The following is a 55,247-nucleotide window of genomic DNA, read 5'->3' as shown; positions in this document are numbered from 1 at the left end:
TTCAGACGAAGGCCGCTTCCGCGTACGGCAGATACCGAACCGAGTGATCAAGTACGACGCATCGTTCGACGACGCACGTTAAAGATCAAGCTAGGCGCGACCGCCGGTCATGTCGAAGACGAGGCGGCCCGGCACCGTGCCGGCGAGCACCTCGTCGATCGAGCTGTTGATGTCGGCCAGGTCGCGGCTCTCGCGCACCACGCGGGTGCGGCCCAGGCTGTGCAGGCGGAAGACCTCTGCCAGGTCCTCGCGGGTGCCCACGATCGAGCCGACGATCTTCGTGCCGTTGAGCACGGTGTCGAAGACCGGGATCTCCAGCTTGCCCTCGGCGGGCAGCGCCACGAGGACCAGGATGCCGCCCCGCCGCAGTGAGGCGTACGCCGCCTCGAAGGACGCGTTGCTCACCGCGAGCGAGATGGCCGCGTCCGCGCCGCCGAGCCGCCGGGTCTCCTCGGCCACGTCCTGGACGCGGGCGTCGATGACATGGTCGGCGCCCAGCTCCCGCGCGAGGGCCAGCTTCTCGTCCGTGACGTCGACCGCGATGGTCTCCGCGCCGAAGATCCGGGCGTACTGCAGGGCGAGATGCCCCAGGCCCCCGATGCCGGAGACCAGCGCCCTGGTCCCCGGGCGCGCCCCGGAGAGCTTCACCGCCTTGTACGTGGTGACGCCCGCGCAGGTGAGCGGGGCCGCGTCCAGCGGGTCGATGCCGTCGGGCACCGGAACCACGTACGTCCCGTGGGCGAGGGCGTATTCGGCATGACTGCCGTCGACCGAGTAGCCGCTGTTCTGCTGCTGGAGGCAGAGCGTCTCCCAGCCGGACACGCAGTGGTCGCAGTGCCCGCACGCCTCGCCGAGCCACGGAATGGCCACCCGGTCCCCCACCGCGAGATGGGTGACCCCGTCGCCGACCGCCTCCACGATGCCGATGCCCTCGTGGCCCGGGACGAACGGCGGCGACGGCTTGACCGGCCAGTCGCCGCGGGCCGCGTGGATGTCCGTGTGGCAGAGCCCGGATGCCTCCATCCGGACGAGCACCTGGTGCCCGGCGGGAGAGGGGACCGGCCGGTCCTCGACGACCACCGGTTCGGTGAAGCTGCGGACGACGGCGGCTCTCATGGGGTTCTCCTCCGCTTCGATGCGCGCCCGGTCCGGCCCGCCGCACGCGGCAGTGGGGCACACAAGCCTCGAAACAGGGTATTTCGGATGGCCGATTCCTGCCTCCTCACCCCCGGAGAAGACGTCCGGCCGACTATCCCCGGGAGGCCCAGACCCGCATCGCCTCGCGGGAGGAGAAGTCCGCGACGTCCTTGTCCAGCGGCTGGTCGGTGTACTGGTGGATCCGCCACGACGCCTTGATCCGCGGCTTGCCCGCCGTGACGTAGTCGGCGATCCAGAGGCCGTCACCGGCGTACGAGGTGGTGTCGTGATTCAGCCAGAAGTAGCGGTTGCAGTAGAGCAGGACCCGGTGGTCCGGACGCAGCCGTTTCACCGTCCGGATGAAGCTGTCCTTCTCGGCGTTGCTCGCATGGGTCCCCTCACCGTTCCGCTCCCAGTCCACGGCGAGGAGTTCGCCCTCCTTTTCCGGGGCCTTGCTCAGGAAGTATTCCGCCTGTTCGGCGATATTCCCGGGCCACAGGAAGTGGTAGAAGCCGACCACGCATTCCGCGTCACGGGCCCGTTTCGTCTGCTCGGCCAGGCGCGGGTTCACATACGAGCGGCCTTCGGTGGCCTTGATGAGGACGAAGTCCACGCCGTCCCCGTCGAAGGACGACTGATGCGCGCTGACATCGACTCCGTGCAGCATGGGGCCTCCTTCACAGTTGGTTCACCTGGTTCCGTTTCCCCCCTGTTACGTGCCCGCCGGGCAGGGAACCCATCCGTACGGCGCGCCGGGAAATCGGCCGAGGCCCCTCGGAATAGCTTTCGACGGACATGAGTTGGAAAACCTTCGAGACCCGTTCACGTATCGCTTCGCACCATCGAAAGGTCGGATCCATGAAGATCGGCATCATCGGGGCAGGGAATATCGGCGGCAATCTCACCCGACGTCTCACGGCGCTCGGCCATGAGGTCTTTGTCGCCAACTCGCGCGGCCCCGAGACGCTCGCCGCCCTGGCCGAGGAGACCGGGGCCACCGCCGTCACCGCCGCCGAGGCCGCACGGGGCGCGCAGGTCGTCGTCGTGACCGTGCCCCTCAAGGCCGTCCCCGCGCTGCCCGCCGGATTCCTCGACTCGGCGGCCGACGACGTCGCCGTGATCGACACCGGGAACTACTATCCGCGCGAGCGCGACGGGCGCATCGAGGAGATCGAGGACGGTCTGCCGGAGAGCCTGTGGACCCAGCGGCAGATCGGCCATCCGGTCGTCAAGGCGTTCAACGGGACGTACGCGCAGGACATTCTCGACAACGGTACGCCGAGCGGCACCCCCGGCCGGCAGGCGCTGCCGGTGGCCGGGGACGACACGGCGGCCAAGCGCAGGGTGCGCGAGCTGATCGACGAGCTGGGTTTCGACACGGTCGACGCGGGCGGGCTCGACACGTCGTGGCGCCAGCAGCCGGGGACCCCGGTGTACGGCAACCGGGGCGATGTCGCGGCGATCGAGAAGGCCCTGGCCTCGGCCTCCCCCGAACGCACCGCCGACTGGCGGGCCTGACCCCGTGTTGCGGTGGGCGACGGGCCTCCCCCACCGCCCACGGCAGCCGCGCGGAACACCGGCCGCCGGCAGGGGCGGAACCTAGGGCAGCGCGTCGGGAGCCGGCGGGAGGCTGTCCATGAAGGAGCTGACGGAGAACACCGCGCGTCCCGCTCCGGGCGGCCCGTAGCCGGGGGGCGAGCTGAGGCCGAACTCCTCCATCGTGGCGCGGTAGGCGTCCAGCAGGCGGATGTGGTACTCCAGCGGGGCGCCGTCCGGGTTCGTCTTCCCGAGCGGGGTCGTCGGCTCCGGGCACCAGGTCGTGAAGCGCGGGGTGATCCCGTGCGACATGAAGAACCGCAGGCCCTCGGTGGTGGAGTCGATGGCCTCCTTCACCGTGGTGAACCCGAAGGGCTCGGCCATCTCCACACCGGCGACGAAGTTGGGGATGACGTTGCGGGCGCCGAAGACGTCGGCGGAGTCCAGGATGCGGCGGTGCCACTCGTCCCGTCCGACGTAACGCTCCTTGCCGGGGCAGTAGAGCTCGAAGAGCCTGCGGTCCCACACCTCGTAGTTGGGGTGGTAGATCTGCACGCCGTAGTCGTGGAAGCGCTGGACGTCCGCCTTGGGCAGGGCCTGGGCGACGACCTTGCCGATCCAGCGGCCGGGGAAGCGCTCCTCGATGGCCTTGGCGTACTGGCCGTAGAAGTCGGCCTCGTCGCGTCCGCCGATGTGGGAGGTGATCGCCCCGCCGGTGAGGGTGTAGGCGGTGGACGTCTTCGCCGTGTCGTATCGGTCGATGATGGCCAGCGCCTCCAGGACCTCCTCGACCGGCTTCACCCCGGTGTAGGGGCGGCCCGCCGCCTTGTGCTGGCGCCAGTTGTGGTTGATGTCGCAGTACTGGCACTCCTCCTTGGCACCGAAGTACTGGCAGACGCGGAAGACCGTCAGATAGACCAGGTACCCCCACTGGATGGTGGGCGCGACCTCCATCACGGACTTGCCGTTCTCCAGGGTGTGCCGGTAGTAGTCCGGCATGGGCGGCAGGCCGACGTCGGAGATCCGGCGGCCGTCGAGGTAGAGACCGAGCCGTCCCTCGTCGTCGGCCGCGACGCGGTACGGCGAGGCGGGGTTGACGCGCACGGAGACCACGGTGCGCCGCAGTTCGTAGGGGCCGCCGGTGAGGACGATCTCCTCGGGCGGGCGGCGCAGCGCGGCCGCGCCCAGCTCGGGAAGGGTGCCGTGGTCGAAGGAGAAGATGAAGTACGACTTGGGCTTGACGTCGCCGCCCTCGTTGTCGCTGAGCGCCGACTCGTCGAAGGCGACGCCGCCGCGCAGCAGGTCCTCCTTGATGACGGCCTCGCGCGGCACGTGCGGGAACTGCTCCATCAGCCGCTCGACCAGGCGGGTGCGGCTCGTGTCACCGCCACCGGGGGCGGTGCGGGAGGCGTCGGTAGGGGTGGGCATGTGCGGGGGCTCCTCGGTCCGTTCGGTCGAAGGGTGTTCCGGGTGCGCCGTCCTGTTCGACGAACAGCGGACGTGCTGGGTTCCCGGGCGGCCGGCGCCTCGTCAGCCCGTCCAGTGGGCGGGGCGGGCGAGCGCGGCCGGGAGTCTGGTGGTCCGGTCGCCGCGTGCCGCGTTGAGCTGGGACTGCGTCAGGAAGACGGCTCCGGTCAGATCCGCGCCGGACAGGTCCGCGTCCCGGAGGTCGGCTCCTATGACGACGGCGAGCCGGAGATCGGCGCCGGAGAGGTCCGCCGCGATGAGGTAGGCGCCGCGCAGATCGGCGCCGCGCAGGTCCGCGCCCTTCAGCCGGGCGCCGATCAGGTCGGCGCCGCGCAGGGAGCGCTTCCTCCTGCCGGGGGCGGTGGCGCGGACGAGTTCCCCGGCGCGGGCGAGCAGGGCGGCGACGTCGTCCCGGTGCGCGTCCACGTCCAGGTGCGCGAGGGCGTCCGCGTCCAGGCGGGTGAGGCGTTCCGTGGCGTCGAGCGCCTCCCCGATCTCACGGCGCAGCGGGCGGGCCGGGGCGAGGTCGGCGGCCTCCGTGAGGTACCACTGGAGTTCGTGCAGCCGGCGCATCACCGGGAAGACCCGGAACATCGCCGCGGCCGTCTCCGGCCGGGCGCGCCAGTCGCGTCCGCCGAAGGTGACCCGGGAGGTCTTCTGTCCGGCGCCGAAGCAGTCGTAGACGGTGCAGCCGGCGAAGCCCTCGCCGCGCAGCCGGGTGTGGATGGAGCAGCGGAAGTCGTCCTGGAGGTTGCGGCAGGGGGTCCCGGCGTCCTTGTCGACGGCGAAGTCGGCGGAGCGGGTGAGCGTGAGGGCGACACAGCACAGGGCGAAGCAGTTCCCGCAGTCCGCCCGCAAGGCGGTGCGGTCGACGGTCGCCACGCGTCCGGCGGCGGGGGTGCGATCGTCATGGGGCACGTGTGTGGGTCCTCAGCTGTCCGGGAACACTGCTCCGCCGAGCCTACCCACGTCCCGTGGGACGGCCTGCGGCGCGGGTCGGCTGGGCTCGGGCGCCGGGGCGGGGTCCGCCGTCCGAACCGCGACAGCCGTGGCCCGGGGACGCGCAGCATAATGGTGCTACGTACATCTTTTTGGAGGTGGCCACCCCCGTGGCGAACGCACCGGTCGACACCATTCCGGCCCGTCGGGTCCTGACCGATCCGGCGGGCCTGGTCCGCTACCAGCACGACGAGGCCGAATGGGCCCCGTACGGGACTCCGGCGGCCGTGGTGCGGCCGCAGAGCACCGAGGAGGTGCGGGACGTGGTGCGGCACTGCCTCGCGCACCGCATTCCGGTGGTGCCGCGCGGGGCCGGCACCGGGCTCTCCGGTGGGGCCAACGCCGTCGACGGGGCGGTCGTGCTGTCCTTCGAGGACATGGACCGGATCGTCACCGTCGACCGCGCCGAACGGCTGGCCGTGGTCCAGCCCGGTGTCGTCAACGACGACCTGCGGGCGGCTGTCGGTGAGCACGGTCTCTGGTATCCGCCGGACCCGGCCAGTTCCCCGTGGTCGACCATCGGCGGCAACGTGGCGACCAACGCCGGCGGCATGTGCTGCGTGAAGTATGGCGTGACCCGGGACTACGTACTCGGTCTGGAGGTCGTCAACGGCCTCGGCGAGGTGGTGCGGCTCGGCCGGCGCACCGCGAAGGGCGTCGCGGGCTACGACCTGGCGGGGCTGATGGTGGGCTCCGAGGGCACGCTCGGGGTGATCACCGAGATCACCGTGCGGCTGCGGCCCGCGCGGCTCCAGGAGCGCACCGTGGCGGGGTACTTCTCCTCGGTGGTGGCGGCGGGAGAGGCGGTGAGCGCGGTGACGGCGTCCGGTGTGATTCCCTCGGCGCTCGAACTGGTCGACCGGCACTGCCTCGCCGCCGTGGACGCCTGGAAGAAGATGGGCCTCTCGGCGGACGCCGACGTGGTGCTGCTGGGCCGGGTGGACACCCCCGGGGCCGAGGGGGACGCGGAGGCCGAACAGGTCCGCGCCTGTTTCGAGCGCGCCGGGGCGACCTGGGCGGCGGTCTCCACCGACCAGCAGGAGGCGGACGCGCTGTTCCAGGCCCGCCGGCTGGCCTATCCGGCGCTGGAGCGGCTCGGTCCGGTGCTCACCGAGGACGTCTGCGTCCCGAGGACAGCGGTCCCGGAGATGCTGGGGCGCATCGAACGGACGGCCGCCCGCCACGACATCCTCGTCGCGAACATCGCGCACGCGGGCGACGGCAACCTCCATCCGCTGATCATCACTCCGCCGGGTGACGAGGCGGCCCGTACGCGCGCGCAGGCGGCCTTCGAGGACATCCTGGACGACGCGATCGCACTGGGCGGCACGGTGACCGGCGAACACGGCGTGGGCCTGCTCAAGATGCGCGGCATGGACAAGGAACTGGGCCCGGCCGTGCTGGCCATGCACCACGCGGTGAAGGCGGCGCTCGATCCGCACGGCATCCTCAACCCCGGCAAGGTCCTGGGCGTCTGACCCGGCCTCCCGCCGCTGCCGGGGGTCCGGTTGTCAGTGGTGCGGCGCACACTGGCGGCAGTGCCGCCCGGGGAAAGGGGACAGGGATGAACGGCGAGGAGTCCGGCGGTTTCGAGCCCGCCACCGGGGCGGGTGCGCCGCCCGCGGAGCCGGTGGAGGTGCGCGCGGCCTCGGTGCGGGCCGCGTTCGCCGGGCTGCTCCAGATCCGGCGTCTGACGAACGGTCCGGGCGAGGAGGCCGAGTCGGTCCCGGCCGACTGGGAGCGGCACCGTCCGGTGCGCGCCGTCGCCCTCGCGCTGGAGGCGTCGGCGATTCCCGCGTCCGCCGTGGACGCGGCGGGCCGGCGGTCCGCGACGGGGTATCAGGTGACGGACGGTCCGTCACCGGGCACCGCGCGGGTGGAGTGGCTGGGCCCGCCCGGCAGCGGCGCCGCCCATGAGGAGGAGGCCGAACTGGCCCGGTGCGTGGCCGCGCTGCGGGAGCGGGGCTGGAGCGCGCTGGTCTACCGGGGGCCGCGCCGGCGGCGCTTCCTGGAGGTGGAGCCGGCCGGGCCCCCGCGAAGCTGACGCCCGCCCGGCCGTGCGCCGGCCGGCCGACAGAAGGCGCGTCGCGGCGCAGGCCGGGGGCCGTTGTCAGACCCGTGGGGAATGCTGGTGGGTCCGACACCTCTGACCGGGAGATGCCCAGATGCGCAACTGCGAACGCGCCGCGGCGCAGGCCTACGTCCGTTTACTGGAGGCGACGCGGGCGGCGCTCGCCGATCCGGACGAGGCCCCGCTCTACATGCCCCTGCTCGCCTCCCCCATCGAGGAGGCCGACGGCGCGCTGCGCCGGGCGGGGCTCTCGGGCAACGAGGCCCGTTTCTTCGAACTCGTACGCGCGGTGCGGCCCGGCGTTCCCGACACGGAGGGCTGACCGGCCGGGGTGCCGGGGCCGCAGCCCGGCCCTTCGGCCCCGTTTCGGGTGAATTGATTCAACCCGCACGAAGACCCGCCCACTTCTTGACTAGTGAGCGTGGCCCTACCTAGCGTACGTTGCGATGAAACGATTCACATCATGCCGACGGTGATGATCGTCGGGATGACCTGCCTACGAGGTGTTCATGTCTGAGGTGTCGGCCGTCAAGGCAGCCCTGAAGTCCCAGGTGATCGAGACCCCGTCGTGGGGGTACGGGAATTCCGGAACGCGCTTCAAGGTGTTCGCGCAGCCCGGGGTGCCGCGCGACCCGTTCGAGAAGATGGAGGACGCCGCGCAGGTCCACGCGTACACCGGGGTCGCACCGAAGGTGTCGCTGCACATCCCCTGGGACAAGGTCGCGGACTACGCCGCTTTGGGCCGCCACGCCGAGGCGCTGGGGGTGCGGATCGGCGCCATCAACTCCAATGTCTTCCAGGACGACGACTACAAGCTCGGCTCGGTCACCCATCCCGACGCGGCGGTCCGGCGCAAGGCCGTCGGCCATCTGCTGGAGTGCGTCGACATCATGGACGCGACCGGTTCCCCCGATCTCAAGCTGTGGTTCTCCGACGGCACGAACTACCCCGGCCAGGACGACATCGTTGCCCGGCAGGACCGGCTGGCCGAGGCGCTGGCGGAGGTGTACGCACGGCTGGGCGCCGACCAGCGCATGCTCCTGGAGTACAAGCTGTTCGAGCCGGCCTTCTACACGACGGACGTGCCCGACTGGGGGACGGCGTACGCGCACTGCCTCAAACTCGGCCCGCAGGCCCAGGTCGTGGTGGACACCGGGCACCACGCGCCGGGCACCAACATCGAGTTCATCGTGGCCCTGCTGCTGCGCGAAGGACGGCTCGGCGCCTTCGACTTCAACTCGCGGTTCTACGCGGACGACGACCTCATGGTCGGCGCGGCCGACCCGTTCCAGCTCTTCCGGATCATGCACGAGGTCGTGAAGAACGGCGGTCTGCGGCCCGAGACGAACGTCAATTTCATGCTCGACCAGTGCCACAACATCGAGGCGAAGATCCCCGCCGTGATCCGCTCGGTGGCCAATGTGCAGGAGGCGACGGCCAAGGCCCTGCTGGTGGACACCGAGGCGCTGGCCGCCGCACAGTCCTCGGGCGACGTGCTGGCCGCCAACGCCGTCCTGATGGACGCCTACAACACCGATGTGCGTCCGCTGCTGGCCGAGGTGCGCGAGGAACTGGGGCTGGCGGGGGATCCGTTCGCGGCCTACCTCGCCTCGGGCAACCAGGAGCGCATCGCGGCCGCCCGGGTCGGCGGCACCCAGGCCGGCTGGGGCGCCTGACCGCGCCCCGCCCCACTCCCCCGGCCGTCCCGCCGACACCGTCCGCCCCACCCGCGTCCTCTCGTTCAGCTCGTCCGACCCGTTCCTCCCGTTCGTCTCGTCCCGAAGGAAGGCCCATGACGTCCCCGACCCCTCCCGAGGTCGCCGCGCTCCTGGAGCGCGCCCACCGGATCGGCTCCGACCCCCGCAACACCAACTACGCGGGCGGCAACACGTCCGTGAAGGCCACCGGCCCCGACCCGGTCACCGGTGCCGAGACCGCTCTGATGTGGGTGAAGGGTTCGGGCGGCGACCTCGGCACCCTCACCGAGGACGGGCTCGCCGTACTGCGGCTCGACCGGGTCCGCGCCCTCAAGGAGGTGTACCCGGGCGTGGAGCGCGAGGACGAGATGGTGGCCGCCTTCGACTACTGCCTGCACGGGAAGGGCGGCGCCGCCCCCTCCATCGACACGGCGATGCACGCCCTGGTCGAGGCCGCTCACGTCGACCATCTGCACCCGGACTCGGGCATCGCCCTGGCCTGCGCCGCCGACGGCGAGAAGCTGACGGCGGAGTGCTTCGGCGACAAGGTGGCCTGGGTGGGCTGGCGGCGTCCGGGCTTCCAGCTGGGACTGGACATCGCCGCCGTCAAGGAGGCCCACCCGCAGGCCGTCGGCGTGGTGCTCGGCGGTCACGGCATCACCGCCTGGGGCGACACCTCGCCGGAGTGCGAGCGCAACGCGCTGTGGATGATCCGTACGGCCGAGACCTTCCTCCAGGAGCGCGGCAGGCCCGAACCGTTCGGGGCCGTGCTGCCGAACCGTACGGCACTGCCCGACGAGGAGCGCCGTGCGCGGGCGGCGGCACTGGCCCCCGTGATCCGGGGCCTGGCCTCCACCGACCGCCGCCAGGTCGGTCACTTCACCGACGCCGCACCCGTGCTGGACTTCCTCTCCCGCGAGGCGCACCCCCGGCTCGCCGCGCTGGGCACCTCGTGTCCCGACCACTTCCTGCGCACCAAGGTCCGCCCGCTGGTGCTCGACCTTCCGGCGGACGCCCCGCTCACCGAGGCGGTGGAGCGGCTGAAGGAACTGCACGCGGAGTACCGCGAGGCGTACCGCGCGTACTACGAACGGCACGCCGTGCCGGGCTCCCCCGCGATGCGCGGCGCCGATCCCGCGATCGTCCTGGTGCCGGGGGTGGGAATGTTCTCCTTCGGCAAGGACAAGCAGACGGCGCGGGTGGCCGGGGAGTTCTATCTCAACGCGATCCAGGTGATGCGGGGCGCCGAGGCCGTCTCGGCGTACACGCCGATCGAGGAGTCCGAGAAGTTCCGGATCGAATACTGGGAGCTGGAGGAGGCCAAGCTGCGGCGCATGCCGGCGCCCAAGCCGCTGGCGTCCCGGATCGCCCTGGTGACCGGGGCGGGGTCGGGGATCGGCAGGGCCGTGGCGCACCGGCTGGTGGCCGAGGGCGCGTGCGTGGTGGTCGCGGACGTCGACGCGGCGAACGCGGCCGTGGTCGCGGAGGAACTGGGCGGCGCCGACCGGGCGGTGGCGGTGACGGTCGACGTGACCAGCGAGGAGCAGATCCAGGAGGCGTTCCGGGCGGCCGTGCTGGCGTTCGGCGGGGTGGACCTGGTGGTGAACAACGCGGGGATCTCCATCTCCAAGCCGCTGCTGGAGACCACGGTCCGGGACTGGGACCTCCAGCACGACATCATGGCGCGCGGCTCGTTCCTGGTCGCGCGCGAGGCCGCCCGGATCATGCGGGACCAGGACCTGGGCGGGGACATCGTGTACATCGCCTCGAAGAACGCGGTGTTCGCGGGTCCGAACAACATCGCCTATTCGGCGACCAAGGCGGACCAGGCGCACCAGGTCCGGCTGCTGGCGGCGGAGCTGGGTGAGCACCGGATCCGGGTCAACGGTGTCAACCCGGACGGTGTGGTGCGGGGTTCGGGCATCTTCGCGGCGGGCTGGGGGGCCCAGCGGGCCGCGACGTACGGCATCGAGGAGGAGCGGCTGGGCGAGTTCTACGCGCAGCGGACCCTGCTCAAGCGGGAGGTGCTGCCGGAGCACGTGGCCAACGCCGTGTTCGCGCTGACGGGCGGCGACCTCACCCACACCACCGGGCTGCACGTTCCGGTCGACGCCGGCGTGGCCGCCGCCTTCCTGCGATGACGGGGACACGATCCCCATGGTTGTGAACGGGAAAGCGGACACGGCCGGCCGCGCCGTCTTCGCCGCCGTCGATCTCGGCGCGACGAGCGGCCGTGTCATGACCGGCCGGGTCGGGCGGGGAACGCTCGACCTGGCCGAGGCGCACCGGTTCGCCAACACCCCGGTGCGGCTGCCGGACGGTCTGCGCTGGGACGTGGCCGGGCTCTACCGGGGCATGCTGGAAGGACTGCGGGCGGCGGGGCGGAACGTTCCGGTCGCCTCCGTGGGCATCGACACCTGGGCGGTGGACTACGGGCTGCTGGATGCCGACGGGGCCCTGCTCGGGCTGCCGTTCCACTACCGGGACGCGCGCACGACGGGCATGTCCGGCCGGTTGCCCGAGGGATGCGGTCCGGCCGAGCTGTACGCGGTGGGAGGCCTGCAGCATCTGCCGTTCAACACGGTGTTCCAGCTGCTGGCGCATCGGGAGTCGGCGCAGTGGGAGGCGGCGCGCACGCTGCTGCTGATGCCCGATCTGCTGGTGCACTGGCTGACGGGTTCGGTGGGGGCGGAGGTCACCAACGCGTCCACGACCGGGTTGTTCGACGCACGCGCCGGCACCTGGTCCGACGCCCTCATCGGGCGGCTCGGTCTGGAGCGCTCGCTCTTTCCGCCGTTGCGGGAGCCGGGCGCGCCGGCCGGCCGGCTGCTGCCGCACGTCGCGGAGTTCACCGGGCTGCCGGCCGCGACGCCGGTGACGACGGTCGCCTCGCACGACACGGCGTCGGCGGTCGCGGCCGTCCCGGCGCTGGAGGCGGACGTCGCGTACGTCTCGTGCGGCACCTGGTCGCTGGCGGGGCTTGAGCTGGACGCTCCCGTGCTGTCGGAGGAGTCCAGGGCGGCCAATTTCACGAATGAGCGCGGGGTGGACGGCACGGTCCGCTATCTGCGCAACATCATGGGGATGTGGCTGCTGGAGGAGTGCCGCAGGGTGTGGGGGCGCTCGGGTGGGGCTCTGGGGCTCGACGAGCTGCTGTCCCGGGCGGCGGCGTCCCGGCCGTTCGCGGCGGTGATCGATCCGGACGACGCCTCGTTCCTCGCGCCCGGCGACATGCCGGCCCGCATCGACGCCTTTCTGCGGCGCACCGGCCAGCGACCGGTGTCGGAGCCGGGGGCGGTCGTGCGGTGCGTGCTGGAGAGCCTGGCGCTGGCCCACCGCCGGACCGTGCGCGCCGCCGCCGCGCTGGCCGGGCGCTCTCCGACCCGTATCCATCTGGTCGGCGGCGGCTCCCGCAACGCGCTGCTGTGCCAGTGGACGGCCGACGCGAGCGGGCTGCCGGTGACGGCGGGGCCCGCGGAGGCGACGGCGCTCGGCAATGTGCTGCTCCAGGCCCGTGCCCGGGGTCTGGTCGGTGATCTGCCCTCCCTGCGCCGGCTGGTCGCCGCCACCCAGCGGCTCCGCCACTACACGCCGCGCGGCGACCCCCGCGACTGGGACCGGGCCGAGGCCCGCCTCGGTACGGAACGCCCCGGAGCGGTCGCCGCCGGTCCGGAGCCGGAGGGGGGCGGGCGAAGGGCCTGAGGCCGTGGGTACGGGCCCGGTGCGGCCCGTACCCGTCCGACGCGTCTTCGGGTGGCACGGGCCTCGTCCGGCCGGCGTCGGCCGGGGGCACCCCGGGTACGACGCGTCCGGGCCGGCACCGGCCGCAGCGCCCCGGGTGCGACGGGTTCCGCGCGGCCCCACCGTCCCGGGGCGTCCTACGCGCGGAGCCCGGCAGCGAGCCCCAGTTCCGCGTCGCCCAGCGGCGCGAAGTGCCGCTCGACCTCGGCGGCGGTGACCTCGGCCAGGGTGGCCGGATTCCAGTGGGGGTCGCGGTCCTTGTCGATGATCTGGGCGCGTACGCCCTCGACCAGGTCGGGGCCGGTGAACGCCACGGACGAGACGCGGAACTCCTGGTCGAGGACGGCCTCCAGGCTGTCCAGGAGGCGGGCGCGCCGGACCGCCTCGCGGGTCACCTTGAGGGCGGTGGGCGACTTGGCGAGGATCGTGGCGGCGGCCTGCTTCGCGGCCGGGACCCCGCTCGCGTCGAGCCGTTCGACGATCTCCTCGACGGTGTCCGCCGGGTAGCAGGCGTCGATCCACTCCCGGTGTCCGGCCAGTTCGCCGCCGGGGGCGGTACCGGCGAACCGTTCCACCGCGCCGGTCACCTCCTCGGCCGTGGCGCAGGCGTCCAGGGCGGCGAGCAGCGCGGGGAGGCCGGCCGAGGGCACGTAGTGGTCGGCCAGTCCGCACAGGAGCGCGTCGGCGGCGCCCACCGCGTCGCCGGTCAGCGCGAGATGGGTGCCCAGTTCGCCGGGGGCCGAACCGAGCAGGCGGGTGCCGCCGACGTCGGGGACGAAGCCGATCCCGGTCTCGGGCATGGCGACCCGGGAGCGCTCGGTGACGATCCGCGTCGAGCCGTGGGCCGATACGCCGACGCCGCCGCCCATCACGATGCCGTCCATGAAGGCGACGTACGGCTTGGGGAAGCGGGCGATCCGGGCGTTGAGCCGGTACTCGTCGCGCCAGAAGTCCAGTGAGGCGGTGCCGCCGGCGAGGGCGTCGTCGCGGACGGAGCGGATGTCGCCGCCCGCGCACAGGCCGCGCTCGCCCGCGCCCGTAAGGACGACGGCGGCCACGGAGTGGTCCGCCTCGGCCTCGTCCAGTGCCTCGGACAGGCGCAGGACCATGGTGTGGTTCAGGGCGTTCAGGGCGCGCGGCCGGTTCAGCGTGAGGTGGCGGATGTGTCCCTCGGTGTGCAGCAGGACGGGATCCTCGTGGTTCATGCGTGCGCTCCGGTCAGCCCCAGTGCCTACCGTCCGCCGTTGCGGACGATCTTCCGCTGCCATTGTGCGCGGGCGGCGGCGCGGCCCGGCGCGAGGGGGTGGTGGGCGGCCGGCCGCTCGGTGCGCCGTACCGGCGGGCTCCCGTTGTGGCAGGGGTGCCAAAGCGGCCAGACAATTGAGTCACGCCGCACGGCAGCCCGCCGGACGATCTTCGGAGCCTGGAATGACCGATCACGACCGGCCCCCGTTCCTTCCCGTTCCGCCCCGTCTGCCGGCCGACAGGGCGCAGGGCGAGACGGGGACGGACGAGCGGCTTGCCCTGAACCGGACGGGCAGTTTCGAATGGGACCTCGATGCCGGGACGGTCGACGTCGACGAGGCCGGACTGCTGGTCTTCGGGCTGGATCCGGCGACGTTCGACTCGCGGCCGGAGACCCTTCTGGCACGGCTGGAACCGCCGGAGCGGGTACGGCTGGAGGAGGCCGTGGACGAGGCCGTCAAGAACGGCAGCGCCTCCTACAGCGTGCACGTCCGGGTGCCGGTCGAGGGCGGCGACCAGTGGACCCATGTGCAGGCGCGCATCCTGCGGCGCAACGACGGACAGGCTCACCGAGTGATCGGACTGGTGCGGGACGCGACGGCGGAGGTCACCCATTCAGCCTTCGTGCTGGCCCTGGAAAAGCGCCGCCAGCGCCAGACCGACATCGTTGAACGCACAACGAGTGCTCTGTCGCGCGCGGTGACCGTGGACGACGTGACGGCAGCGCTCACCGGTCCGGGCGGCTTGGCGCGCTTGGGGGCGGACGGGCTCGCGCTGGGGCTGCTGGAGAACACGGCGCTGAACGTCATCGCCCTGAGCGGGGATTCGCTGGAGGTCGTGGAAGAACTGGGCTCGGGCCGGCTGGACCCGAAGTTCCCGCTGGCCGACACGGTGCTGAGCGGCCGGCCCCGGTTCGTGAGCTCACTGGACTCGCTCGTCCGCCGCTATCCGGTGCTGGAGCCGTTCGTCGGTCAGCTGAAGTTCCGGGCCGCGGCGTATCTGCCGCTCGTCGCGCAGGCCCGCACGCTGGGCGGTCTCGCGCTCTTCTACCGGGAGCGCACGACCTTCCACCCCGATGAGCGCAATCTCTGCCTGGGACTGGCCGCGATCATCGCGCAGTCCCTCCAGCGGGCGACGCTCTTCGACGAGGAGCGCGAGTTCGCCACGGGGCTCCAGTCCGCGATGCTGCCGCGCCGCATCCACGACATCGAGGGCGGTGAGATCGCCGTCCGGTACCACGCGGCCTGGAGCGGGCGCCAGGTCGGCGGCGACTGGTACGACGTGATCGCCCTGCCCAAGGGCCGCTTCGGCATCGTGGTCGGCGACGTCCAGGGCCATGACACGCACGCGGCGGCGATCATGGGTCAGTTGCGCATCGCCCTGCGCGCCTACGCGGCCGAGGGGCATCCCCCGTCCACGGTGCTGGCCCGCGCCTCCCGCTTCCTCTCCGAACTCGACACCGACCGGTTCGCCACCTGCACCTACGCCCAGGTCGACCTGGCGACCGGCGCCGTGCGCGTGGTGCGGGCGGGACACTTCGGCCCGCTGATCCGGCACACGGACGGCCGCGTCGGCACGCCGCAGGTGCGGGGCGGTCTCCCGCTGGGCATCTCGACCGACTTCGGCGACGAGGAGTACCCGGAGACCCGGCTCGACCTGGTCCCCGGCGAGACCCTCGTCCTGTACACGGACGGGCTGGTGGAGGAGCCCGGGGCCGATATCGAGGCCGGGGTGCGCACCCTGATCACCGAGGTCAGCGCCGGACCCGCGGGCGCCGAGGCGCTGGCCGACCATCTCTCGGACCGGCTGTGGGAGCGCTGGGGCTCGGGCGACGACGTCGCGCTCCTGGTCCTGCGGCGCAGCCCCGACCCCGGATCGCCCCGAGCGCCACGGCTGCACCAGTACATCCACCAGGCCGACCCGGAAGGTCTCTCCGACGCGCGGACCATCGTGCGCCAGGCCCTCACCGACTGGGACATGGCCGAACTCGCGGACGACGCCGAGCTGGTGACCGGTGAGCTGCTGGTGAACGTGCTCCTGCACACGGAGGGCGGCGCGGTCCTCACCCTGGAGGTGCTGCCCGAGCCGGTGCGCCGGGTCCGGTTGTCGGTGCAGGACCGCTCCAGCGCCTGGCCGCGCCGCAGGACACCGGGTGAGACCGCGACCTCGGGGCGGGGACTGCTGCTCCTGGACGCCGTCGCCGCCCGCTGGGGGATCGAACCCCGCGGCGAGGGCAAGGCGGTCTGGTGCGAGATCGGCCCGGCGGTCCCGCCCGCGACGCCGACGGCGCCCCCGCACCCGTCCCCGAACCCGGCCGACTCCTCGGCACCGGCCGACCCCTCGGCCCCGACCCGCCCCTCGGCCCCGGACGACTCCCGGGCCCCGGCGGACGGCACGCCTCCCGGAGGGAGCGGCGGCGGGGCGCGGAAGAACTGAGGGGTGTGCCGCGCCCACCTGGGCACGGCACACCCCCGGCCCGCGACCGGTGCGCCGAGGCGCCCGGTCACCGGCCCACTCGACTACTGCTGCGCGGTACGGCGCTTGCGCACGGACCACATGATGCCGCCACCCGCGAGCAGCACGACGACGGCCGCACCCGCGATGATCGGCGTCGCGGACGACGAACCGGTCTCGGCCAGATCCGGCGAGCTGGGGCTCGGCGCCGGAGCGGCCGGCGCGGGCGACGACTCGCTGGGCGTCCCGCTCGGGGCGGGCTCCTCCGGGGAGGGAGTCGCCGTAGAGGGCGTCCCGGAGGGCTTCGCCTCGCTCGGGGTCGGGGTCGGCGTGCGGCCCTCGCAGACCGGCGCCTGCTTGGTCTCGTCGCGCGAGTACTGCTCGCCGTCGCCCGCCTTGACAACCAGGCGGACCGTCAGCTCCTTGTCGTGGTCGGGCAGGACGAGCTTCTTGTCGAAGCTCTTCCCGAACGTCTCCGTCGGCAGGAGGTCCTTTCCGTCGACGGTGACGGTCACCTGGTTGGTCACACCGCTGTTGTACGCGGTCAGGTGAAGGCTCACTTCGTTACAGGTCACGTCCCAGGTGGGGGTGTGAGCTGCGGCCGGACCGGCGGTGAGGACCACTCCGGTCAGGCCGGCTATCGCGGCGGCGGCGAGGGTCCCCGCCGCGCGCCGCGATCTCCTGGGTATGGTCATGGGATTCTTCCTCCGCACATGTTTCATCGCCCGAGTGGCGGTGGGGCGCACAGTACTGCTCCACTCCCCCGCGCGTGCACCCACCCCACAGCCCTTCTGCCGTCACAACTGAGCGCACTTCGTAGCCGGTTGGGGCATCCCGGACACACTCCGCCCGGTCCGGTCCGTCCATTCACTGGCGTGAAGTGGCCGCCCCGCTCAGAGCGGCCGATACATGATGTGCAGCCCGACGAATCCCTCCTTGGGGTGGGCGAAGCCCTCCGGCAGGGTCCCCAGCACCTCGAATCCCAGCGAGCGGTAGAGCCCGACGGCAGCGGTGTTGGTTTCCACCACCGCGTTGAACTGCATGGCCCGGAAGCCGGCCGCACGGGCCCAGTCGATGGTGTACGTACAGAGGGCGCGCCCCACGCCCTTGCCGGAGTGGCGGGGGTCGACCATGTAGCTGGCGCTGGCGATGTGCGCGCCGTTGCCCATGTGATTGGCGTTCATCTTCGCCGTGCCCAGCACGGTCCCGTCCTCGGCGACGGCGACCACCGTGCGGTGGGGCGGCTCCAGCAGCCACCAGCCGGCCGCCTGTTCCCTGCCCAGGTCGAGCGGGTAGGTGAACGTCTCGCCCGCGGTGACGATCTCGTGGAAGAACGGCCAGATGGCGGGCCAGTCCTCAGTGGTTGCTTCCCTGATCAACATGGCGGACAGAATGCCTGGTCCGGGCATCTGTGGCGAACTCTTTACGCCGCCCCGGACCGTTCCGGCGAGGACTCCTGCCGGAGCGGTCCGCCCTCGGCCACAGCCTCGCGAGAATGCCGGACCGCCCGCGCCCGCCTCCCGCGCGACGCGGCACGAAAACGCCCGGCCCGGTCTCCGGCACCTCCGGCGCGCGCAACGGCTCGGCCGACTCCTCCGGTTGGGGCGGCCAACTCGATGCCGGCGCCTGCGGCGGCCGGGGCTCCGCGCCCCGTACCGCTCCGGCTCCCGGCTCTCCGGGCCCCGCCGTGCCGCCGGGACGCGGCGCCGGGCAGTGCTCGCGCGCGTGCTCCAGCTCCATCAGCAGGACGATGCGGCGCCAGAGGATCTCGTCCGGGTCGTCCGCGACCATCAGACGGGTCAGCGCCTCGCGTCCGGCGGGCGAGCCGGGGTGGCCGAGGGCGGAGCCGGGACGGGAGCGCGCGAGATGGGCGCGCTCGTACGGATCGTCGACCACCTCGGCAAGCTGGACGGGATCGAGGGCCTGTGCCACCACGGCCGCGCGGGCCCATGGCTCCTCGGTGAGCGCGAGCAGGCGCTCGATGCGGCGCGAGCGCCAGTTCCGCGCGCGGAAGTCGTCGCCCTCCTCGACCCGGTGGCGGATCCACGCCGGGCTGACGCCCGTCAGCAGTTCGGGCGAGCGGTCGGCCAGCGAGCGCAGTTCCCGGGCGAGGTACAGCCACACCACCGCCCGGTAGCGGTTGAGGTAGAAGGCGATCGGGGTCATGCAGCCGGCCCTGGCCAGCCGGGCGAAGCGCACGGGGGTGATCCCGAGCAGCCGGGCTCCGTCCGCCGTCCCCACCGTGCGCACCCGCTCACGCAGCGCTTCCGGGAAGTGGGGCTGAGCCTTCAGACGTTCGATCTCCGTGCGGCGGAACCGGAGCCTCCCCGGTCCGCGCGCGTCCGGCTCGACGAACCCCAGATGGACCGCGAGATCGAATTCGCCGCGCCGCAGCTCCAGTTCGGCCGCCGCCCGGCTCGCCGCGAGCGTGGGAACGCCGTCGTCGCGCACCGCGTCCGTCATCGACATGATGGTTCTCCCCCGTGAGACACGAATACTCTCCGTGATCACGGTAACCCGGAGCGACACACCGCCGCCCGGCCTGTGGATAACTCCCGGGCCGGGCGGCAGAGGGTCTTCCCGTCGGGTCAGATCCGGTGCGCGACCCCGCCGTCCTGTCGCGCGGCCACTCCGAGATGTTCGCCGACCCGGTTGACCAGCAGCGTCATCTCGTAGGCCACCTGCCCCACATCGGCATCGGCCTCGCTCAGCACGCACAGGCAGCTGCCGTCGCCCGCGGCGGTGACGAACAGCAGGGCCTCGTCGAACTCCACCATCGTCTGACGGGCCCGGCCCGCCCGGAAGTGCCGGCCCGAACCCCGCGCGAGACTGTGCAGCCCGGACGAGACCGCGGCCAGGTGCTCCGCGTCCTCGCGTGCCAGGCCCGTACTCGCCCCCGTGACCAGGCCGTCGTTCGACAGCACCAGAGCGTGCCGGATGTGTTCCACCCGGCTGGTGAGATCGTCGAGCAGCCAGTCGAGTCCCCTGTCCAGCGCCATTCTGTTCCTCCCCGCTCATACGTTCCCCGTGCCCCGCTTGTGCGCAAGCCTTGCGCACCGGTCACGCGGGGGCAAGCACTCCTCTGCCCGGGAGCGGGCGGGTTCAGGCCACCCGGCTCAGCCCACGGTCTCGAGCATGCGGGCGGTGTGCATCCGGCCCGCGTACTCGACCATGCGGATCAGGACCTCCTTGCCGGAGTCGCGGTCCCGGGCGTCGCACAGCACCACGGGGGTCCCCGGGTCGAGATCGAGTGCCCGGGAGACATCGCCCTCCCCGTACGCGCGGGCGCCGGCGAAGCAGTTCACGGCGACGACGAAGGGGATCCGGCGGTGCTCGAAGTAGTCGACGGCCGGGAAGCAGTCCTCCAGCCGGCGGGTGTCGGCCAGTACGACGGCCCCCAGCGCACCCTGGGACAGCTCGTCCCAGAGGAACCAGAACCGGTCCTGGCCCGGCGTCCCGAAGAGGTAGAGGGAGAGCCCGGAGCGGATGGTGATGCGTCCGAAGTCCATCGCCACGGTGGTCGTCGTCTTCTGGGCGACACCCTCGGTGTCGTCTACCGACTGTCCGGCCTCACTGAGCAGTTCCTCCGTGCGCAGCGGCCGGATCTCGCTCACCGCGCCGACGAGGGTCGTCTTGCCGACCCCGAACCCGCCCGCGACCAGGATCTTGAGGGCCAGGGCGTCGGCCGGGGCGGTGGATCCGGTCGTCTCCCGTGTGCTGTCCGTGGGGTCGGTCGGCATCGATCACTTCTCTCACCAGTGGGTCTCGGGACGTCGACGACGCAGGTCAGTGGCGTCTGTGAGGCACTCGACCCCACGGGTCATCGGCGGGTGTACGGGCGACAGCATGGCAAAGGGGGACGCGCCCCCGGGTGACGCGATCGCTATTTTGAGGATGTGACTGTTTGGGTCCGTTCGATGCCAGGAACGGGATCGAACGCGGTGTGATTGTCAGCCGTTCCATGGCCTCTTCTCCTTGACGGCCCCGGTGCCGCAGAGTCGGATATCGGCCACGGCGGCCGGGCGGAGGCCCGCGCGTCGGGCGGACGCCTTCGCGCGGGTCCCGGAGCCCGTACGGATACGGGGGTGCGAGGCGCTTCCACCGGCCCCGGGCGGCCCCGGGCGCGCCGCCTACACTGGTCGTCCCGGGTGCGAGGGCCCGGCCCGCTCGGACGGGGGCGGGGGACGGACCACGCCCCTCGGGTCCCGGTCCGAGGACGATGCGGTGCACGCGGACAGGAGCGGAGAAGTGTCGACAGGTGCCGGCGGCGGGTTCCAGGACCCGCCCGCGGAAGTGCTGGCCGAGGCGGCTGCCGCGTTCGGTCTCCTGGCGACGCCCGCGCGCCTGCACATCGTCTGGGCGCTGGCCCAGGGCGAGAGCGATGTGACCGGTCTGGCGGAGCGCGTCGGCGGCACGCTTCCCTCGGTGAGCCAGCATCTGACGAAGCTGAAACTGGCCGGACTGGTCCGCTCCCGCCGCGAGGGCCGCCGCCAGGTCTATCTGGTCGACGACCCCGACGTGGTGACCGTGGTGCGGCTGATCGTGGGGCAGCTCGCCGAGCGGGCCGGGCATCCGTCCGAGCCGCCCGCGCGCCTCCGTGAACTCGGTGCCTGAGAGCGGCGAGGCGGAGGGGTCCGGGGCCCGCGCCGAGCGGTCGGCCGTCGTGATCGCGCTGCCCGGCGCCGCGTCCGCTCCGCCGCCCGTACGGCCCTCCTCCTCGCCGACCGCGTCCGCTCCGCCGCCCCTACGGCCGTCGCCCTCGCCGACCGCGCTCCAGGTGCTGCGCTCGCTGGACAGCGGCCCGCGCGGGCTGCTGGAGTCCCAGGCGCAGGAGCGGCTGGGCCGGTTCGGCGAGAACACGCTGCCCGGCCGCCGCCCCGTCGCCTGGCCGACGCGCTTCCTGCGTACGCTGCGGGATCCTTTCACCTCGGTCCTGCTCTGCCTGGGGCTGGTCTCCGCGCTGGTGAGTTCGTGGGGCACGTCCGCCGTGATCGCGGTGCTGGTGGTCGTCAGCTGTCTGCTGCGGTCCACCCAGGAGCACCGGGCGGACCGCGCCGCGGCCGCGCTGCGCGAGCTGGTCGCGACGACCGCGACGGTGCTGCGCCGGGACGGGCCGGACGCCGCGCCCCGGGTCCGCGAGATACCCGTCGGCGAACTCGTCCCCGGGGATGTGATCCGGCTCGCACCGGGCGATCTCGTACCGGCCGACTGCCATCTGCTGCGGGCCGGCGGCCTCACCGTGCACCAGTCCGCGCTGACGGGTGAGTCGGTGCCCGTACCGAAGCGTCCCGCCGGGGCCGGTCCCCCGCCCGGGGCGGCTCCCGGGCGGGGGACCGCGCACGCCGAGGGGGCCGGGGTCTTCGACCGGCCCCAGGACTGCTTCCAGGGCAGCAGTGTCGCCTCGGGGAGCGGCACCGCCGTGGTCGTGGCGACCGGGGGCGCGACCCGGTTCGCCGCCGCCCACGACCGCTCGGCGCACCGCCGGGCCGCGAGCGCCTTCGACCGGTCCGTGCAGGGGATCTCCTGGACGCTGATCCGGTTCATGCTCCTCACCCCGCCGCTGGTCCTGATGGCCAACGCGGCGCTGCGCGGGCGCGGCCTGGAGACGCTGCCGTTCGCGGTGGCGGTCGCCGTCGGTCTGACGCCGGAAATGCTGCCCGTCATCGTCACCACCGCACTGGCCCGGGGCGCCGCTCGGCTGGCCAGGGACCGCGCGGTGATCGTGAAGCGGCTGCCCGCACTGCACGATCTGGGCGCGATGGACGTGCTCTGCCTGGACAAGACGGGCACCCTCACCCAGGACCGGCCGGTCGTGCACCGGACGTACGGACCGGGCGGGGACCTCGGCCCCGACGTGCTGCACTGGGCGGCGGTCAACGCCCTCTGGACCCTCCAGCTGGCGGAACTGCCCGAGCCGGACGCCCTCGACGAGGCGGTCCTCGACGCCTGGGAACCGCTCCCCGGCCCGCATCCGGAGTCCTACCTTCCGATCGAGGAGTACGACGCCGTGGCGGCGCTCCCCTTCGATCCGCAGCGCCGCCTGGCCACGGCCGTGGTCCGCCATCCCCGGCGGCCGGGCACCCATGTGCTGGTCACGAAGGGTGCGGTCGAGGCCGTTCTCGACCGGTGTGCGCTGGAGCCCGGGGAACGCGCCCGGCTCGACGCCCTGGCGGCGCGCGGGGCGGCGGACGGACTGCGGCTGCTCGCGGTCGCGCGCCGCGAGCGGAGGGCGGCGATCGGCCCGTACACCCCGGCCGACGAGCGCGGGCTGACCTTCCTCGGCTTCGTCGCCCTGCGGGACGCGCTCACGCCCAGCGCGCCCGACGCGCTCGCCGTTCTGGCGCACCGGGGCGTGTCGGTGAAGGTGCTGACCGGGGACCATCCCGGCACCGCGGCGCGGGCCTGCCGGGATCTCGGGCTCGCCCCGGGGCGGGTGGTGACCGCCGAGGAGGTCGACGCGCTCTCCGACGAGCAACTGGCCGCTACGGCCGGGGGCACCGCGGTCTTCGCACGGTGCACGCCCGCGCACAAGGCGCGGATCGTGGCCGCGCTGCGGACCGCGGGCTACACGGCGGGGTTCCTCGGGGACGGCGTCAACGACCTGCCCGCGCTCCACGCGGCGGATGTCGGGCTCTGCCCGCGCAACGCGGTGGACGTGGTGCGGGAGACCGCCGATGTGGTGCTGGCCGACAAGGACCTGGGGGCGATCGCCCACGCCATCGGCGCGGGCCGGCTCAGCAGCGGCACCATCGCCACCTATCTGCGGATCACGCTCTCGTCGAACCTCGGCAACGTCCTCGCGATGCTCGCCGCGGGTCTGCTGCTGCCCTTCCTGCCGATGCTGCCGGGTCAGGTGCTGGTGCAGAACCTGTGCTTCGACGCGGCGCAGTTGGCGTTCGCCTTCGACCGGCCGGCACCGTCAGTGCTGCGGCGCCCGGCGGTGCTGCGGCCCCGGGACTTCCTCCGTTTCATCACCGGATTCGGGCTGCTGAACGCGGCGGCGGACCTCGCGACCTTCGGGGTCCTCGCCCTGGCCCTGCACGGTGCGGCGCCGGACGGTCCGACGGGATTCCACTCCGGCTGGTTCACCGAGAACCTGCTCACCCAGGCGCTGGTGATGGTGCTGCTGCGCACCGGCCGGAGCGCAGCCGAGCGGCGCGGCGGGGGGCCGCTGCGGGCCGCCGCGGCCGGTCTCGCCGCGGTCGGTGTGCTGCTGCCCCTGTCTCCGGTGGGGCCTCTGCTGGGGATGAGCGCCCTGCCGCCGCTCTATTACCTGTTGCTCGGCTCGGTCCTCGCGTTGTACGCATGCGGTCTGAGCTGGGCACGCAGACGCTACGAGCGCAATCGGAGGCACGGATGACGACCACGACGGGTGGGGACCGGACAAGGGCCGAGGGGACCGAACCGGCGCGGGTGCGCCGGGCGACCGGTGACGACATCTCCGCGCTGGTCCGGCTGCGGGCCCGGATGCTGGCCGACATGGGTGTGAACGTCGGGGACGAGGAGGCCGTGTGGCGGTCTCACGCGGCGGACTGGTTCGCCGCGCGGATGGACCGGGACGACGCGTTCGCCGCGTTCGTCGTCGACGATCCGGAGCTGGGCGTCGTGGCCTGCGCGGTGGGGGCGTGCGACGCGCACGCCCCGAGTCCGAACAGTCCGAGCGGGCTGCGCGGCCATGTCTCCAATGTCTGCACCGATCCCCGCCGGCGCAGGCGGGGACACGCCCGCGCCTGTATGGACGCGCTGCTCGCCTGGTTCCGGGACGAGACCCCGGTCTCCGTGGTGGGCCTGAACGCCACGGACGAGGCCGCGGCGCTGTACGCGTCCTACGGTTTCGCCCCGCCCCGCCACTCGTACGTCCAGTTCACGCCGGTACGGCAGGGGGCGGCCCGGCCCGTGGGCTGAGCCGCCCGCCGGATCAGCCGTACGAGAGGTCGCTGCACACGTCGTCGTCGGCGGAGCGGGCCCCGTCGGCGATGTCGGCCGGGACCGTCGAGGCGGTCCGGGCGGGGCCGGGCGCGGGTGAGGGGTCGGCGGCGTAGTCGCGCCCCACGATCACCTGGACCCCGGGGGTGGTGGAGGCGCTGATCCGTACACCGCCGAAGAGCCGGGCGGTGGTCTCGGCCTCGCTCTGCTTCCCGGGCCCGTAGGTGACGACCGTGGTGGCCTGGTCCTGGGCGTTGGCGGTGGCGGCCCCGGTGACGGTGAAGCCGTGGTCGCGCAGGAGCCCCGCGGCCTGGGCGGCGAGGCCGGTGACGGTGGTGCCGTTGTAGACGGCGACCTGGATGCCGGTGCCGGAGACGGGTGCGGTGGGCGCGGGGGTGGCCGGGGCCGGGGCGTCCTTCCCTCCCCCCTTGCCGTTCGCGTTCTCGCCGTCGATGGTGCGGTCGGCCTTCAGCGCCGCCCAGAGGGCGTCGGCCTCGGACTCCACGATGGCGACGCGGGCGCCCTCGTACCGCCACGGCACCGTGACGAACTTGGTGTTGTGCAGGTCGATGTTCTTCATCGACAGGGCGAACTTGAGGAGTTTGTCGGCGGAACCGAGGCCCGGGTCGACGGTCATCGCGTCGGTGGCCGCGTCGGCGAGGGGCAGCAGCGTGGTCGGATTCAGTCCGCGCGACTTGACCGTCTTGACGAGCGAGCCGATGAATGCCTGCTGCCGCTTGATGCGCCCTATGTCGGAGCCGTCGCCGATGCCGTGCCGGATCCGTACGTAGTCGAGGGCTCGCTGTCCGGAGACCTTCTGGGGGCCCTTCGCGAAGACCCGCTCGCCCCGGGTGGGGCGCTTGGGGTTGAGGTCCTTCTGGTAGATGTCCTGCGGCAGGCAGACGGGGACGCCGCCGACGGCCGAGGTGAGGGCGGAGAAGCCGGCGAAGTCGACGACGACCGTGTGGTCCACCCGCAGTCCGGTCAGCTGTTCGACGGTGTTCTGAGTGCACGCGGGGTTGCCCTCGGCGGTTTCCCCGACCGAGAACGCCGCGTTGAACATGGTGTTCTCCTGCGGAACCGTCCAGGTGCCGTCGGGCTTCTTGCAGGCGGGAATGGTCACGAGGGAGTCGCGCGGGATGGACACCCCCACGGCGTGCCGGCGGTCGGCGTAGACGTGCAGCAGGAAGGCCGTGTCGGAGCGGCCCACCGCGCCCGTGCCGCCGCCGAGGCCGCCGTTGGCCCCCGAGCGCGAGTCGGATCCGATGACCAGGACGTTCTGCCCGCCGGAGCCGTCCGGGCGGTCGCCCGAGATGCCGTCGGCGCCGAAGGTGTCGATGCTGCCGGTGAGTTTGAGGTAGCCCCAGCCGACCCCCGCCACCAGCAGGACGAGGAACGAGCATCCGAACAGGCCGGTACGCCGCAGCCGTCCTCCCCTCCCCCGGGTCGCCGCGCCCTTGTGGCTCCCTGCCATCGAACTCCCCGTTCCTCGCTGCCATGGAGGAGGCCGTGAGACCGGCGCTCCATGGTTGTACAGTTGCGCAATGTAGCAAGTGTCCGCGTCCGTCCGGATCAACGGCCCCGTCCATCCTGGGCCCCCATCCGGCGTCCGCGAGCCCCTGCCGCACACATTGACCGGAACGGACCGAAGAAAGGGGCGTGACGCGCATGCTGCGCAACGGCCTCGAACCCTGGCATCTGCTGATCGTGGTGATCGTCGTGGTGCTGCTGTTCGGCTCGAAGAAGCTGCCGGACACCGCCCGCGCCCTGGGCAAGTCCCTGCGGATCCTGAAGAGTGAGACCAAGGCCATGAAGGAGGAGTCGGCCCCCGGGATCGTCTCCGGCGAAACCGGGTCCGCCGGCACGGGTGCGGCCACCGGGTCCGCCCCCAGGACCGCCCCCGCCGACGGCGGCACCGCCGTCTCGTCATGACCCGCGCACGCTGGGAACCGTAGGAACAGGGCCGCCGTCCTCCTCGATGGCGGCCGAAGACACGCTGATCGACGCGATCACCGGATCATTTGGAGGAAGTTCATGGGTGTGAGCCTGGCCAAGGGCGGCAACGTCTCCCTGTCCAAGGAGGCGCCCGGCCTGACCGCGGTGACCGTGGGCCTGGGCTGGGACGTGCGGACGACGACGGGGGCCGACCACGACCTGGACGCCAGCGCGCTGCTGTGTTCGGCGAGCGGCAAGGTCCTCTCCGACCTCCACTTCGTCTTCTACAACAACCTCAACAGCCCGGACGGATCGGTCCAGCACACCGGGGACAACCTGACCGGTGAGGGCGAGGGCGACGACGAGTCCATCAACGTGGACCTGGCGACCGTCCCGGCGGACGTGGCGAAGATCGTCTTCCCCGTGTCCATCCATGACGCGCAGGCCCGGGGGCAGAGTTTCGGCCAGGTGCGCAACGCGTTCATCCGCGTGGTGAACCGGGCGAACAACGTCGAGCTGGCCCGTTACGACCTGAGCGAGGACGCCTCCACCGAGACCGCGATGGTCTTCGGCGAGCTGTACCGCCACGGGGCCGAGTGGAAGTTCCGCGCGGTGGGCCAGGGGTACGCGTCCGGCCTGGCCGGCATCGCCTCGGACTACGGCGTGAACGTCTGACGGACGGCTGCGCGGGCCCGGCCCGCCCCGTACGCACGGGGCGGGCCGGGCCCGCGTGCGTCATCCGCGCTTCCCCGCCGTGGCCGTCTCGCCCTCCTCGGTGCGCCCGCCCGGCCCCGTCCGGGCGATCCGGCCCGGCCACCAGGCCCGCGCCCCGATGTCGACCACCAGCGCGGGCGCCAGCAGCGACCGCACCACCAGGGTGTCCAGCAGCACGCCGAAGGCGACGATGAACGCGATCTGGGCGAGGAACGCCAGCGGGATCACGATCAGCGCGGCGAAGGTGGCGGCCAGCACCACACCGGCCGAGGTGATGACCCCTCCCGTGCTGACCAGCCCCCGCAGCACGCCCTGCCGGGCCCCGTACGTCTCCGCCTCCTCGCGGACCCGCGACATCAGGAAGATGTTGTAGTCGACGCCGAGCGCCACCAGGAAGACGAAGCCGTAGAGCGGAACGGAGGCGTCCGTGCCGCTGAAGCCCAGCACATGCGTGAAGACCAGCGACGAGACCCCCAGCGTCGCCAGGAAGTTGAGACCCACGGTCGCCACCAGCAGGACCGGGACGAGGACCGAGCGCAGCAGCCCCATCAGGATGAGCAGGATGATCGCCAGGACCACCGGCACGATGACGCCCCGGTCGTGCGCGGCGGTGCGCTGGGTGTCGTCCTGCTGGGCGGTGTAGCCCCCGACGAGGGCGTCGGCCCCCTCGACGGCGTGCACCGAGGCGCGCAACCGCCGCACGGTGGCCTTGGCCGCGTCGCTGTCCGCGGCGTCCTCCAGCGTCGCGTCGATCCGGACCCGTCCGTCGACCACGAGCGGGGGTCCGCCGCCGGGGCGGCCCGAGGCGGTGACGGGCGCCGCGGACGCCACGCCCTCGGTGCCGGCCGCCGCGACGGTCACCTGGTCCGCCCGGTCCGCGTTCGCCAGGATCACGGCCGGGTTGCCCGAGCCGCCCGGGAAGTGCTTGCCCAGGGTGGCCTGGGCCGAGACCGAGGGGGCGTCGTTGACGAAGATCTCGTCCAGCGGCACGCCCCGGGAGTCGAGGGTGGGGGCGAAAGCCGCACAGGCGACGAGGACCAGCGTGGTGGAGACCCAGACCGCGCGCGGGGAGCGGTCGACCCGGGTGGCGACCCGGCGCCAGACGCCGTGCCCCTGGGCCGCGTCCTCCGCCGGGCGCGGGGTGGCGGGCCAGTAGGCGGCCCGGCCGCACAGCACCAGCACGGCGGGCAGGAAGGTGAGGGTGCTGAGCACCGCGCAGACGATGCCGATGGCACCGACCGGGCCGAGCGCGCGATTGTTCGTCAGATCGCTGAGGAGCAGTGCGAGCAGCCCGAGGGCGACGGTCGCGGCGCTCGCGGTGATCGCCCCGAAGGAGCGGCGGATCGCGGCGAGGGCGGCGGCACCCCGGTCGTCGTGCCGGGCCAGTTCCTCGCGGAAGCGCGCGGTCAGCAGCAGGGCGTAGTCGGTGGCCGCGCCGATCACGAGGATCGACAGGATGCCCTGCACCTGGCCGTCCACGCGGACGACATCGTGGTCGGCGAGCACATAGACGACGGCGCAGGCGAGCCCGAGGGCGAGGACCGCGCCGATGATGATCAGGAAGGGCAGCAGCAGGGAGCGGTAGACGAGCAGCAGGATCACCAGGACGGCGGCCAGGGCCACGCCGAGGAGCAGTCCGTCGATGCCCGCGAAGGCGTCCTTGAGATCGGCCTGCGCCGCCGCCGGTCCGGCGATGCCGACCGTGGTCCCGGGCACCTCGGCGGCGGCGCGCACCCGGTCGAGGGTGTCGGGAAGGGCGTCCCCGAGGTCCGAGCGGAGCTGGACCACACCGGACAGGGCCAGGCCGTCGTCGGAGGGGAGCGCGGGCGAGGGCGCTCCGACGATGCCCGGCTGCCCCTTCAGCGTCGCCAGGGCACGGGTCGCGGATTGCTGCCCGCCGGCGGGGAGCGCGCCGTCCCGGCCGGTCCACACGACGATCGCGGGCATGGTCCGCGCGGTCTGGAAGTCTTTCTGCTCCTCGGCGACCCGGGTGGACTCGGCGCTGCGCGGCAGGAAGGCGGCCTGGTCGTTGGTGGCGACCTCGCCGAGTTTTCCGGCGTACGGGCCGAGGGCTCCTCCGATCCCGAGCCAGACGACGAGCAGAGTCACGGGCACCAGCCAGCGGAGCAGGCGGTGGTGCGAGGCGGGCTTCATTGCTTCCCCTGGAATCGACGGACGGCAGATATCTCTCGGTCATCGACTATCTCAATGATCGAGAGATATTACTCTGGAGGGATGCGCACCGCAGACACCGGCCCGGACAGAGGCACGAGCGACGATCCCACCGGGCTCCAGTCGTTCGCGGTGCTGCTGCGCCGGATGAACGGCGAGTTCAACCGCATCACGCACGCGTTCGCCCAGACCCAGGGGCTGCACGCCACCGACGTCCAGGCCCTGATCGCCATTCTGGACGCGGAGCGCGGCACGGACGGCGCGATGACACCCGGGCGGCTGCGTGAACAACTGGATCTGACCTCGGGTGCGGTCACGGCGTGTCTGGACCGGCTGGAGCGGGCGGGGCACATCCGCCGGGTCCGTGACACCGGGGACCGGCGGGTGGTGCATCTGCACTACGCCGCTCCGGCCAAGCGCGTCGCGCGTGACTTCTTCCAGCCGCTGGCGGCCGGCACCGAAGCGGCCCGACGGCAGTTCGACGCGGACGAACTGCGCGTCGTGGTGCGCTTCCTGGAGTCGATGAACGAGGAACTGGCGCGGCTGCGCGGGTCCGGGCAGCGTCCGTAGCGTCCGCCGCCCGGTCCTTCTCACAGGGCCCGGAGTCCGTTGATGACCTCGCGCAGGACGCGTTCGTCGGGGAGCTGGGCCGGGGGCACCGGGCGGCTGACCGTCACATGGCCGGACTCCAGCAGGTCGCCGAGGAGGACCCGGACGACACCGACCGGCAGATCGGCGTCCGCCGCGAGTTCCGCGACGGACTGCGTCTCGGTGCGGCACAGCTCCAGCAGGGTCTGGTGCTCCGGACCGAGCAGTACGTCCTCGCCGCTCCCGGCCGCCGTGTCGGCGTACGTGACGAGCGCGATCAGATCGAACCGGGCGGCGCCCGGCCCCGGGTCGGTGCGGCCTCCGGTCATGGCGTACGGCCGGACCAGCGGGCCGGCCTCGGCGTCGTACCACTGGCTGCCCGGCAGCTCGTACGGATCGGTGTCCGTGGCGGACATGGTGCTCACCGCCCCCTCAGCCGGTCGCCGTGGGGTGGGCGGCGAACCGGGCCGGGGTGCGCAGATGTTCACCGACCCGTTTGACCAGGCGGGCCATCTCGTAGGCGACCAGTCCGATGTCGGCGAAGGCGGTGCTGAGCACGGCGAGGCACGAGCCCTCCCCCGCCGCCGCGACGAACAGGAAGCCGTCGTCCATCTCGACCATCGTCTGACGGACGTCGCCCGCCCCGAAGTGGCGCCCGGCCCCCTTGGCGAGGCTGTGGAAGCCGGAGGCGACCGCCGCGAGGTGTTCGGCGTCCTCGCGGCTCAGCGCGCTGGAGGCGCCTACCGCGAGTCCGTCGCCGGAGAGCACGACCGCGTGCCGGACCTCTGCGACACGGGTCACCAGATCGTCCAGCAGCCAGTCGAGTTCGCCGGATCTGCGCGGCACCCCGGTCCTCTCGTTCGCGATCATGCGGGGTCTCCTTCGCTGAGCGGGCGCGGTTCGGGGGTGGTACGGGGGCCGGGCTCCGGGGCGCCCGGGGAGGAGCCGCCGCCGCGCAGCCAGCCGGCGCGGTAGGCGGACATGCGGTCCCTGGCCTCCTCCGGTGTGCGGTGGGCGGGGCCGGCGGGCGGTTCGGCGGAGGGGGGCGGTTCGGGGCGGGGCCGCTCGCGCAGTTGCGGGGCGAGACTCGCCTGCCTGACCCGGCGGGGCAGGTCGTCCTCGCCCCGGTCCGCGCCCGGGGACGGCGCGGGTGCGGGCTTCTCCGTCCGCTGCGGCGTCCGGCGCGGGCGCAGGGAGGTGACCTGGGCGGTCGGTCCGGTTCCGCTGTCCAGGGCCGGTACGGCGACGGGGGCGGGGAACGCCGTGGTGCGGGGCCGGGCGACCCGGGGGGCCGGTCCGAGGGCGGCGCGGTCGGTGTCCTCCCGGCGCGGCTCGGTGTCCGCCGCGGGCGCGGTCCGTTCCCCGCCCGGCGGGAGCGCGCTCTGCAGCAGGGCCGTCGGCAGCAGGACCACCGCCGTGGTGCCGCCGTAGGCGGAGGTGCGCAGATGGACCTTGACGCGGTGGCGGACGGCGAGCCGGCTGACGACGAAGAGCCCGAGCCGGTCGCTGTCGAAGAGGTCGAGCGCCTCGGCCTCTTCGATGCGGCGGTTGGCCTCGGCGAGGAGTTCGGGACCCATGCCCAGGCCCCGGTCCTCGATCTCCAGGGCGTAGCCGTTGCCCACGGGTTCGCCGGTGATGCGCACCTTGGTGTGCGGGGGCGAGAACTGGGCGGCGTTCTCGACCAGTTCGGCCAGCAGATGGGTGAGGTCGGCCACGGCGGCGCCCCGGACCGCGCCGTCGGGGAGCCGGCTCACCTCGACCCGGGCGTAGTCCTCGATCTCGGAGACGGCCGCGCGGACGACGTTGGTGAGGGGGACCGGCATCCGCCAGGCCCGGCCGGGCGCCGCGCCCGACAGGATGATCAGGCTCTCGGCGTGGCGCCGCATGCGGGTGGTGAGGTGGTCGAGGCGGAAGAGGTCGCTCAGCTCGTCCGGGTCGTCGGCGCGCCGCTCCATGCTGTCGAGCAGATTCAACTGGCGGTGCACCAGCACCTGGCTGCGGCGGGCGAGGTTGACGAAGACGCCGGAGATCCCGTCGGCGAGTTCGGCGCGTTCGACGGCGGCGCCGAGGGCGGCGCGGTGCACGGTGGCCAGGGCCTCGGCGACCTGTCCGATCTCGTCCTGGGAGGCGGGTCCGGGCGGGGCCTCGGCCCGGATGTCCAGTTCCTCGCCGGCGCGCAGCCGGCGCATGGCCAGGGGCAGCTTGCGCCGGGCGATCTCCAGGGCGCTGTTGCGGAGGCTCACCAGTTCCACGACGAGGGCGCGGCCGATGCGTACGGAGATCACGAGGGAGGCGGCCACGGCGGCGAAGCCGAAGACGACGGCGGCGCCGGAGGGGCTGAAGAGGCCATGGGCGAGCGGGTCGGTGCGGTGGGCCGCGCGCTCCCCTGCACCGGCGGCGATGCCGTGCAGTTCGGTGCGGACCTCGTCGGCGGCGGGCTGCCAGTCGGCGGCGGGCAGGGCGCGCACGGCGGCCCGGCCGGGTGCCGCGGTGAGTACGGCGTCCTCGGCGGCGGCGAGGGCGCGGGTGGCGGGCCGGGCGGTGAGCGCGTGCCAGGCGGCCCGTTCGGTGGCGGGCAGATCGGCGCCGGCGGTCGCGGTCAGTTCGCGGCGGGTCCCGACGGCGCCGGTGAACAGGCGCAGCGGGCGGCCCTCCAGTCGGCCGGTGCGGAAGGCGGTGGTGAGCAGCGCGTCCTCGCGGGCCAGCATCTCGTCGGCGCGGGCCAGTTCGAGCAGGACCCGGGCGTCGGATCCGAGGGCGTCGTCCTGGATGCCGGTGACCGCTCCGGACACGGCGAAAGCCGCGGTCACGGCCGAGGTGTAGCGGTCGTAGACCGCCTCCACGCCGTCCTGTCCACCGCCCCGCCCCCGGAGGGCGGCGACTTCGGCGAGGAAGCGGTCGAGGCGCCCGGCCACCGCCCCGGGCAGATTGCCGGTGTCGGCGACGGTGTGGCCGCCGTCCAGGCGCAGGGCGCCGAGTGCGGTGTCGGTGCGGGCGGCGCGGGCCCGGAGGGTCGCCTCCTCGGCCGTGCCCGGATCGGCCGCCCGGACCATGGCCGCCTCGCGTTCGGCCTGGAGCGCGGTGACGGCCGCCGCGACGGGGGCCCTGACCTCGTCGTCGACCCGCTGCAACTGGCGCAGCCGGGCCACGTCCTGGGCCGTGGACACGGTCGCGAACCCCCACAGCGCGAGCAGCGACACGACGGGCACCACGAGCAGCGAGATGACCTTCGCGCGGACGGTCCTGGGACGCAGCCGCCAGCCTCCCCGGGGAGCCGTGCCGGGCTCGGCCCGTGCGGCGCGTTCGGCGCTCTCGTCGGCCGGGGGTCCGGCGTGCGCGCGGCGGCCTCGGACCGGCGGGGTGCCGGGCCGGGCGTCGAAGGCGCCGGCCTCCGGGGTCGTGCGGGATGGGCGCATGGCCTCCTCGTTCCGGATCGGGTACGGGTGGTAGGGGCGGGGGCGGCGGGGCTGTGCTGCGAAGGGGCGGTGCCGGGTCCGGCGGGTCAGCGGGTTCCGGCCCGGGCGGCTCCGGGGCGGCGGGTGGCGTGCCACGGGGTGGGGGCAGGTGCCGGGGCGGACGGTGCGTCCGCGGCGGGTTCGGCGCGTCCGGCGCGGGCGTACGCGGCCCGCTCCGGTGCCGTGGGCGAGAGCGCCACGAACGCGGAGGTGAGGAAGAGGTAGGAGCCGAGGCAGACGGCGAGCGGGAAGATGAACTGCATGGCGGTGGCGCCCGGGAGCGGGGCGGCCGAGGGGGCGACCCGTACGCTCACGGCCAGCATGCCGGTGTAGTGCATGCTGCTGACCGCCGCGCCCATGACGAGCGAGGCGAGGGCGACGGCCCGGGTGGAGCGGATGTTGAGGACGGCCCAGAGCGCGGCCGTCGCGGCGATGACCGCGATGACGACGGAGAGGACGACGCGCAGCGGGTCGTAGTGGAGGGTGCCGTGCAGCCGCAGGGCCGCCATGCCGAGGTAGTGCATGCTGGCGACGCCGAGGCCGGTGGCGAGACCGCCGAGGAGCAGTGCCCTGGTCCGGTCGCGGCTGTAGCCGACGGCGAAGACGCCTCCGCCGACGACGGCCATGGCGCCGAGCAGGCTGAGCAGGGTGAGCGGCACGTGGTAGCGGATGTCGGTGCCGTAGACGCCGAAGCCGAGCATCGCGACGAAGTGCATCGTCCAGATGCCCGAGCCGATGGCGGAGGCGGCCGTGATCAGCCAGTTGCGCCGGGAGCGTCCGGTCGTGTCGAGGGCGCGCACGGTGCAGCTGAGGCCGAGCGCGGCGCCGATGCAGGCCATCGCGTACGACAGCACGGGGGTGAGCCAGCCGAAGCTGGCGTGGTCCAGGTGTCCCATGACTCGGGGACGCTAGTCGCGCCGGAGCGCGCGTCCCCGTCGCAGGCGAAAGCTGCCGGGATATGACAGAGAGATGTTCCCGAACGATCGCGCCGTGGTCGAACGTGCACGCCGGTTCAGGACGTTTCGTTCGGGCGAGACTGCGCCATCATGGCCGCATGACCGATGACCACACACATGTCCAGGAGTTCTTCGGGGCGCGGGCGGCGGGCTGGGACACCCGCTTCCCCGACGACGGTCCGGCCTTCGACACGGCGGTCGCCTCGCTGGGGCTGCGGCCCGGTGACGCCGTGCTGGACGCGGGATGCGGCACGGGGCGGGCCCTGCCGGCGCTGCGGAAGGCGGTCGGGCCCGAGGGGACGGTGCTGGGCGCGGACCTCACCCCGGCCATGCTGGAGGAGGCCGTCCGGGCCGGACGGGACCGGGCCGGCCGGCTGGTCCGGGCCGATGTCGCGCGGCTGCCGGTGCGTCCGGGGGCGCTCGACGCGGTGTTCGCGGCGGGTCTGCTCTCGCATCTGTCCCGGCCGGGGCCGGATCTCGCCGAACTCGCCCGGGTGGTGCGGCCGGGCGGGCTGCTGGCGCTCTTCCACCCCGTGGGACGCGCCGCCCTCGCGGCGCGTCAGGGGCGGCGGATCACCGACGGGGATCTGCGGGCCGAACCGCGCCTTTGCCCGCTGCTGGCGCGTTCGGGCTGGCGCCTCGTCTCGTACGTGGACGAGGACGCCCGCTATCTCGCGCTGGCCGAACGCTCCGGCTGAGGCGGGGCGCACCCGTCGGCCGGCGGGTCAGGCCGATTCGGTCTCGGTGTCCCGGAGGTGGCGGACCGGGCAGCCGCCGGTGCCGGGGACCGGGTGGGTGCCGAGCGCGGACACCTCATAGCCGTGGGGATAGCCCTTGATCTCGGGGTTCTGCCGGGCGTAGTGCGGCGTGCGGCGCGGCGGGAGGAGCCGGACCGCGCGCGCCCTGAGCCGCAGGGCGCCCCGGGTGACGGCGCGGGCGGCGGCGCCCGGTGCCGGATAGCGGAAGGCCCGCAGCAGCGCGTCGTCGAGCAGGGCGAGGCTCGCTCCCCGGACGAGGGGCGCGAGCGGGCGCGGATACCAGGAGGCCATCAGCGCCAGCGTCGCGTCCGACACGGCACGCGCCCCCTCGTCCCAGCCGAAGTGCGCGGCCTCGTAGGTGTCGAGGGTGTGCTCGAACTCCTCGTAGGTGCGCGGCAGGTCCTTGATGCCCATATGGGCGCCGAGGGTCCGGTAGTAGGCGGCGCACGCCCGCAGCTCGTGGTCGCAGAGCCGGCGCCAGCCGTACGCGTCCAGCCAGCGCTTCGGGCTGACGACGAAGGTGCACAGCACATAGCGCATGTCGTCGTTGCTGATGTCGTAGCTGCGGTGCATCCGGTTGATGCGGCGGATGGCCGTGCGTCCCGGTTCGCTGTCGAAGCCGTGCTCGACCACCGTGTCCAGGAGCAGCGCGGTGTCGTCGTACCGCTTCTGCGAACGGTCCGTCAGTTCGGCGGTCTGCGCGAGGAGCCTGCCGATCGAGGGCACGGCATAGGTGCGGTACAGGGCGAGTTCCAGGGCGCGGGTGATGTCCCACGGGAACTCGTACGTCGCCGTGATGCGGTAGATCTCCAGGAAGTCCCGCTCCGGATCGAGGCGTTGGATCTCCTTCAGCCGGTCGTAGCGCTTCACCGCGGCGTCCCCCTCTGTCCAGGTCGAGTGTCCCAGCCTACGTGCGTGGGCAGGACGGTGAATACGTACGCACCACCCGAAAGGCGGTACCCATGACCGGCGTGAGGCAACTGTGGCGAAGAGCCGTGACCCCGCTGCGCAAGGACGGCCCGCCCACCGCTCCGGCGCGCCGGCAGCACAACCTGTTCGAGGCAGCGGCCACGTTTGTCGGGGCGTCGGCGGCGGACGACCAGGACCGGATGGAGGAGGCGAGCGGCTGGGTGTCGCCCGAGGCGCTGTCCTTCGGTGTGAGCGAGCTGGCCTGCCGGGCCGTCACCGCGCTCGCGCGGGAGCGGGGCGTCACGCCGGAGCAGGCCGCCCGGACGCTGCTGGGCCTCGCCGACGACTGATCCGGGCCCGTACGCGCCCCGCCGGGTCCGGCCTTGTCAGGGCCTCGACGGGTGGGTTACCCACTGGTTAAGGTGCGCCGACACCACCGTGACGGAAGAGGAGGGTGCAGTGGCCGGGACGGACGACGCTGTCGCCGACGACGCGCTGTATGTGCTGACCGCGGTCCTGCTGACCCCCGCGCAGTTCCCGAGCGTGCTCGGCGACGACTATCCGGCGGCGTGCGCGGCCCTGGGCCTGGAACCGTACGCGGAGGGGTACGGCCTGGTCATGGGGCAGGACGGCGACGGCGCGCGCTGGACGGTGGTCGTGGACGACGTGTCGCTGGTGGCGGTGGCGATCGCTTCCTGGGACTGCGGGATGGAGTACGACCTGTCGCCGGACGACCGCTCGGTGGTCTGCGCGCTGCCCGGCTGGCCGCTGGCCGTGGCCGTCGCCGCCCCCGGTCTGCCCGCCCCGCACGATCCGGGACCCGACCCCGAGGTGGAGGGCGAGCCCCTGGCACCGCTCTCCCCGCCCGACACAGACGCCTGGGGTCCCGCCCAGCGCCGGCTGGGGGCGGACGCGATCGCCTCGCAGTGGGCGGTCTGGCGGGAGCAGGTCGACGACGGGGAGGAGTCCGGGGCCGCATCCGGATCGAGCGAAGCGCAGGGGCACGGGGACGGGGCCGGCGGCGACGGACAGCCGGACGGCTCCCCGGCGGAGCGGGGCGACGCGGCGGAGCTGTCCGCCGGCGGTGCGCACCCCGGGGTGCGGCGGGCGCTGGCCGAGGCGACCGCGTATCGGGACAGTCCGCCGCCGCCCGGCCGGGTCCGCTCCTCGTTCGCCCCGGGGGACGCGCGGATGATCCGGGCCGACGGTCCCGGCTGGTCCATGGTCGCCCGGACCGACGACATCGCCTTTCTGCTGCTGGACGAGGTGCCCGGCGAGATCATGACCGTGGGGCGCGGCACGGAGCTGCCCAAGCTGCTCGCGGCCCTGGACGCGATGGCCGTCCGGCCGTCCTGACTCGGGCCGTCATGGCTCCGGCCGTCCGGAACACGCGAGGTGCCCGGGACGGTCCGGTCCGGGGCACCTCGGGCGTACGGAGGGTCAGACGCGGTCCAGCGGGCGGTGCGGCTCGGCCGGCAGCCGGACCTCGATCGGGTCGCCGGGCCGGACGACACCGCCGGCGGCGACCACGCTCATGATCCCGGCCTTGCGGACCACGGCACCGGTCTCGTCCCGGCCGACGACCCGCTTGAGGAGGCCGGTGCGGAAGGTGTCGATCTGGAGGCAGGGGTTGCGCAGCCCGGTGACCTCGACGACGGCCTCGGCGCCGAGGCGGAGACGGGTGCCGACCGGCAGGGCCAGCAGGTCGATGCCGTGCGTGGTCACGTTCTCCCCGAGATCCCCGGGGGCGATCTCGTAGCCCGCCTCGCGCAGCTCGTCGAACAGCTCCGCGTGGATGAGGTGGACCTGGCGGAGATTGGGCCGGGTGGGGTCCTGGGCGATCCTGGAGCGGTGTTTGACGGTCACCCCCGCGTGGACGTCCCCCTCCACTCCCAGTCCGGTCAGCAGCGTCACGCTGTCCCGGTTGGGCTTGGTGAAGCTGTACGTCTCGTTCCTGCTCACGGCGGTGACTGTCCCACTCACGGTGCCGGTCCCCTTGCTCAGCGGCCTATTTCCCTACGGGTGATCCTACGGAGCCTGCGCCGCTGGCCGGGGTCCAGGGCCAGGTAGGCGATCGCGGGGACGCCCACGAGGACCAGCAGGGACAGCCAGAAGCCGATGAACGGCATCAGGACGACCGCGACGACGACTCCTCCGACGGCGATCTTCGCTGTGTTCGACATCGTCCACGCCTCCTTCGCGGCCCGCGGCCGCTCCTGATGGGAGAACGCCTGTGCGTGCTCCACGGTTCCTCGCGGGGCGGTGAAGCCCGGGAGAGGTGCCCGCCCGTCACCGCAGCGGGGCGCCGACCTCGTGCATGTGCTCCAGGGCCTGCCGGTAGGACTCGATGAGCCCGGTCTCCGTGTAGGGCATGCCGAGCGCTTCGCAGTGGGCCCTGACGAGCGGCTGGGCGCGCCTGAGGTGGGGGCGCGGCATGCTCGGGAAGAGGTGGTGCTCGATCTGGTAGTTGAGTCCGCCGAGGAACCAGTCGGTGAGGGCCGCGCCCCGGACGTTGCGCGAGGTCAGGACCTGTCGCTGGAGGTGTCCCCAGCGGTCTCCGTCGGGGTCGGGCATCTTCATGCCCTTGTGGTTCGGCGCGAAGGACATGCCGAGGTGGAGGCCGAAGAGCGCGTGGTGCACGAGGGCGAAGACGACGGCCTTGCCCGGGGACAGGACCGTGAGCAGCAGGGCGGCGTACAGGCCGAGGTGCGCGGTGAGCAGCAGTGCCGAGAGGGCACGTTCGCGGACGGGCTGGTGTCGCAGGTACTGGAAGCCGGAGACCTTGAGGGCGATGCCTTCGAGCAGCAGCATCGGGAAGAACAGCCGGGCCTGGTTGCGGGTGAGCCAGCGGGCGAACCCCTCCCGCTGGGCGGCCTGCTTCGCGGTCCAGACGAGGGCGCCGACACCGACGTCCGGGTCCTTGTCCACGTGGTTCGGGTGGGCGTGATGGCGTACGTGCTTGTCGTTCCACCACGCCTCGTTCATCCCGAGGAGCAGATTGGCGTGGAACAGGCCGATCACGCGGCTCACCCGGCGGTCGCCGGTGATCTGGGCGTGTCCGGCGTCGTGGCCGAAGAAGGCGGTGCGCGACCAGAAGACGGCCAGGGGAAGCGCGAGCAGCAGGGTCCACCAGGTGTTGCCGAGGAGGACGATGCCGGTGAGCACCGCGCCCAGGGCCAGCAGGTTGACGGAGATGCCGGCCGCGTACCAGCCGGTGCGCCGCTTGAGGAGTCCCTCGTCCCTGACCGCCCGCAGCAGTGGTGCGAAGTCACTGCCCGCACCGGGGCCCCTGGTGGGAGGCGTGGTACCTGGGGCACCTTCGCGGGGTCGTACGACGGCGATGGTCGCGGCCTGAGGCATGGCGTCTCCGGTCTTCTGGTCCTGTCCGACCTGAAAAAACGTACGATTCGCGGGTGCCGCGGAGCCATGGAGCCACCACCCGGGGTTCCCGGGTGCCAGCCCCCTCGGTCCGTAGGGGGGCTGACACCACCGGGCAGACAAAGAGGGCTTTTTCACGTGACGCAGATCACGCTTGGTGATCTTCCGCCGGATTCATCAATGGGCTATCCTCGGCGACCTTCCACTAGTCAAATTTGAGGACTCCGCCATCGCTGTGCACCGCCTCCCCGCAGCATCGCTCTCCGAGATCTCCGCGCTGGCCGGCTGTTCCGTGGTCTTCCTGCCGGCGGATCCCGCCCGCACCGGCCGGGTCGCCTTCTGGTACCCGGACGGCAGCAGTCCGCCCGAGGCGCCGGGCACGGTCGAGGAGCTGACCGTGGCCGGTCCCGACGCGGCGCCCCGTCCCGTACCGGCCCGGATCCTCCCCGTCCGTGACGCGCTCGCCGTCCTCACCCGGGCCCGGACGGCCTCCCACGCCTCGCCCGCCGCGCTGTTCTGGGGCGCGGCGGGGCTGCTCGCCCTTCAGTTCGCGGCGCGCGGGCTGCTGTTGCCGGGGCTCAGCGCCACCGACCACGACAGCTGGCGGGCCGGTCCGCTGACCGCCGACGACCAGACCCGGATCCGCACCCTGGCCGCGTCCATGCCGCCGGCCGCGCACGCGGTCCCGGTCGACGCCCTGGCACAGCCCCTCCTCCTGCCCGAACCGGAGCGGCTCCTGCGGGCGTTCCTCGACGCGGTGGTGGACGGCCTGCCGCGCACCCCGGCCGCCCCGCTGGCCGCCGGCGGACCGGCGTTCGCCGCCGAGGAGCCGCAGCACGCGCCGGGCCAACGGGCCTGGCTCGCGGATGTGGCCGCCGTGCACGACGCGGGGGTACGCCTCTCCCTGCGCGTCGAGGTGGCCGGGCTCGACCGGTCCGGAACGGAATCCGACGGCGCGCACGGCCCGTCGTTCCGCGTGGTGCCGCAGATCCACGGCGTGGGCGATCCCACCCTGGTCGCCGACGCGGCCGAGATCTGGGCCGGTTCGGGACCGGCCGCCGCCGCCTTCGGCCCCCGGGCCCGGATGGACGCGCTCCTCATGCTGCGCCGGGCCGCGCGGGCCTGGCCGCCGCTCGCCCCGCTGCTGTCGGCCGCCGTGCCGGACGCCGTGGAGCCCGCGGACGAGGAGATCGCCGGCCTGCTCGGCCCCGCGTCGGCCGCGCTCGCCGCCACGGGGGTCCAGGTGCACTGGCCCCGGGAACTCGCCCGCACCCTCACGGCCCGCGGCGTGATCGGCCCCTCGGACGCGGAGGACGGCGCGGACCCGGACGAGGGGGAACGCCGGGCCGGCGGGCGCGCGTTCCACGCCTCGGACGCCGCACCGCTGCTCTCCTCCGACGCCCTGCTCTCGTTCACCTGGTCGTTCACGCTCGGCGGTCAGCGTCTCGGGCGGGACGAGCTGGACCGGCTGGCCGAGGCTGGCCGGCCCCTGGTGCGGCTGCGCGACCAATGGGTGCTGATCGACCCCGAGCAGGCCCGCCGGGCCCGGGAGGCGCACGACCGCAAGGTCACCCCGATCGACGCCCTGGGCGCCGTGCTGACCGGTTCCACCGAGGTCGACGGCCGGCGCGTGGAGGTCTCGGCGACGGGCTGGCTGGAGCGGCTGCGGCAGCGGGTCGCGGAGCCCGAGGCCCTGCCAGAGGGCGAGAGCGCCGTCGGGCAGCCCGCCGCGCTCGCCGCGACCCTGCGCGACTACCAGCTGCGCGGGCTGAACTGGCTCCACACCATGACCTCGCTCGGGCTCGGCGGCTGTCTCGCCGACGACATGGGCCTCGGCAAGACCATCACGCTGATCGCCCTGCATCTGCACCGCCGGACCCTGGAGGGCACGGCCGGACCGACGCTGGTGGTCTGTCCGACCTCGCTCATGGGCAACTGGCAGCGGGAGATCGAGAAATTCGCCCCGGGCATCCCGGTCCGCCGCTTCCACGGCGGCTCGCGCACCCTGGAGGAGCTGGCCGACGACGCCTTCGTCCTCACCACGTACGGCACGATGCGGCTCGACGCGCCCCGGCTCTCGGGCGTCCGCTGGGGCATGGTCGTCGCCGACGAGGCGCAGCACGTGAAGAACCCGTACTCGGCCACGGCCCGGCAGCTGCGCACCATCGGCGCGCAGGCACGGGTCGCCCTCACCGGAACGCCCGTGGAGAACAACCTCTCCGAGCTGTGGGCGATCCTCGACTGGACCACACCGGGCCTGCTGGGCCGGCTCGGCACCTTCCGCACCCGCTACGCGCGGGCGGCGGAGGGCGGCGATCCGGCGGCGGCCGAGCGGCTGGGCGCGCTGGTGCGGCCCTTCCTGCTGCGCCGCCGCAAGTCCGACCCCGGCATCGCGCCGGAGCTGCCGCCGAAGACCGAGACCGACCGCGCGGTCTCGCTCACGCCCGAACAGGCCGGGCTCTACGAGGCGGTGGTGCGCGAGACGCTGGCGGCCATCTCCGAGGCGGACGGCATGGCGCGGCGCGGGCTGGTGGTGAAGCTGCTGACGGCGCTCAAGCAGATCTGCAATCATCCCGCGCAGTACCTCAAGGAGGAGGAGCCCCGGATCGCGGACCGCTCCGGCAAGGTCGAACTGCTCGACGAACTGCTGGACACCATGCTCGCGGAGGGCGCGGGGGTGCTGGTCTTCACCCAGTACGTGCAGATGGCGAGGCTGCTGGAGCGGCATCTGACGGCGCGCGGCATCAGCACGCAGTTCCTGCACGGGGGCACGCCGGTGGCGGAGCGCGAGGCGATGGTCAACCGCTTCCAGTCGGGCGGGGCTCCGGTCTTCCTGCTGTCGCTCAAGGCGGCCGGGACCGGTCTCAACCTGACCCGGGCGGCGCATGTGGTGCACTTCGACCGCTGGTGGAACCCGGCGGTGGAGGCGCAGGCCACCGACCGGGCGTACCGCATCGGCCAGACGCAGCCCGTCCAGGTGCACCGGCTGATCGCGGAGGGCACGATCGAGGACCGCATCGCGGACATGCTGGCCCGCAAGCAGGGGCTCGCCGACGCCGTGCTCGGCTCCGGCGAGAGCGCCCTGACCGAGCTGAGCGACGCCGAACTGGCCGATCTGGTCGAGCTGCGAGGGGGCGCACGATGACACGCGGATATCCGGAGGACGGGTACGAGCCCGATCCGTTCGAGGGCGAGGGCTACGACGAGGAGTTCGGCGACGGCGAGGACGGCGGGTTCGGCGGTGAGGCGGCCGGCGGGGCGGCGTCGGGTCCCGAGCGCACCTTCGCCCCGCTGCCGCCCGCCCCGGGCCGGGGCTTCGCGACCTCCTGGTGGGGCGGGGCCTGGTTGAAGGCGCTGGAGGACACGGCGCTGGACAACCAGCAGCTCAAGACGGGCCGCCGGTTCGCCCGCGAGGGCCGGGTCGGCGCGGTGTCCGTGCGGCCCGGCCGGATCACCGCGGTGGTCCGGGACCGGAACGCGGGCGGCCACCGCAGCGACGTGCTTCTTCAGGAGTTGAGTGACGAACAGTGGGACCGCTTCCTGGACATGGCGGTCGACCGGGCCGGGCACATCGCCGCCCTCCTGGACCGGGAGATGCCGCCGCATCTGGTCGAGGACGCGGCGGCGGCAGGGGTGGAGCTGCTGCCCGGGATAGGCGATCTCGACCCGGAGTGCACCTGCGACGCCTGGGACCACTGTCCGCACACCGCGGCGCTCTGCTACCAGGTGGCCCGGCTGCTGGACCAGGACCCGTTCGTGCTCCTGCTGCTGCGGGGGCGCGGCGAGCGCCGGCTGCTGGACGAGCTCCAGGTGCGGATCGCGGCACGGGCGGCCGGCCGCACCGGGTCGGACGCCGCCGGGGGCCCGGACACCGGCGGGGAGTCCGGGGACGGCACCCCCGGCGCCACCGGCGTGCCGGGTGTCCCGGCGGACGAGGCGTACGCCGGCGCGGCACTCCTGCCGCCGCTCCCGCCGCTGCCGGACGTCCCCGACGCCCCGGGCCCGGCGCCCTCGCTGGACACCGAGACGGACCCGGAACCGGGCGTGGACCCCTCGGCGTTGGAGCTGCTGGCCCGGGACGCCGCGGCCCGCGCGCACCGGATGCTCGTGGAGGCGCTGTCGGCGGGGCACGGGCAGCAGCCGGTGCCCCCGGCGCCGACCGCGCGGGAGGACGCGGTGCGGCTGGCGGCCGAGGCCCGGCCGGAGCCGTGGATCGCCCACCGGCTGGCGACCGGTTCCGGCCGGCCGCGCGCCGCGCTGCCGGCGGCGGTGGCGGCCTGGCGGTACGGCGGGCCGGCCGCGCTGGCCGTGCTCGACGAGGAGTGGACGCCGGACGGTCCCGCCCTCGCCCGGGCGAGGGCGGGTCTCGCCGGTGCCTGGGACGAGGACGAGGCGCCCCGGCTGCGGGCCGAGCGCAACCGGTGGACCTCGGCGGACGGCACGGTGCAGGTGCGCTACGGGCGGGACGGGCGCTGGTATCCGTTCCGCAAGGAGGGCGGCCGCTGGATGCCGGCCGGGCCCTCGGACGAGGATCCGGCGGCGGCGTGGGCGGACGCGGCCGCAACCGATCCGGTCGACGCCTGAGAAGCGGAGCCGGGGCGGGCGGGGCGCGAAGTACCGCCCTCTCGCCCGTCGGAGAGGGTGCCCCGCCCGCCGGTCGGACGGGGCACCCCCACCCGTCGGGCAGGGTGCCGCCCCCGCCCGTCGCCGCGTACCGTCCCGGAGTTCACCTCGATGACACCGGTCGTTGAGGCGCGGCGCGGAACCTGACGGGCGAAACGTTCCTTGCCCCTCAGGAGGCCCCATGTCCGCGCGTGTCGTCCGTCGATCCCTGGCCGTCGGGCTGCCGCTCGCCCTGCTCGGCACGGTGGGTGCCACGGGCACCGCGACCGGCGCGCAGGATCACCACCGTCCCGGGACGACCGCCCGGGTCACGGCGAGCGCCACCCTCGGCCCCGTCCCGCTCGGCGGCTTCAGCAACGCCCTGCTGCCCGGGACGGTCGACGACGACCGCGGCGTCCTGCTCGGCGGCATCGGCAGCGACATCTACCCGGCCGGCCGCAAGGGCGAGTACTGGACCGTCACGGACCGGGGCCCCAACGGCCAGATCAAGGTCGACGGCACCAAGCGGCGCACCTTCCCCGTGCCCGGGTTCGATCCGGCGATCGTCCGGATCCGGGTGACGGGCCGACAGATCGAGGTGGTGCGCTCGATCCCCCTGACCACCCGGTCGGGCGCGCCCGTCACGGGCCTGTCCAACCAGAAGGGCCGCGACGAGGCCCCGTACACCTACGACGCGCGCACGCCGCTCCCGTACAACCCGAACGGGCTGGACACCGAGGGCATCGTGCGGGCGGCGGACGGATCGTTCTGGCTGGTGGACGAGTACGGGCCGTCGCTGGTGCACGTCTCGGAGCGGGGGCGGGTGCTGGCACGCTACGTCCCCGAGGGGCTGGACCTGCGGGGCGCCGGCTACCCGGTGGTGGAGGCGCTGCCGGGCGTGCTGCTGCACCGCAAGACCAACCGGGGCTTCGAGGGGCTGGCGCTGCTGCCCGGCGGCGATCTGGTGATGGCCGTCCAGAGCCCGCTCTCGCTCCCCGACCAGGACGCCGGCGAGTCCTCGCGCAACATCCGGCTGCTGCGCTTCTCGACGAAGAAGAAGGCCGTCACCGCCGAATACGCCTACCGCTTCGACCCGGTGGGCGTCGTGGACCCGGGCGAGGACGACACCTCCGAGCTGAAGGTCTCCTCCGTCGTGGCGATCGGCCGGGACACCCTGCTCGTCGAGGAGCGCACCGACCGCACGGCGCGGCTGCACCGCGTGACGCTGCCGCGCGGTGCCGGGATCCTGGGATCGCGCTGGGACGCCCCGGCGGCCTCCCCGTCGTACGAGGAGTTGGCGGACCCGGCGGCCTCCGGCGTCCCGGTGCTCCGCAAGAGCCTCGTCGTCGATCTGGGGACGGTGCCGGGCGTGCCCGGGAAGATCGAGGGCGTGGCGGTGACGGGGCGGAGCACCCTGGCGCTCATCAACGACAACGACTTCGGGACGACGGACGGGGCCGGCGCCTTCGACGCGCGGGGGCGGCTGGTCGACTCCGGGATCAGGACGACCGTGACGACGGTCGAACTGCCGCGCCCGCTCGCGCACTGACGCCCGCTCGCCTTCCCCGGGCCGCCCGGCTCCCCGCCCGGCGGCCCGGTCGCGTCCGCACGCCCCCGTTCCCGCGCCGCGCCGTCTTCCGCCGCCCGCGCCGCGCCCGTACGGTGGGCGCGCACACCGCCCCGGCCGGACATCGAACACACGATTCCGATCAACGGACGTGCGTGCGAAGCGTGTTCCTCCGTCCCCCCACAGCCAGGAGTACACACATGGACCGCAGAAGGATCATCCAGGGCACCGCGGCGACCGTCGCCGCGGCGCTGCTTCCCGCATCCGTCCGGGCCAGCGCGGCCCAGGCCGGCGACACCGACTACCCGACGGCCCACTGGGCCCCCGCGTCGGCCTCCAACTACACGGTCTCCTCGCGCCCCTCGGCGTACCCCGTCCAGTACGTGATCATCCACGTCACCCAGGAGACGTTCTCCGACACCGTGGCCATCTTCCAGAACCCGGCGAAGCAGGTGTCCGCGCACTATGTGGTGCGGTCCTCGGACGGCTACATCGACCAGTGCGTCCGCGAGAAGGACATCGCCTGGCACGCGGGGAACTGGGACTACAACACCCGCAGTATCGGCATCGAGCACGAGGGGTACGTGGACCGGCCCGCGTACTTCACGAACGCCCTGTACGAGAAGTCGGCCCTGCTGACCGCCTCGATCTGCGACCGCTACGGCATCCCCAAGGACCGGGCGCACATCCTGGCCCACTCCCAGGTGCCGGGTTCCGACCACACGGACCCGGGCACCCACTGGGACTGGGTGCGCTACATCCGGCTGGTCAACCTGCTGAGCGCGGGCTGACCCCGACGGTCGAACCTCCGAACGCCCTTGACCCGCAGGGCGGCTGACCACCAGTCGAGACAGCGGCGACCGTGTCCTTGACGGCGCCACCGGGCGGGCCGAGACTGACGGGGACGGTCACGACTGTCAGCGCCGCGCGCACGGGTTCCCGTCCGCGCGGTCATCGGCCCCGGCCCGCTGACGGGCAACCCTTCGGCCGCGATGGGGTGCTCCGGGTGACGACCGGGTCCTGTCGGCGCGACAGGACAAGCGCGGCCCCGCCTCCCGCGGGCCCCGACGGCAGGACCGGTGGGAATTGCCCAGGATCGGATTGACGAGGCGCCTGCACATCGATCTGCTGCGCGTCGCCAGCGCCTCGTAGGCGTCCGCGCCCCGGGGTCCGCCCGGCCCGCCGTCGTCCCGGCCGGCCGGACCGCCGCCGATCCGCCCCGCGCCGGCCGGCCCGCTCCGTGAGCGGACGGCCACCGGCCGGCCCTGTGCGCCCCGTGCACCCTCACGCGGGCGCGGTCGTCCTTTTCCCGTCCCGCCGCCCACGACGCGGCGGCGGCTCCGTCGTCCTCCGGACATCCCCCAGGAGAGTCATGCCCGAAACAGTCTCGCGCGGCCGCGGTACGACCGGAACGTCCCCGCGCACCCCCGCCCCCGCCCTCTCCCCCGCCCGCGCGGCGGGACTGCGACCCCCGTCGGGCATCGCGTCGCCGCGCTTCCTCAGCCGGATCGGCGTCGGTCTCGCGGGCGGCTTCTATCCCGCGCCGCACCGCTACGAACTCTTCCTGTCCGCCGGCTGTCCGCGCTCGCTGCGGGTCTCGATCACCCTGGACCTGCTCGGCCCGGGGCAGGGCGTCACCACCACCCTGCTGACGCACCCGGCCGCCTCACCGGAGGGCTTCGCCGCGCTGCGCGGCGCGTACGAGGCGACGGTGCACCACTACGACGGCCCGCTGACCGTCCCCGCGCTGCGCGACCGCTGGAGCGGACGCATCGTCAGCAACCACACCCCCGACATCCTGCGCGACCTCGCCGGGCCGCTCACCGGCCACGGCCCGGACCGCCCCGCCGCGCTCACCCCGCCCGCCCTGGTCCCCGACATCGAGGCGCTCCGCGAACTGCTGGAGCACGGCCTCGACGAGCCCGGCGGACGGGACGCGGTGCTCAACGCACTGGAGCGCCGGCTCCCGCTGCGGTCGTACGCGCTGGGCGACGGACTCACGGCCGCCGACGTCGACCTCTGGACGGCCCTCGTCCGGCCGGGCGTCTCCGGCGCGCTGGGGGCGCACCCCCGGCTCCGGGCGTACGTCCGCCGGCTCGGCGGGCATCCGGCGTTCCGGCGGGCGTACGGGACGCCGCTCACCGCCGCCTGAACGGGGCGTCAGCCCGCCTCGGCCGCCGAGGGGTAGCGGACGAAGAGGACGCCCTCCACCGCGCCGTCGGGCGCGCCGTAGACATGCGGCACGTCGGCCCGCCACCGCGCGCTCGCACCGGGACCGACGGTGCGGGTGGCGTCCGGCGGGCCGACGACGGCGGTACCGCTCAGGACCATCAGGCTCTCCCGGGTCCCGGGGACATGGGCGCGGGACTCCTGGACCGCGCCCGAGCGGATGCTGACGCGGAAGACGTCGGTGACGGCCGATCCGTCCTCGTCCTCGTAGCGCTCCAGCAGAACGGCGGTGACCGCGCTGCCGGACACCGTGGTGCGGGCGGGGCCGGGGCCGGCCGTCGCGGGCGGTTCGGCCAGGGCGGCGCTGAGGGGCAGGCCGAGCGCGGTGGTCAGTGCGTACAGCGTCTCCAGGGTGGGGTTGCGCGAGCCGCTCTCCAGCTCGGACAGCGTCCCCTTGCCCACGCCGGACCGGCGGGCCAGCTCCGACAGGGACAGCTCCCGCTCGCGCCGCAGCGCCCGGAGCCTGCGCCCCACGTCCTCGTTCAGCCCCATCGGCCCGCACCCGCTCCGCTGTTCCCGGTTGACGGGCGTCGGCCCGCCTCTCTAGTGTTCCACAAACAGAACGTTCCGTATACGGAACACCGTGCGGAGCCCCCTGCCGGGCCCGGTCCTCCTCCCGACTCAGGAAAGCGGCACGCTCATGCTCGCGCTCACCCGTATCCGCTCGGCCGCGCCGCCCTCGGCCGTGGCCGCCGGACTGATCGCCGTCACGGTCGGGGTCACCAGCTCCGCCGCCCTGGTCTTCACCGCCGCGAAGGCGGCCGGTGCCGACGAGCGCGAACTCTCCTCGTGGATGCTCGCCCTCGGCATCGGGCTCGCCTGCACCAGCATCGGACTGTCGCTCCGCTTCCGCGCCCCCGTCGTGACCGCGTGGTCGACGCCCGGGGCCGCGCTGCTGACGACCGGTCTGAGCGGGGTCTCGATGCCGCAGGCGATCGGCGCGTTCGTCTTCTCCGGGCTGCTCATCCTGGTCAGCGGGGTGACGGGGTGGTTCAGCCGGCTGATGAGCCGGATACCGGTGCCGCTGGCCGCCGCCCTGCTGGCCGGGGTGCTCTTCCGGTTCGGCACCGGGCTGTTCAGCACGATGCACGGGAGCTTCGCGGTCGCGTTCCCGATGTTCACGGCGTATCTGCTGGCCCGCCGGCTGCTGCCCCGGTACGCGGTGCTGGTGGCGCTCGCCGCCGGGGTGGCGGCCACGGTCTTCACCGGCGGCTGGAAGCTCGGCACGGTCCGGCTCGCCCTGGCCACCCCGGTGTTCACCGCTCCGGAGTTCGACTGGAAGGTCCTCGTCAGCGTCGGCGCCCCGCTCTTCGTGGTCACGATGGCCTCCCAGAACCTGCCCGGCGTCGCCGTCCTGCGGGGCTCGGGCTACGACGTGCCGGTCTCCCCGCTGATGACCTGGACCGGGGCGGCCAACGCGGTCCTGGCGCCCTTCGGGGCCTTCGGGCTCAACCTCGCCGCGATCACGGCCGCCATCTGCACCGGCGAGGAGGCCCACCCCGACCGCGACCGCCGCTTCCTGGCCGCTGTCTGGGCCGGTGTCTTCTACCTCTGCGTCGGGCTCCTCGGCGCGACCGTCGCCTCGCTCCTGGCCGCGATGCCCCATGAACTCGTCCTGGCCATCGCGGGAATCGGCCTGCTGGCCACCATCGAGGCGTCGCTCGTCTCGGCGCTGTCCGATCCCTCCTCGCGCGAGGCCGCCGTGGTGACCTTCCTCGCCACCGCCTCCGGGGTGACCCTGCTCGGCATCGGCTCGGCGTTCTGGGGGCTGCTGGCCGGCCTGGTCACCACGCTCGTCGCCACGGCCGGACGCCCGCACCGCACCGGCCGGGCGACCGCCCCGGGCCCCGTACCGGACAGGGCGCCTACCCGCTAGCGGGCAACCGTGGAACGCGGTTGCACGGCACTGCGGCACCGCGATGGGATGACCCCATGCAGAAAGCGGTTTCCCCCCTCTCCTCCGACCCTCTGGCACCCTTCGACCACCTCGACCACCGCTACCGCGGCGAGAACCCGGTCCGCACCCTGGGCCATCTCCTGCGGCCGGACCGGGGGCGGCTCGCCCTCGCGGTCGCCCTCTTCGTCGTCAAGCACAGCCCGATCTGGCTGCTCCCGCTGATCACCGCGACCGTCCTGGACGTCGTGGTGCAGCACGGACCGGAGTCCGGGCTGTGGAAGTCCACCGGTGTGCTCCTCTTCATCCTGGTGATCAACTACCCGCTGCACCAGTGGTACGTACGCTGCCTCGGCGGCAGCATCCGGCGCATGGGCACCACCCTGCGCTCGGCGCTCTGCCGGCGGATGCAGCAGCTCTCCATCGGCTACCACGCCCGGGTCAGCTCCAGCGTCCTGCAGGCCAAGGTGGTCCGCGACGTGGAGTCGGTGGAGCAGATGATGCAGCAGAGCGCGGACATGGGACTCGGCGCCGTCGTCACGCTGATCGGCGGCCTCGTCGTCATCGGCGTCCGCGTCCCGGCCTTCCTTCCGGTCTTCCTCGTCGTCGTCCCCGCGGCCGGTTTCCTGGTGATGAAGCTGCGCTCCCGGCTGCGCAGCCACAACGAGTCGTTCCGCCGCGAGGTCGAGCAACTCTCCTCACGCGTCGGGGAGATGACGACGCTGATCCCGATCACCCGGGCGCACGGCCTGGAGCGCACCGCGCTCGGCCGGGTGGACGGCTCGCTGCGCCAGGTCTTCGTGGCGGGGCTGCGCCTGGACATGGTCAACGGCCGGTTCGGCTCGCTGGCCTGGGTCATCCTCAACACCCTGGGGGTGCTCTGCCTGACCGGTTCCGCGCTCGTCGCCTACCACGGCTGGATGCCGGTCACCCCCGGTGACGTCGTCATGCTCAGCGCCTTCTTCACCGTGCTCACCGGCTCGGTGACGACGCTGCTTGGGCTGGCCCCGATCCTCACCAAGGGCCTGGAGTCGGTCCGTTCGGCGGGCGAGGTCCTCCAGGCCCCGGACCTGGAGCAGAACGCGGGCAAGGCCCAGGTCGACCGCGTCACCGGGCGGATCGACTTCGAGGACGTCGGCTTCGCCTACGACGACGCGGAGCCCGCCGTCAGCGGATTCACCCTCTCCGCGCGCCCCGGCGAGACCATCGCGCTGGTGGGTGCCTCGGGCGCGGGCAAGTCCACCGTCCTCAACCTCCTCATCGGGTTCATCCGGCCGACCTCGGGCCGCATCCTGCTGGACGGCACGGACATGGCCGGACTGGACCTGCGCAGCTACCGGCGGTTCCTGTCCGTCGTCCCGCAGGAGTCGATCCTCTTCGAGGGCACCATCCGCGACAACGTCACCTACGGCATGGGCGACACCGACGAGGCGACGCTGATGCGCGCGCTGGCGGACGCCAACGCGCTGGAGTTCGTGGAGAAGCTGCCGCTGGGCCTGGACACGGTGGTCGGCGAGCGGGGCGCCCGGCTCTCCGGCGGCCAGAAGCAGCGGCTGGCGATCGCCCGCGCGCTGATCCGCGATCCGCGGGTGCTCGTGCTGGACGAGGCGACCTCGGCGCTGGACAACCGCTCCGAGGCGCTGGTCCAGGAGGCCCTGTCCCGGCTGGTGCACGGCCGGACCGTGTTCGTCGTCGCGCACCGGCTCTCCACCATCCAGGGCGCCGACCGCATCGTCGCGATGCAGGGCGGCCGGATAGCCGAGGTGGGCACCCACGCCGAACTCATCGGCCAGGACGGGGTGTACGCGGGACTCCAGCCCGCGTGACGCCCTCGACCGGCCGCGCCGGGACGGCGGGCGCCGCGGCTCACCAGTCGTGGAGGCTGCCGTCCCGGAGGCGGTTGACCGGCAGATAGGCCCGCTCATACGGGTGCGCGGCGGCCAGTTCCTCGTCCAGTTCCACCCCGATGCCGGGCGCCTCGCCGGGGTGCAGATGCCCGTCGGTGAAGGTGTAGGCGTGCCGGAACACCCGCTCGGTGAGGGCGTTGTGGCCGGAGTACTCCTGGATGCCGAAGTTGTGGATCGCCAGATCGAGGTGGACGGCGGCGGCCATGCCGACCGGCGAGATGTCCTCGGGGCCGTGGACGGCGCTCCTGATCTGGTACTGCGCGGCGAAGTCGAAGAGCTTGCGCAGCGGGGTGACCCCGCCGAAGTGGGTGACGGCGGAGCGCACGTAGTCGATCAGCTGCTCGGTGATCAGCGTCTGGTAGTCGTACACCGTGTTGAAGACCTCGCCGACGGCCAGCGGGGTCGTGGTGTGCCGGCGGACCAGGCGCAGCGCCTCCTGGTTCTCGGCCGGTGTGCAGTCCTCCAGCCAGAAGGGGCGGTAGGGCTCCAGGTCCTTGCCGAGCCGGGCGGCCTGGATGGGGGTGAGGCGGTGGTGCGCGTCGTGCAGGAGCGGCAGTCCGGCGCCGAACTCCGCGCGCACGGCCTCGAAGACGGCGGGGGTGTGGCGCAGGTAGGCGTCGGTGTCCCAGTCCTCCACCAGCGGCCGGGTCTGCTGGTGGGCGACGGCGGCGCCGCTGTCGTCCCGCTGGTACACCCCGTACACGGCCTTGAGCCCGGGGATGCCGGTCTGGATGCGCACGGCGGGGTAGCCCTCGGCCAGTCGGGCGCGTACGGAGTCGAGGAGTTCGGCGATGTCCCGGCCGTGGGCGTGGCCGTACGTGGCAACGCGCTCGCGGCTCGCCCCGCCCAGCAGTTGGTAGAGCGGCAGGCCGGCGGCCTTCGCCTTGATGTCCCACAGGGCGACGTCGACGGCGGCGATCGCGGCCATGGTCACCGGGCCGCGCCGCCAGTAGGCGCCGCGGTAGAGGTACTGCCAGGTGTCCTCGATGCGGTGCGGGTCGAGGCCGGTGAGCAGGGGCGCCACGTGCTCGGTAAGGTAAGCGGCCACCGCCAGTTCCCGCCCGTTCAGGGTGGCGTCGCCGAGACCGGTGAGACCGTCGTCGGTCGTCAGCTTCAGGGTGACGAAGTTGCGTCCGGGGCCGGTGACGACGACCTTCGCGTCGACGATCTTCATGCGGGTTCTCTTTCGGTGGCGGGCGGCCGGTCCCCGTTCGGCCCGTGCCGCCGTCGTGGCGGTCACGCTATCAAGCGTGCCCCGGCCGCCCGCGCCCGCCGGAACGGGGCGGGGCTGGGCTCCGTCCCGGCAGGGCCGGAACGGAGCCCAGCGCGGCGTCAGCCGCAGGTCGTGCCGTTGAGGGTGAAGGCGTCGGGGTCGCCGCCCGGCGCGCCGGTGGCCTGGAAGCCGAACGAGACGGTGCCGCCCGGCGGAACGGCGCCGTTGTGCCCGGCGTTCTTCGCCGTCACCCGGGTTCCGCTCTGGGTGACCGTCGCGTTCCAGGCGTTGGCGACCTTCTCGCCGCCGCCGAAGTCGAAGCCCAGGGTCCAGCCGTCGAGCGGGGCCGTCCCCGTGTTGCGGACCGAGACGTCGGCGGTGAAGCCGCTGCCCCAGGACTGGCTCACCCGGTACGTGACCGCGCAGGAACCGGCCGGTCCGGGGGTGCCCGTGGGGTCGGGCGTCGGGGTCGGGGTGGGCGTCGGCGTCGGGTCGGGCGTCGTGGTGGGGTCCGGTCCGGGTCCGCTGCCGTCCGGCGCGCTGCCCCACTGCGGTGCCGTGCCTTCCAGCAGGACCATGTGCGGGGCGTCGACCGGGGTGGTGCCGGGGGTCGTGGCGGCGCTGGGGTAGGACCAGTCGTTCGCCGGGTTCCAGGCGCCGGCCGAGGTGATCCGGAACTGCACCTCCTTGCGGTACGCGGACTGGCCGGCCGGCGCGATGTCCGTCCCCGAGCAGTCCACCGTGACGTGGTAGACGTCGCCCTGGTCGTGGGTGGGTCCGGTCACCTTGCCGCACTGGTTGTAGTTGGTGGTCAGGCTGATCATGTCGGGCGTGACGCCCGGCTCCAGCGTGAAGTAGTAGCGCACGGAGGCGTCGGTCAGCGCGCGGGCCGGCCACGCGGAGCGGTTGAGGACGTACGCCTTGACCTCGGTGAACGTGCTGCCCGCGGCATTGACCGAGGCCTGGACGGACGTCTCCGGGCCGTCGGGGGTCTCCGGCTTCGGGAAGTCGGCCAGCGGGGCCCCGCCGTACTCCTTGTAGAGCCGGGCCAGCGCCCCCGTGAAGGCGGCGTTGTAGTCCGTCGCGACCTCGTTGTTCGTGTAGTTGGCGCGGTCGTCGGTGTACGCGTCGTTCGCCGCGCTGGGTCCGCCGACCAGTGCGCCGTACAGGGTGTGCCGGCTCTCGACGGGGTTGTTCATCTGGTCGGTCCAGGAACCGTGGGCGGTGCGGTGGTGGGGTTTGGTCGGCGGGTTCTCGCCGAAGCCGACGACGTAGCTCGATCCGCGCGGGTTGTCGCCGAGGGCGTAGTCGATCTGCCGGACCGCGAAGTCGTGGTAGCGGGCCTTGCGCACGGTGTCGCCGGTGAGCCAGTCGGAGTAGCTGAGCGCCACGAACGCGGTGTTGGCGGCGTAGCGCAGGGAGCCCCAGCTGTCCAGCACGGCCTGGCCGCCGGGCGAGTAGGCCACCCGCTGCCCGTTGACGCCCACGGTCCACCAGTCGAGCCAGCGGTTGGCGTCGTCGACGTACTTCTGCTTGCCCGTCAGCTGGGCGAGCAGCACATAGGCGCCGTACGAGCTGTCGTCCCAGGACAGGGTCCAGCGGTAGGAGCGGGTGCTGCTCTGCGGTTCGGTCGACAGGCCGTCGTAGGCGGCTTCGGCCTTGGCCAGGTACGCGGCGTCGCCGGTCGCCCGGTAGAGCCAGATCGCGCCCCAGACCAGCTCGTCCGCGTAGCCGCTCCAGGAGTTGTAGTAGCCCTGGGCGTCGGTGATGCAGGCGCTGTACTTGCCGCGGTGGGCGTCGGCGAAGGAGTACAGCTGCTTGGCGTGGGTGAGCAGCTTCGCGGCGTACGCCGGATCGCTGTCGGCGAAGACCATCGAGGAGGAGGCCATCGCGGCGGCGGTCTGCCCGGCCAGGTCGCTGCCGGGGCAGGACGCGTCGATCTTGTAGGCGGGCCGCGCCATCGGCATCACCTCGGCGGGGCCCCACCACTTGTGGTCCTCGCCGCCGTTGCCCACCTGTCCGTAGAGGACGTCGGGCGCGGGGTGCGCCTTGATGAAGTAGTCGTTGACGAAGCGCAGGTTGTTCCGCAGGTACGTCAGCTGGCCGGAGGCGGCGTACGCGTCCTCCTGCTCGACGCCGCCCCAGGCGAGCATGGTGGCGGAGAAGGCCATGGGGAGGCCGAACTTGACGTGGTCGCCGGCGTCGTACCAGCCGCCGGTCAGGTCCAGGCCCACGTCCTTGCCGTCGTCGAGCGCGGAGTCGCCGCGCCAGCCGACCCGGTTGGAGTCGGGGAGCGTGCCGGACTGCTGCGCCTCGTAGAAGAGCAGCGACTTCTGGAGCGCCTCGCCGTAGGCGAAGGCGGGTGCGGCGGAGGCGTGGCCGGTGAGGGAGAGCGGCAGCAGGAGGCCGGCGCCGAGGGCGAGGACCGTGGCGACGACACCGGGGCGGCGGAGGCGCGGGGACGGGCGACCGGCGGACGGCCGGGGTCGTCTTCGCGGCACGGGGAGGGGGAACAGGCGCAACGGAACGGTCCCTTCCGGACGTCGGTGGGGTGGTGACGGTGCGGGGATCTGGTCGGGCTCGGCTCATGGGAGCGCTCCCACGTTTGTCGTACGTGTCGACGGGGCCCTTGTCCGGGTCCCACTGGATGAGGGTGTTGCGCAGGTTCCCGGTGTCGGGCTCGACCACGGCGCCGAC

At 73.3% G+C, this 55,247-nt stretch carries 48 protein-coding genes and 1 riboswitch; of the genes, 25 read left to right on the top strand and 23 right to left on the bottom strand.

Going from position 1 to position 55,247, the window contains the following annotated elements:
- Positions 1 to 90: 90 nt before the first annotated feature.
- Both adhP and ACWCXC_RS33825 read right to left on the bottom strand, forming a co-directional pair.
- Entirely contained in the window at positions 91 to 1,116 is a 1,026-nt protein-coding gene (gene adhP, locus ACWCXC_RS33830; RefSeq protein ID WP_450891495.1) for an alcohol dehydrogenase AdhP, read from the bottom strand.
- 133 nt (positions 1,117 to 1,249) lie between these two features.
- Positions 1,250 to 1,804 (bottom strand): glycoside hydrolase family 25 protein, encoded by a 555-nt coding sequence (locus tag ACWCXC_RS33825; RefSeq protein ID WP_450891494.1) that lies wholly within the window; start codon positions 1,802 to 1,804, stop codon positions 1,250 to 1,252.
- A gap of 128 nt (positions 1,805 to 1,932) precedes the next feature.
- On the opposite strand from ACWCXC_RS33825, the gene ACWCXC_RS33820 reads away from it, so the two are divergent.
- On the top strand, positions 1,933 to 2,655 hold the full coding sequence (locus ACWCXC_RS33820; RefSeq protein WP_450686246.1) for an NADPH-dependent F420 reductase: 723 nt from the start codon (positions 1,933 to 1,935) through the stop codon (positions 2,653 to 2,655).
- Positions 2,656 to 2,736: 81 nt separating this feature from the next.
- Here ACWCXC_RS33820 and ACWCXC_RS33815 read toward each other — a convergent pair whose 3' ends face one another.
- Together ACWCXC_RS33815 and ACWCXC_RS33810 are read right to left on the bottom strand one after the other, a co-directional pair.
- Positions 2,737 to 4,101, bottom strand: a complete 1,365-nt coding sequence (locus ACWCXC_RS33815; protein ID WP_450891493.1) for a radical SAM protein — start codon at positions 4,099 to 4,101, stop codon at positions 2,737 to 2,739.
- Positions 4,102 to 4,203: 102 nt separating this feature from the next.
- The gene (locus ACWCXC_RS33810) at positions 4,204 to 5,058 is read right to left on the bottom strand and encodes a pentapeptide repeat-containing protein (protein WP_450891492.1); all 855 of its coding nucleotides are present in this window, start codon (positions 5,056 to 5,058) and stop codon (positions 4,204 to 4,206) included.
- Positions 5,059 to 5,249: 191 nt separating this feature from the next.
- Between ACWCXC_RS33810 and ACWCXC_RS33805 the strand changes: the two genes are divergently transcribed.
- The 6 genes from ACWCXC_RS33805 (at position 5,250) to ACWCXC_RS33780 (ending at position 12,609) form a co-directional block, all read left to right on the top strand.
- The gene (locus ACWCXC_RS33805; protein ID WP_450891491.1) at positions 5,250 to 6,617 is read left to right on the top strand and encodes an FAD-binding oxidoreductase; all 1,368 of its coding nucleotides are present in this window, start codon (positions 5,250 to 5,252) and stop codon (positions 6,615 to 6,617) included.
- A gap of 86 nt (positions 6,618 to 6,703) precedes the next feature.
- The gene (locus tag ACWCXC_RS33800) at positions 6,704 to 7,183 is read left to right on the top strand and encodes a hypothetical protein (protein WP_450891490.1); all 480 of its coding nucleotides are present in this window, start codon (positions 6,704 to 6,706) and stop codon (positions 7,181 to 7,183) included.
- A gap of 121 nt (positions 7,184 to 7,304) precedes the next feature.
- On the top strand, positions 7,305 to 7,532 hold the full coding sequence (locus ACWCXC_RS33795) for a hypothetical protein (protein ID WP_450891489.1): 228 nt from the start codon (positions 7,305 to 7,307) through the stop codon (positions 7,530 to 7,532).
- A 187-nt stretch (positions 7,533 to 7,719) separates the two neighbouring features.
- The gene (gene rhaI / locus ACWCXC_RS33790; protein WP_450891488.1) at positions 7,720 to 8,886 is read left to right on the top strand and encodes an L-rhamnose isomerase; all 1,167 of its coding nucleotides are present in this window, start codon (positions 7,720 to 7,722) and stop codon (positions 8,884 to 8,886) included.
- Between the two features lie 116 nt (positions 8,887 to 9,002).
- Positions 9,003 to 11,048: a bifunctional aldolase/short-chain dehydrogenase gene (locus ACWCXC_RS33785; protein WP_450891487.1), complete on the top strand. Its 2,046-nt coding sequence runs from the start codon at positions 9,003 to 9,005 to the stop codon at positions 11,046 to 11,048.
- A gap of 16 nt (positions 11,049 to 11,064) precedes the next feature.
- The gene (locus ACWCXC_RS33780; RefSeq protein ID WP_450891486.1) at positions 11,065 to 12,609 is read left to right on the top strand and encodes a rhamnulokinase; all 1,545 of its coding nucleotides are present in this window, start codon (positions 11,065 to 11,067) and stop codon (positions 12,607 to 12,609) included.
- Positions 12,610 to 12,785: 176 nt separating this feature from the next.
- On the opposite strand, the gene ACWCXC_RS33775 is transcribed toward ACWCXC_RS33780, so the two are convergent.
- A complete protein-coding gene (locus tag ACWCXC_RS33775; RefSeq protein WP_450891485.1) occupies positions 12,786 to 13,853 on the bottom strand; it encodes an enoyl-CoA hydratase/isomerase family protein in 1,068 nt (355 codons plus the stop codon).
- Positions 13,854 to 14,076: 223 nt separating this feature from the next.
- On the opposite strand from ACWCXC_RS33775, the gene ACWCXC_RS33770 reads away from it, so the two are divergent.
- Positions 14,077 to 16,329, top strand: a complete 2,253-nt coding sequence (locus tag ACWCXC_RS33770; RefSeq protein ID WP_450891484.1) for a SpoIIE family protein phosphatase — start codon at positions 14,077 to 14,079, stop codon at positions 16,327 to 16,329.
- Between the two features lie 83 nt (positions 16,330 to 16,412).
- Here the strand turns inward: ACWCXC_RS33770 and ACWCXC_RS33765 are convergent, their stop codons facing one another.
- The 5 genes from ACWCXC_RS33765 to ACWCXC_RS33745 form a co-directional block, all read right to left on the bottom strand.
- Positions 16,413 to 17,042: an LAETG motif-containing sortase-dependent surface protein gene (locus ACWCXC_RS33765; RefSeq protein ID WP_450891483.1), complete on the bottom strand. Its 630-nt coding sequence runs from the start codon at positions 17,040 to 17,042 to the stop codon at positions 16,413 to 16,415.
- 198 nt (positions 17,043 to 17,240) lie between these two features.
- Positions 17,241 to 17,729: an N-acetyltransferase family protein gene (locus ACWCXC_RS33760; RefSeq protein ID WP_450686404.1), complete on the bottom strand. Its 489-nt coding sequence runs from the start codon at positions 17,727 to 17,729 to the stop codon at positions 17,241 to 17,243.
- Positions 17,704 to 18,816: a DUF6397 family protein gene (locus ACWCXC_RS33755; protein ID WP_450891482.1), complete on the bottom strand. Its 1,113-nt coding sequence runs from the start codon at positions 18,814 to 18,816 to the stop codon at positions 17,704 to 17,706. Before ACWCXC_RS33755 ends, ACWCXC_RS33760 begins: the two co-directional genes overlap by 26 nt.
- A 119-nt stretch (positions 18,817 to 18,935) precedes the next feature.
- Entirely contained in the window at positions 18,936 to 19,346 is a 411-nt protein-coding gene (locus tag ACWCXC_RS33750) for a roadblock/LC7 domain-containing protein (RefSeq protein WP_450686267.1), read from the bottom strand.
- A 117-nt stretch (positions 19,347 to 19,463) separates the two neighbouring features.
- Entirely contained in the window at positions 19,464 to 20,087 is a 624-nt protein-coding gene (locus ACWCXC_RS33745; RefSeq protein WP_450686268.1) for a GTP-binding protein, read from the bottom strand.
- 508 nt (positions 20,088 to 20,595) lie between these two features.
- Between ACWCXC_RS33745 and ACWCXC_RS33740 the strand changes: the two genes are divergently transcribed.
- From ACWCXC_RS33740 to ACWCXC_RS33730, 3 genes are read left to right on the top strand one after another with little or no spacing between them, the layout of a single operon-like run.
- Entirely contained in the window at positions 20,596 to 20,961 is a 366-nt protein-coding gene (locus tag ACWCXC_RS33740) for an ArsR/SmtB family transcription factor (RefSeq protein ID WP_450686426.1), read from the top strand.
- Positions 20,945 to 23,707 (top strand): magnesium-translocating P-type ATPase, encoded by a 2,763-nt coding sequence (gene mgtA / locus ACWCXC_RS33735; protein WP_450891481.1) that lies wholly within the window; start codon positions 20,945 to 20,947, stop codon positions 23,705 to 23,707. The genes ACWCXC_RS33740 and mgtA overlap by 17 nt, the downstream gene beginning before the upstream one ends.
- Complete coding sequence (locus tag ACWCXC_RS33730; protein ID WP_450891480.1) at positions 23,704 to 24,252, top strand: GNAT family N-acetyltransferase; 549 nt, start codon at positions 23,704 to 23,706, stop codon at positions 24,250 to 24,252. The genes mgtA and ACWCXC_RS33730 overlap by 4 nt, the downstream gene beginning before the upstream one ends.
- 13 nt (positions 24,253 to 24,265) lie before the next feature.
- Here ACWCXC_RS33730 and ACWCXC_RS33725 read toward each other — a convergent pair whose 3' ends face one another.
- Positions 24,266 to 25,747, bottom strand: coding sequence for an LCP family protein (locus tag ACWCXC_RS33725; RefSeq protein ID WP_450891479.1), 1,482 nt, complete (start codon positions 25,745 to 25,747; stop codon positions 24,266 to 24,268).
- A gap of 194 nt (positions 25,748 to 25,941) precedes the next feature.
- On the opposite strand from ACWCXC_RS33725, the gene tatA reads away from it, so the two are divergent.
- Positions 25,942 to 26,205 carry a Sec-independent protein translocase subunit TatA gene (gene tatA / locus ACWCXC_RS33720; RefSeq protein ID WP_450891496.1) on the top strand — a complete coding sequence of 88 codons (264 nt, stop codon included), beginning with the start codon at positions 25,942 to 25,944 and terminating at the stop codon, positions 26,203 to 26,205.
- Between the two features lie 102 nt (positions 26,206 to 26,307).
- Positions 26,308 to 26,883, top strand: a complete 576-nt coding sequence (locus tag ACWCXC_RS33715) for a TerD family protein (protein ID WP_450891478.1) — start codon at positions 26,308 to 26,310, stop codon at positions 26,881 to 26,883.
- Positions 26,884 to 26,943: 60 nt separating this feature from the next.
- Here ACWCXC_RS33715 and ACWCXC_RS33710 read toward each other — a convergent pair whose 3' ends face one another.
- A complete protein-coding gene (locus ACWCXC_RS33710; RefSeq protein ID WP_450891477.1) occupies positions 26,944 to 29,076 on the bottom strand; it encodes an MMPL family transporter in 2,133 nt (710 codons plus the stop codon).
- An 81-nt stretch (positions 29,077 to 29,157) separates the two neighbouring features.
- Between ACWCXC_RS33710 and ACWCXC_RS33705 the strand changes: the two genes are divergently transcribed.
- Positions 29,158 to 29,664, top strand: a complete 507-nt coding sequence (locus tag ACWCXC_RS33705; protein ID WP_450891476.1) for a MarR family winged helix-turn-helix transcriptional regulator — start codon at positions 29,158 to 29,160, stop codon at positions 29,662 to 29,664.
- 20 nt (positions 29,665 to 29,684) lie between these two features.
- Here ACWCXC_RS33705 and ACWCXC_RS33700 read toward each other — a convergent pair whose 3' ends face one another.
- The 4 genes from ACWCXC_RS33700 to ACWCXC_RS33685 all read right to left on the bottom strand — a co-directional run bounded on the left by ACWCXC_RS33700 (position 29,685) and on the right by ACWCXC_RS33685 (position 34,033).
- The gene (locus ACWCXC_RS33700; RefSeq protein WP_450686227.1) at positions 29,685 to 30,098 is read right to left on the bottom strand and encodes a DUF742 domain-containing protein; all 414 of its coding nucleotides are present in this window, start codon (positions 30,096 to 30,098) and stop codon (positions 29,685 to 29,687) included.
- Positions 30,099 to 30,114: 16 nt separating this feature from the next.
- Complete coding sequence (locus tag ACWCXC_RS33695) at positions 30,115 to 30,552, bottom strand: roadblock/LC7 domain-containing protein (RefSeq protein WP_450686226.1); 438 nt, start codon at positions 30,550 to 30,552, stop codon at positions 30,115 to 30,117.
- Positions 30,549 to 33,098 carry a sensor histidine kinase gene (locus tag ACWCXC_RS33690; protein WP_450891475.1) on the bottom strand — a complete coding sequence of 850 codons (2,550 nt, stop codon included), beginning with the start codon at positions 33,096 to 33,098 and terminating at the stop codon, positions 30,549 to 30,551. Before ACWCXC_RS33690 ends, ACWCXC_RS33695 begins: the two co-directional genes overlap by 4 nt.
- Before the next feature lie 86 nt (positions 33,099 to 33,184).
- On the bottom strand, positions 33,185 to 34,033 hold the full coding sequence (locus tag ACWCXC_RS33685; RefSeq protein ID WP_450686355.1) for an MHYT domain-containing protein: 849 nt from the start codon (positions 34,031 to 34,033) through the stop codon (positions 33,185 to 33,187).
- A gap of 158 nt (positions 34,034 to 34,191) precedes the next feature.
- Here ACWCXC_RS33685 and ACWCXC_RS33680 point away from each other — a divergent pair, with 158 nt between their 5' ends.
- Positions 34,192 to 34,791, top strand: coding sequence for a class I SAM-dependent methyltransferase (locus ACWCXC_RS33680; RefSeq protein ID WP_450891474.1), 600 nt, complete (start codon positions 34,192 to 34,194; stop codon positions 34,789 to 34,791).
- 27 nt (positions 34,792 to 34,818) lie between these two features.
- Here ACWCXC_RS33680 and ACWCXC_RS33675 read toward each other — a convergent pair whose 3' ends face one another.
- Positions 34,819 to 35,721 carry an oxygenase MpaB family protein gene (locus tag ACWCXC_RS33675; protein WP_450891473.1) on the bottom strand — a complete coding sequence of 301 codons (903 nt, stop codon included), beginning with the start codon at positions 35,719 to 35,721 and terminating at the stop codon, positions 34,819 to 34,821.
- Between the two features lie 92 nt (positions 35,722 to 35,813).
- On the opposite strand from ACWCXC_RS33675, the gene ACWCXC_RS33670 reads away from it, so the two are divergent.
- Together ACWCXC_RS33670 and ACWCXC_RS33665 are read left to right on the top strand one after the other, a co-directional pair.
- Positions 35,814 to 36,110, top strand: coding sequence for a hypothetical protein (locus ACWCXC_RS33670; protein WP_450686401.1), 297 nt, complete (start codon positions 35,814 to 35,816; stop codon positions 36,108 to 36,110).
- A 109-nt stretch (positions 36,111 to 36,219) separates the two neighbouring features.
- Entirely contained in the window at positions 36,220 to 37,116 is an 897-nt protein-coding gene (locus ACWCXC_RS33665; protein WP_450891472.1) for a hypothetical protein, read from the top strand.
- An 84-nt stretch (positions 37,117 to 37,200) separates the two neighbouring features.
- Here the strand turns inward: ACWCXC_RS33665 and ACWCXC_RS33660 are convergent, their stop codons facing one another.
- From ACWCXC_RS33660 to ACWCXC_RS33650, 3 genes are all read right to left on the bottom strand, one after another.
- Positions 37,201 to 37,743, bottom strand: coding sequence for an MOSC domain-containing protein (locus ACWCXC_RS33660; protein WP_450891471.1), 543 nt, complete (start codon positions 37,741 to 37,743; stop codon positions 37,201 to 37,203).
- Between the two features lie 17 nt (positions 37,744 to 37,760).
- Positions 37,761 to 37,943 (bottom strand): hypothetical protein, encoded by a 183-nt coding sequence (locus ACWCXC_RS33655; RefSeq protein ID WP_450891470.1) that lies wholly within the window; start codon positions 37,941 to 37,943, stop codon positions 37,761 to 37,763.
- Positions 37,944 to 38,049: 106 nt separating this feature from the next.
- A complete protein-coding gene (locus tag ACWCXC_RS33650) occupies positions 38,050 to 39,120 on the bottom strand; it encodes a fatty acid desaturase family protein (protein ID WP_450891469.1) in 1,071 nt (356 codons plus the stop codon).
- A 253-nt stretch (positions 39,121 to 39,373) separates the two neighbouring features.
- Between ACWCXC_RS33650 and ACWCXC_RS33645 the strand changes: the two genes are divergently transcribed.
- From ACWCXC_RS33645 to ACWCXC_RS33620, 6 genes are all read left to right on the top strand, one after another.
- Positions 39,374 to 42,283, top strand: coding sequence for an SNF2-related protein (locus ACWCXC_RS33645; protein ID WP_450891468.1), 2,910 nt, complete (start codon positions 39,374 to 39,376; stop codon positions 42,281 to 42,283).
- Positions 42,280 to 43,722, top strand: coding sequence for an SWF or SNF family helicase (locus ACWCXC_RS33640; protein WP_450891467.1), 1,443 nt, complete (start codon positions 42,280 to 42,282; stop codon positions 43,720 to 43,722). Before ACWCXC_RS33645 ends, ACWCXC_RS33640 begins: the two co-directional genes overlap by 4 nt.
- A gap of 220 nt (positions 43,723 to 43,942) precedes the next feature.
- Positions 43,943 to 45,289, top strand: a complete 1,347-nt coding sequence (locus ACWCXC_RS33635) for an esterase-like activity of phytase family protein (RefSeq protein ID WP_450891466.1) — start codon at positions 43,943 to 43,945, stop codon at positions 45,287 to 45,289.
- A gap of 218 nt (positions 45,290 to 45,507) precedes the next feature.
- Complete coding sequence (locus ACWCXC_RS33630) at positions 45,508 to 46,098, top strand: N-acetylmuramoyl-L-alanine amidase (RefSeq protein ID WP_450891465.1); 591 nt, start codon at positions 45,508 to 45,510, stop codon at positions 46,096 to 46,098.
- A 115-nt stretch (positions 46,099 to 46,213) separates the two neighbouring features.
- Positions 46,214 to 46,356: riboswitch (SAM riboswitch) on the top strand.
- A 37-nt stretch (positions 46,357 to 46,393) separates the two neighbouring features.
- Complete coding sequence (locus ACWCXC_RS33625) at positions 46,394 to 46,459, top strand: putative leader peptide (RefSeq protein ID WP_385105800.1); 66 nt, start codon at positions 46,394 to 46,396, stop codon at positions 46,457 to 46,459.
- A 220-nt stretch (positions 46,460 to 46,679) separates the two neighbouring features.
- Entirely contained in the window at positions 46,680 to 47,459 is a 780-nt protein-coding gene (locus ACWCXC_RS33620) for a glutathione S-transferase C-terminal domain-containing protein (RefSeq protein WP_450891464.1), read from the top strand.
- Positions 47,460 to 47,467: 8 nt separating this feature from the next.
- Here ACWCXC_RS33620 and ACWCXC_RS33615 read toward each other — a convergent pair whose 3' ends face one another.
- Positions 47,468 to 48,028 carry a helix-turn-helix domain-containing protein gene (locus ACWCXC_RS33615; protein WP_450891463.1) on the bottom strand — a complete coding sequence of 187 codons (561 nt, stop codon included), beginning with the start codon at positions 48,026 to 48,028 and terminating at the stop codon, positions 47,468 to 47,470.
- Between the two features lie 148 nt (positions 48,029 to 48,176).
- On the opposite strand from ACWCXC_RS33615, the gene ACWCXC_RS33610 reads away from it, so the two are divergent.
- Positions 48,177 to 49,412 (top strand): benzoate/H(+) symporter BenE family transporter, encoded by a 1,236-nt coding sequence (locus ACWCXC_RS33610; RefSeq protein ID WP_450891462.1) that lies wholly within the window; start codon positions 48,177 to 48,179, stop codon positions 49,410 to 49,412.
- Positions 49,413 to 49,468: 56 nt separating this feature from the next.
- Complete coding sequence (locus ACWCXC_RS33605; RefSeq protein WP_450891461.1) at positions 49,469 to 51,256, top strand: ABC transporter ATP-binding protein; 1,788 nt, start codon at positions 49,469 to 49,471, stop codon at positions 51,254 to 51,256.
- A 40-nt stretch (positions 51,257 to 51,296) separates the two neighbouring features.
- Here ACWCXC_RS33605 and manD read toward each other — a convergent pair whose 3' ends face one another.
- Together manD and ACWCXC_RS33595 are read right to left on the bottom strand one after the other, a co-directional pair.
- The gene (manD, locus tag ACWCXC_RS33600) at positions 51,297 to 52,511 is read right to left on the bottom strand and encodes a D-mannonate dehydratase ManD (RefSeq protein WP_450891460.1); all 1,215 of its coding nucleotides are present in this window, start codon (positions 52,509 to 52,511) and stop codon (positions 51,297 to 51,299) included.
- A gap of 158 nt (positions 52,512 to 52,669) precedes the next feature.
- Positions 52,670 to 55,051: a glycoside hydrolase family 9 protein gene (locus ACWCXC_RS33595; RefSeq protein WP_450891459.1), complete on the bottom strand. Its 2,382-nt coding sequence runs from the start codon at positions 55,049 to 55,051 to the stop codon at positions 52,670 to 52,672.
- Between the last annotated feature and the right edge of the window lie 196 nt (positions 55,052 to 55,247).

The sequence above is a fragment of the Streptomyces sp. NPDC001515 genome (assembly GCF_053597115.1).
This window is presented reverse-complemented; position numbering and strand designations above follow the sequence as displayed.

Bases quoted from the DNA above. Each gene is read 5' to 3' on its own strand.
- adhP (WP_450891495.1), bottom strand. From the start codon at position 1,116: ATGAGAGCCGCCGTCGTCCGCAGCTTCACCGAACCGGTGGTCGTCGAG.
- ACWCXC_RS33825 (WP_450891494.1), bottom strand. From the start codon at position 1,804: ATGCTGCACGGAGTCGATGTCAGCGCGCATCAGTCGTCCTTCGACGGG.
- ACWCXC_RS33820 (WP_450686246.1), top strand. From the start codon at position 1,933: ATGAGTTGGAAAACCTTCGAGACCCGTTCACGTATCGCTTCGCACCAT.
- ACWCXC_RS33815 (WP_450891493.1), bottom strand. From the start codon at position 4,101: ATGCCCACCCCTACCGACGCCTCCCGCACCGCCCCCGGTGGCGGTGAC.
- ACWCXC_RS33800 (WP_450891490.1), top strand. From the start codon at position 6,704: ATGAACGGCGAGGAGTCCGGCGGTTTCGAGCCCGCCACCGGGGCGGGT.
- ACWCXC_RS33795 (WP_450891489.1), top strand. From the start codon at position 7,305: ATGCGCAACTGCGAACGCGCCGCGGCGCAGGCCTACGTCCGTTTACTG.
- rhaI (WP_450891488.1), top strand. From the start codon at position 7,720: ATGTCTGAGGTGTCGGCCGTCAAGGCAGCCCTGAAGTCCCAGGTGATC.
- ACWCXC_RS33785 (WP_450891487.1), top strand. From the start codon at position 9,003: ATGACGTCCCCGACCCCTCCCGAGGTCGCCGCGCTCCTGGAGCGCGCC.
- ACWCXC_RS33780 (WP_450891486.1), top strand. From the start codon at position 11,065: ATGGTTGTGAACGGGAAAGCGGACACGGCCGGCCGCGCCGTCTTCGCC.
- ACWCXC_RS33775 (WP_450891485.1), bottom strand. From the start codon at position 13,853: ATGAACCACGAGGATCCCGTCCTGCTGCACACCGAGGGACACATCCGC.
- ACWCXC_RS33770 (WP_450891484.1), top strand. From the start codon at position 14,077: ATGACCGATCACGACCGGCCCCCGTTCCTTCCCGTTCCGCCCCGTCTG.
- ACWCXC_RS33765 (WP_450891483.1), bottom strand. From the start codon at position 17,042: ATGACCATACCCAGGAGATCGCGGCGCGCGGCGGGGACCCTCGCCGCC.
- ACWCXC_RS33760 (WP_450686404.1), bottom strand. From the start codon at position 17,729: ATGTTGATCAGGGAAGCAACCACTGAGGACTGGCCCGCCATCTGGCCG.
- ACWCXC_RS33755 (WP_450891482.1), bottom strand. From the start codon at position 18,816: ATGTCGATGACGGACGCGGTGCGCGACGACGGCGTTCCCACGCTCGCG.
- ACWCXC_RS33750 (WP_450686267.1), bottom strand. From the start codon at position 19,346: ATGGCGCTGGACAGGGGACTCGACTGGCTGCTCGACGATCTCACCAGC.
- ACWCXC_RS33745 (WP_450686268.1), bottom strand. From the start codon at position 20,087: ATGCCGACCGACCCCACGGACAGCACACGGGAGACGACCGGATCCACC.
- ACWCXC_RS33730 (WP_450891480.1), top strand. From the start codon at position 23,704: ATGACGACCACGACGGGTGGGGACCGGACAAGGGCCGAGGGGACCGAA.
- ACWCXC_RS33725 (WP_450891479.1), bottom strand. From the start codon at position 25,747: ATGGCAGGGAGCCACAAGGGCGCGGCGACCCGGGGGAGGGGAGGACGG.
- tatA (WP_450891496.1), top strand. From the start codon at position 25,942: ATGCTGCGCAACGGCCTCGAACCCTGGCATCTGCTGATCGTGGTGATC.
- ACWCXC_RS33715 (WP_450891478.1), top strand. From the start codon at position 26,308: ATGGGTGTGAGCCTGGCCAAGGGCGGCAACGTCTCCCTGTCCAAGGAG.
- ACWCXC_RS33710 (WP_450891477.1), bottom strand. From the start codon at position 29,076: ATGAAGCCCGCCTCGCACCACCGCCTGCTCCGCTGGCTGGTGCCCGTG.
- ACWCXC_RS33705 (WP_450891476.1), top strand. From the start codon at position 29,158: ATGCGCACCGCAGACACCGGCCCGGACAGAGGCACGAGCGACGATCCC.
- ACWCXC_RS33700 (WP_450686227.1), bottom strand. From the start codon at position 30,098: ATGTCCGCCACGGACACCGATCCGTACGAGCTGCCGGGCAGCCAGTGG.
- ACWCXC_RS33695 (WP_450686226.1), bottom strand. From the start codon at position 30,552: ATGATCGCGAACGAGAGGACCGGGGTGCCGCGCAGATCCGGCGAACTC.
- ACWCXC_RS33690 (WP_450891475.1), bottom strand. From the start codon at position 33,098: ATGCGCCCATCCCGCACGACCCCGGAGGCCGGCGCCTTCGACGCCCGG.
- ACWCXC_RS33685 (WP_450686355.1), bottom strand. From the start codon at position 34,033: ATGGGACACCTGGACCACGCCAGCTTCGGCTGGCTCACCCCCGTGCTG.
- ACWCXC_RS33680 (WP_450891474.1), top strand. From the start codon at position 34,192: ATGACCGATGACCACACACATGTCCAGGAGTTCTTCGGGGCGCGGGCG.
- ACWCXC_RS33670 (WP_450686401.1), top strand. From the start codon at position 35,814: ATGACCGGCGTGAGGCAACTGTGGCGAAGAGCCGTGACCCCGCTGCGC.
- ACWCXC_RS33655 (WP_450891470.1), bottom strand. From the start codon at position 37,943: ATGTCGAACACAGCGAAGATCGCCGTCGGAGGAGTCGTCGTCGCGGTC.
- ACWCXC_RS33650 (WP_450891469.1), bottom strand. From the start codon at position 39,120: ATGCCTCAGGCCGCGACCATCGCCGTCGTACGACCCCGCGAAGGTGCC.
- ACWCXC_RS33640 (WP_450891467.1), top strand. From the start codon at position 42,280: ATGACACGCGGATATCCGGAGGACGGGTACGAGCCCGATCCGTTCGAG.
- ACWCXC_RS33635 (WP_450891466.1), top strand. From the start codon at position 43,943: ATGTCCGCGCGTGTCGTCCGTCGATCCCTGGCCGTCGGGCTGCCGCTC.
- ACWCXC_RS33630 (WP_450891465.1), top strand. From the start codon at position 45,508: ATGGACCGCAGAAGGATCATCCAGGGCACCGCGGCGACCGTCGCCGCG.
- ACWCXC_RS33620 (WP_450891464.1), top strand. From the start codon at position 46,680: ATGCCCGAAACAGTCTCGCGCGGCCGCGGTACGACCGGAACGTCCCCG.
- ACWCXC_RS33615 (WP_450891463.1), bottom strand. From the start codon at position 48,028: ATGGGGCTGAACGAGGACGTGGGGCGCAGGCTCCGGGCGCTGCGGCGC.
- ACWCXC_RS33610 (WP_450891462.1), top strand. From the start codon at position 48,177: ATGCTCGCGCTCACCCGTATCCGCTCGGCCGCGCCGCCCTCGGCCGTG.
- ACWCXC_RS33605 (WP_450891461.1), top strand. From the start codon at position 49,469: ATGCAGAAAGCGGTTTCCCCCCTCTCCTCCGACCCTCTGGCACCCTTC.
- manD (WP_450891460.1), bottom strand. From the start codon at position 52,511: ATGAAGATCGTCGACGCGAAGGTCGTCGTCACCGGCCCCGGACGCAAC.